Genomic DNA, 57,120 nt, shown 5'->3' with positions numbered 1-57,120 from the left:
TCGAGCTCTGCGGGCGCGAGCCCTCGTATCGAGTGCTTGGCAAGTGGGCTTTGACGGCGGCGGGCATCGTATCCCGGCAGGTCCGTGAGCTCCGGGAGCTGCTGCCGCGCTATGAGCGCGACAACCTGTTCGACTCGACGAAATTCAAGCAGCGTTTCCCGGAGTTCGAAGTGACCACCTATCGCCAGGGGCTCAGGCACATGCTTGCCGAACCCCGCCGCGAAGCCATTTGAAAGGTAGGCCGTCATGCCCCGTCGCATTCTCCATGTCGTGTCCAACGTGGGTCACTTCGATAACCCCGATGAGCCAACCGGCTTGTGGCTGTCGGAGCTGGCCCATGCCTACGATCTGTTCGCGGCCCAAGGCTACGAGCAGCGGCTGGTGAGCCCCAAGGGGGGAGTAACACCGCTTGAGCCACGCTCACTCAAATGGCCGAACGCCGACGCCTCCGCCAAGCACTGGTTGGCTGACCCCGCCAGCATGGCGTTGCTCTCGAACACCGTCTCGCCGGGGGAGCTAAACGGCAAGGATTTCGATGCGATCTACTTCACGGGCGGTCATGCCGTGATGTACGACTTTCCGGATGATGAGGGACTGCAGCGACTCACCCGCGAGGTCTATGAGAGCGGGGGAATAGTTGCCTCTGTGTGCCATGGCTACTGCGGCCTTTTGAACACTCGGCTCTCTGACGGCTCGTTGCTCGTTGCAGGTCGGCGCGTGACCGGCTTTACCTGGATGGAAGAGATCCTGGCGGGAGTTGCCAAGCAGGTGCCTTACGACGCCGAGGAAGAGATGAGGCGACGTGGCGCCCGGTTCGAAAAATCGCTGGTTCCCTTTACTCCCAAGGCTGTGGTGGATGGCCGCCTGGTGACTGGGCAGAACCCTCAGTCAGCCAAGGTGACTGCCAAACGGGTCATTTCAGTGCTGAGCGCCTGAACGCAGCCAACGTGCTGGCCCGGGAAACATGGAGGAGGTGCAGCTTGGCTTGAGTCCCGGAGTAACCGAACAGCGATGCGTGGTGATTGAACGGGCAATTCGGAGGTCACATTGCCGCTGTGATTGACGCGAAGGAGGCTCCAGCGGATGGCGGTCGTTCATACATCGGACAGCACGCTGTGGAGCAGCCCGTACAGGGGCGTAGTGGTCTCGCTGCAGAGTCAGTCTGGGGCGATTTTCGCTTCTCGTTCCGGCCGACGGATGAAACAGCACGCCCGGCAACTGCACGTATGCAGGCGCCGGCATCGATCAACACATAATCCGGAGAGACGAGCATGGGATACGTCTCGACCAAAGACGGTGTCGAGATCTTTTATAAGGATTGGGGCCCGCGGAGCGCCCCGGTCATCCACTTCCATCACGGCTGGCCGCTCAGTGCCGACGACTGGGACGCCCAGATGCTGTTCTTCGTCGCGAATGGCTTCCGAGTCGTTGCTCACGATCGTCGCGGACATGGGCGATCGAGCCAGGTGTGGGACGGGCATGACATGGACCACTACGCTGACGACGTGGCCGCGGTAGTCAATCATCCGGGTACCCAGGGGGCGGTGCATGTGGGCCACTCCACCGGTGGCGGAGAGGTCATCCACTACATTGCCCGCCACGACGAGGACCGCGTATCCAAGGCCGCGATCATCAGCGCGGTTCCTCCCCTGATGGTCAAGACCCAGAGCAATCCTGGCGGTCTGCCCAAGGAGGTGTTTGACGACCTTCAGGCCCAGCTCAAGGCCAATCGCGCTCAGTTCTATCATGACGTGCCGGCCGGGCCGTTCTACGGCTTTAACCGTCCGGGAGCGAAATCCTCCGAAGGCATCATCTGGAACTGGTGGCGCCAGGGCATGATGGGGTGCGCCCAGGCTCACTACGATGGCATCGTTGCGTTCTCCCCAGACGGACTTCACCGAGGACCTCAAGAGCATCACGATTCCCGTACTGGTGATGCATGGGGATGACGACCAGATCGTGCCCTACGAGGACTCCGGGCCGCTGTCGGCAAAGCTGCTCAAGAACGGGGTTCTCCGAACCTACCCTGGTTTCCCCCATGGAATGCCGACCACCGAAGCCGAGACGATCAACACAGATCGCGGCTAACCTCCCAGGGAGCCAGGTCTTCCTGGCTCCCTTCAGTTGCGCTTTTCCGCCGGCAACTACCGACCCGGATGCTGGCGCTGCGTGGTCCAGGTCTTGCTCCGCCGTGCTGCGCGCTGGCGCCATCTGTAGGACTGGCGAGGCCAGTTGAACTGGATACTGAAGCGTATCGATCCTGATGTTGACGTGCCGTTTCACCGGCTCAGGTATTGCAAACAGATTTTTTACATCTGTTGTTATAACGTTACCGGCCTCCCTCGCAGCAGTCCCTCCCTGCGTCGGCCGATACCGGGTGACGGTTGTACTTCCTGGAGTTTTCATGAAAGTCGATCTAGACGACGAGGCCACCGACCTCGATGGATTGCCACGTTTCCAGCGCGCAAGGATTAATACGCGCAGGCTGGTGCTGATCAGCTACCTGGCGCTGGCCATAGTGATCCTGTTTGCGGTGCTCCAGGGACTGGTCGGCGTGTTCAGCCCCGACTCCCATTGGCTCGTCCTGCTTTCCGTCAATGCCGCCGCGCTGCTCCTGCTGGCCGCGACGGCGCAGTCTGCCTGGCAGGTGGCGAGCTGGCGCGCCCTTGCGGCGGGCCAGGAGCCTTCGTCACTGTTCTTCTGGCGCAGTGCCCCCAGCAATCCCCCCGAGGCGCTAAGTCTTGTCGAGCGCTGGTTCGCGCAGTTCGGCGGCGCCTTCGGGCGGCAACTGCGGCGTCTCGGCGCCGAGACGCCCTGGCTCATCGGTCTGGCAGGGCTCGCGCTGCTGATGGTCAGGAGCTCCTGGCGCCTCGACCTGCCGTTACCACAGGCAGCAGGCCAGGTAACCTGGGTTGCGGTTGGTGTGCTGGCGGTGTTCGCTTTCTGCCTAGTCGTGGTCGAGCGCCACCTGATGGCAGAAAACGCCACGACCTGGCCGGAGGCCGCCGCCATTGCGGCGATGTTGCGATTGGTCATTGCGGTTCAGGTTCTGACCATTGCGTGCCTGGTAAGCGTCGACGGCGAGCGTCTGTGGCCGGCGCGGATGGCGGTATTGATCGGGGTACTGCCCGCTGTTGCCGCGCTGGAGTTGCTGCTGCGCACCGTACTGGCGATGTTCCGTCCCTCGCGCCCGCGGGAAGAGCCCGTGCTGGTTGCACGCAGCCTGGTTGGCGAACTCCTGCAATGGCCACCTCGACCGTTGGCGATGTTGCAGAATGAATTGCATGAGCGCCTGGGCATCGACCTGCGCCAGGTGTGGGCCTTCGCGTTCATGCGCCGGGCGTTTCTCCCGGTGGCGGCGCTGGTGGCACTGGTCGGCTGGCTGCTGACGGGAATCGTTGAGGTGCCAATGAGCAATCGCGGCGTGTACGAGCGTTTCGGCAAACCCGTGGCGGTCTATCAGCCGGGATTGCACATTGGCCTGCCCTGGCCATTGGGCAAGGTGTTGAGCGTGGACAACAGTATCATCCACGAGCTGGCGACCTCGGGCGAGGAGGGCGCAGTGGAGCCGCTGGCCGCGGCCGAAGGGGCGGCGCCGCTGACGGCCAATCGCCTGTGGGACGCCACCCACCTGAGCGAGAATTCCCAGGTTATCGCTGGCACCGAAGGCGGCCGCCAGGGCTTCCAGATCGTCAACATGGACGTGCGCTTCCTCTACCGTATCGGCCTGAGCGACGCGGCGGCGCTAGCGGCGACCTACCATAGCGCCGACGTCCCTCAGCTGCTGCGCAGCGTGGCCAATCGTGTGCTGGTCCACGACTTCGCCGGTCGTTCGCTGGATGGTTTGCTGGGCGCCGAGCGTGAAGCACTCGGCCGCGACATCGGCCGAGCGGTGCAGGAAGACCTGGACCGAATGGACAGTGGCGTGGAACTGCTGGCGACCTCGGTGGAGGCGATCCACCCGCCAGCAGGCGCTGCTAACGCCTACCATGCCGTGCAGGCCGCGCAGATCACGGCTCAGGCGCTGATCGCCCGCGATCGCGGACAGGCCGCGCAGCAGCTCAACCAGGCCCGCCTGAACGCCACCTCGCTGACCGACAAGGCGACTGCTGCTGCCCATGAAACCTCGACCACGGCCAGCACCGCCGCGCTGCGCTTCGACGCCGAGCGAACGGCCTGGCAGCGCGCCGGCCAGGCCTTCATCCTCGAACAGTACCTGTCTCGCCTGTCCCAGGGGCTCGCAGGCGCGAGCAGCCTGATCATCGACCACCGCTTGACGGCGCGCCAGGCGCCGACTCTGGACCTGCGCAGCTATATCGTGCCTTTCGACCCTACGCCGCCCAATCCCGCCGCGGCTCGCCCGCAGGAGCGCAACAATTGAGTTCCCCTAGCTCACACGGCCATGACCACTACCACGATCATCACCACCATGATCACGATCATCACCACGACTACGACCATGACCACGGTGGCCCCAAGGTCCGCGCCCGCCCGGCTGGGCTGCGCATTGGTGTGGCGCTGCTGCTGGTTCTGGTGATGGCGGCGACGGCATGCTTCGTCCAGGTTCGCGTTGGCGAGGCGACGGTGATCACGCGCTTCGGCAATCCTTCGCGCGTGCTGATCGAACCAGGCCTGGCTTGGCGCTGGCCGGTGCCGTTCGAGACCGCGGTGCCGGTCGACCTGCGCCTGCGCACGACTTCCAGCGGGCTGCAGGATGTGGGCACGCGGGACGGCCTGCGTATCATCGTCCAGGCCTATATCGCCTGGCAGGTGGCGCCGGACCCGCAGAGCATCCAGCTGTTCATGCGGGCAGTGCAGAACCAGCCCGACGAGGCCGCCCGGCAGATTCGCACCCTGGTGGGCTCGGCGCTGGAAACCACCGCCAGCGGATTCGAACTGGCTGACCTGGTCAACGTCGATGCCAGCCGCGTGCGCATCGATGCGTTCGAACAGCGCCTGCTGGAGCAGATCGAGCACCAACTGATCAACACCTACGGGGTACGTGTGGTGCAGGTGGGAATCGAGCGCCTGACCCTGCCCAAGGTCACCCTCGACGCCACCGTCGACCGCATGCGCGCCGAGCGCGAGACCATTGCCACCGAGCGCACGGCCGAAGGCAAGCGCAAGGCTGCCGAAATCCAGTCGGCTGCCGAGCGCGATGCGAGGATTCTGCAGGCCGACGCGAACGTCAAGGCGGCGCAGATTCAGGCCCAGTCGCAGGTCGAAGCGGCGCAGGTCTATGGCAAGGCCTATTCCGGCGCCCCCGAGCTCTACACCCTGTTGCGTTCGCTCGACACCCTGAGCTCGGTGATCAACCCCGGTACGCGCCTGGTATTGCGCACGGATGCAGCGCCGTTCCGCGCACTCGTCGATGGGCCTGCGCTGCCCGCTGGAGCGGCCCGTGAGCAGCAGTGATGAGTTGTCCAGCCGGCAGCCCGCAAGCCCTTGGCTGCAGTCCGGTCGTATCGGCTTCCTCGCGCTTTACGGGGTGACGCTGCTGGCGGCGATGGGCTGGCTGTTCGGCAACGTGCGCCAGGTGGGCCCTGAAAGCCGCGCCGTCGTGCTGCGACTGGGGGCGGAGCAGCGCATCCAGAATGCCGGCTTGCTACTGGCCTGGCCGCGACCGTTCGAGCAGGTGGTCATGCTGCCCTCGGCGGGACGGGTCACCGAGCGCCGGGTCGAATTGCTGCTGCGCTCGGAACTCGCGCAAAAGTCCGATCGTGACGGCTCGCTGGCCAGCGATGCCACGGCCGGCTCCGGCTATCTGCTGACCGGCGATTCTGGGGCTGTGCAGCTGGACGTGCGGGTGTTCTACACGGTGAACGATCCTTATGCCTTCGCGCGCCAGGGGGCGCACGTGGAACCCGCCCTGGACCGCCTGGTGGAGCGCAGCGCGGTGCAGATCTGCGCTTCGCGCGACATGGATGCCATCCTGGTCGCACGTCCCGAGCTGGTTGGCGGGGACGCCCAGTTGGCCGCGCGTCGCGAGCAGCTGCGCGGCGACCTGCAGCATGGCATCAATCGCAGCCTGGCCCGCCTGAGCTCGGCCGGCGTCAGCCTGGGCATCGAGGTAATGCGGGTCGATGTGCAGTCTTCCTTGCCCTTGTCCGCTGTCAGCGCCTTCAACGCCGTGCTCACGGCCAGCCAGCAGGCCGAGCAGGCCGTGGCGAAAGCTCGCAACGATGCCGCACGCCAATTGCAGCAAGCCACCCAGGCGGCTGATCGTACGGTGCAGGTGGCGCAGGCGCAGGCAAGCGAACGGCTGTCCCGCGCCCAGTCCGAGACCGCCACGATCGTCGGTCTGACGCAGCAGCAAGGTCCGCAGCTGTTGTTGCGCCTTTACCGGGAGCGCGTACCGGCGATCCTTGCCCGCGCGGGCTCGGTCACCACGGTCGACAAGGACGACGCCGGGCGGATGATCCTGCCGGGGCCCAAACCATGAGCATTCCCATGCGCCGACCTGTTTCGCCCCACATTCATTCTCGGAGCTGCTCGCGATGAGTACTCATCACAGCCATTGCGATCACCACCACGCACATTCGCACCTCACTTCCGGCTTGCTGTCGCAGGCCGAGCGCCGCACCGCCGCACGCCAGCTGAGCCTGGCCATGCTGGCGCTGGGGCTGCTGGCGCTGGGCCTCGTCTGGCGCTGGCTGGTGCCGGCCCAGGAGGGCGTGAGCCAGCTGCTGCTGGGGATTGCCTCGCTGCTGGTAGCCATCCCAGTCTTGCGCTCGGCGTGGTACAGCCTGCTCAGGCCCAGCCTGCACGGCATCACCGACCAGCTCATCGGCCTGGCCATGCTCGGCGCCTGGGCGACCGGTGACCTGGCCACCGCAGCGCTGCTGCCGATCATCATGATCTTCGGCCACATCCTCGAGGAGCGCAGCGTGCTGGGCTCGCAGGAAGCAATCGCGGCGCTTGGGCAACTGACCCGCAGCCAGGCGCGCCTGATCGATGCAGCTGGCCAGGTGCGCGAGGTCGATAACGCCAGCCTCAAGCCGGGGGATCAGGTCGAGGTCCGCGCCGGTGACCGCGTGCCGGCCGACGGCCGCGTGCTCGAAGGTCAGGCTAGCCTCGACACTGCTCCCATCACTGGGGAGGCGGTGCCGCTGGAGGTTTCCCCCGGCATGGATATCCATGGCGGCTCGATCAACCTGGATGGCCTGTTGCGGGTAGAGATCACCCGTGTCGGCGATGATTCCACCCTGGGCAAGGTCATCGCGCTGATGCAGCGGGCCGAGCAAGCCAAGCCGCCGATCACTCGGCTGCTCGAACGACATGCCGGGCGTTACCTGATTCTGGTGCTGCTGATAGCCGCCGTGACCTGGTTCATTACCAGCGACGCCCAGGCCATGCTGGCTGTGCTGGTGGCTGCCTGCCCGTGTGCCCTGGTGCTGTCGGCACCGGCGACGGCGGTGGCGGGCATCGCCGTGGCGGCCCGGCACGGCATTCTTATCCGCGGCTCCGCCTTCCTCGAGGAGCTGGCCGACCTGTCGTCACTGGTGATCGACAAGACCGGCACGCTGACCTACGGCGACCTGCGCCTGCACAGCGTGATCGACACTGCGCAGGAGACGCCTCGCACAGAGATTCTGAAGCTTGCCGCCAGCCTGGGCGCTGCCAGCAGCCACCCGGTCAGCCGGGCGCTAGCCGCGCTGGTAGCGCACGAACAGCATCTGGCGCTGGTGGATATTCACGAGCGCCAGGGTTTCGGTGTCGTGGCGCACACGGCTGCGGGAGAGGCGGCGCTGGGGCGCCCGGAGCTGTTCCGCCAACTGGGCCTGGAGGTTCCGGCAGTCCCCGAACACGATGGCCCCATTGCCGGTCTGGCCTTGAACGGGCAATTCCTCGCCTGGCTGCTGCTGGCCGACAACGTGCGCGCGGAGTCCGCCGAGGCCATGCAGCAATTGCGTGAGCTTGGCCTGCGGCGTCAGTTGCTGCTGACCGGCGATCGCAGCCGCGTGGCCGAGGCCATTGCCGCGCAGGTCGGCATTACTCGCGTGGTGGCCGAGGCGCTGCCCGAGGACAAGATGCGCCAGGTTAATCAGGAACTTCAGGCGGGTTTTCGTCCGCTGGTGGTGGGCGATGGCATCAACGATTCGCTGGCGCTCAAGGCCGGAGTCGTGGGAGTCGCGATGGGCGCAGGCGGTGCCGATATCGCTCTGGCAGCGGCGGATATCGTGCTGATCAACGGCGATCTGCGACGCCTGGGTACCTGTGTCCGCCTCAGTCGCCAGTGTCGCCGTACGCTGCAGGTCAACGTGCTGATCGGCTTGGGCTGGACCCTGGCTATCGTCGTCGCGGCGGCTTTTGGCCTGCTGGGTGCGGCGGGGGCGATGATCGCAGCCCTCCTGCACAACCTCAGCACCTTGCTGGTACTGACCAACGCCGGGCACCTGTTGCGCTATGACGAGAGGCTCGTGGAAAACCGCGCTACGCTGGCGGTGCAACCAGCGTAGCGCCTTGTCGCTTCGGCGGGGGCGACCGTCCCGCCGGACGAAGGCTCTTGTTTGTGTATCGCCCCAATCGGGAGGCAGCTGGTCGAGTCTCTCTGTACGATCGCTACTCTGTATAGTTGTATGATGCAACCATTTGGGGAGCGCTGCCGATGCCGATTGATCCGTCAATAGTGGAGCAGATCCGTTGCGCATCGCGCACGATGGTTCGCGAGCTGGGGTTCATGCGCACGACTCTGGCAGGCACCGACTACTCGCCTTCCGCTGTGCACGCCCTGCTGGAACTGGGTTCGCGCGGTGCGCTCACGGCAGCTCAGCTTGTCCAGATTCTCGGGCTGGAAAAGTCCAGCGTCAGCCGCATGGTGGCGAAACTCATACAGGCCGGCGAGGTGGCGGAGAGTGCAGGCGATGACGACGCGCGGACCAAACAGCTCAGCCTGACAGAGCAGGGCACGCGCTCGGTCGAAGCAATCCATGCCTATGGCCAGATGCAGGTGACAACAGCGCTGACCCCCTTGAATACTCAGCAGCAGCTGACCATCGCGCAGGGGTTGGACGCCTACGCAAAAGCCCTTACTGCTTACCGTTCTGGCGCGCAAGAGCAGGTAGGTTCTGTCATCCATGTCCGTTCGGGATACCGTCCCGGGTTGATTGGGCGCGTGGTGGAAATGCACGCAAGCTTTTACGCGCGGCACTCCGGTTTCGGACAATTCTTTGAAAGCCAGGTGGCAACCGGCATCGCAGAATTCGCCGGGCGATTGGGCAATCCGCGTAATGAGGTGTGGGTGGCAGAGCATGGCCATCGAATTGTCGGGTCAGTCGTCATTGACGGTGAAGACTTGGGCAGTAACGAGGCGCACCTTCGCTGGTTCATCCTGGATGAGCAGTGCCGGGGTAATGGCGTGGGGCGCCGCCTGCTCGATGAGGCAATGGCCTTCTGCAATGAGCAAGGCTTCTCCGCCGTTCAGCTCTGGACTTTCAAGGGACTCGATGCCGCGCGTCGGCTCTATGAATCGTTTGGCTTTGAGCTGACCCATGAAGAACCTGGAAACCAATGGGGCGCCGCTGTCCTGGAGCAGCAGTTCACGCTCAAGCTCTGAGCGGTGGGACGGTTCGCACCGGGCCGATTGCAACCCCATGAAAAGGCGGCAACCGGCCAGGTGCAACGAGCCCCCGGATCAGTCCTGGAAAACAGGAGCACCCAGGGTAAAGCCTGCTCCCTCGATGTGATGAACCTGCGGCTCTTCCGCGAAGTATTCCTGCAGGCCTTCCATGAACTGTCGATGGTCGTCACTCGCTTCGAAGCCGGGCGTGTGGTCCTCGAGTGATTGCCAACGCACGATCAAGGTGAAGTGCATCGGCGTTTCAATCCCCTGCGCGAGCAGGTGCCCGCCATAGCCCTTTGCGCGGCAGAGCAGGGGAGCGACCTCGGCAAAGGCCTGCCGGAAGCGTTCGATGTGTTCCTGGTGGACGGGCAGTAGAGCGATTTCGTAAATCATGGGAACCCTCTGAAGTCAGTTCAATGAGGTGGACTAAGGTGCGACTGCAATCGCGATCTTTCCCCTGAGGCCGTTGTTAGGACTTTCCAGCAGGGCATGCGCCTGCGCGATATCGGCCAGCGAATAGACGGCGCCCACGTGCGGTCGCAGTTGCCCACGTGCTACCAGCGCGCTTAATTCATCGAGCTTGCCGCGATTCTGCCGGGTGAAGACGAAGTGGTAACTGGCGTTCTTGCCCCATGCCTGGATGAGGTTCTGCGGCTGAGCAATGTCAACGATGGTGACGACCCGGCCGAGTTGGGCGAGGGCGTCGGGACTGCGGGACAACGTGTTCCCGCCGATGGTGTCGAACACCACATCGACGCCGTGCCCCTGGGTTTCTTGCTGGATGACTTCGACGTAGTCTTGCTTCTCGTAGTCGATGATTACGTCGGCGCCCATGCTGCGCGCAAACTCGACGTTATCCTCGCGCACGGTGGTGAAGACCCTGGCGCCAATGGCTTCCGCCAGTTGAATGGCCACATGTCCTACGCCTCCCGCTCCGCCGTGAATCAGAATGCTTTCGCCGACTTTGAGCGCCGCTCTGACGGTCAATGCTTCCCACGCCGTTCCGCCCACAAGACTCAGACTTGCCGCCTCTAGATGGCTCAGGGAGGCGGGTTTCCTGCCGACGATGCTCTGATCAGCAACGTGGTATTCGGCATAGCTTCCCGGACCGTCGAATATCTGTGGGGTGTACCAGACCTCGTCGCCGGGAGTGAAGGCCGTCACTCCCGGCCCGACCTCCGCGACAACACCGGACACGTCGTGTCCGGTAATCGCCGGAAGGGGCACAAGGTCGGCATAGTCACCGCGTCGGACCTGATAATCCAAGGGGTTGATGCAGGTGGCATGTACCCGGACCAGGACCTGTCCCGCGCCCGGCACGGGCTTGGGGGCGTCGCAAAGCTCGAACGAGTTCGGGCCACCGAAGGACTTGAGCATCATCGCTTTCATTGCAGAGCCTCTATTCTCAGAAAAATGAATATCGCGAATTACCGATATAGTGAGGGGATTTTTACCCCGTATCCCAGGTCATCACGGATCTCCTGTTCGACTAAAAGGGATATCGCGAATTAGCGATGTAATGATGTGAAAGCAGGCGGAAAATGGGTGGAAAAATTACAGGTCCGTACCGATGGCTTCGGCAAGAGCCCTGATGGCTGCTTCGTTGCGCTTGTAATAGGTCCACTGGCCGATGCGCGTGACGTCGACCAGCCCGGCGCGCTGAAGGGTGGCGAGATAATCGGACACCGTTGACTGCGACAGGCCGACGCCTTCCTGAATGCTGCTCACGCAGACGCCCACGGTGAGTACGTCACCCTCATCCTGCGGAGGGAAACTGTTCGCAGGATCCTTCAGACCCTTGAGGATCTGAAGACGGGTGCGGTTGGAGAGTGCCTTGAAGACGTCGAGTAATTCCATGGGGCGATGATATCGGTATTTATCGATATGTCAATGCGCGCGACAGGCAGCGTTCGTGGAGGAAGCTTCATCGTTGGGGGAGGGCAGTAGCAGGAAAGAGTGGCGACTCGCAGCTCAGCCCGAACGGCGCTTGCTGCGTTTGACCATCCCGAGGACGGCCTGCCGGAGCTCTTCCTTGGCATGCTCCTCCGTGATGTCTCCCCGCACGGCAGCATCCGACAGGGCGTCGGCGGCGCCAAGCATCGCCCAGAGGCTGGCGCTCGATACACCTGGAGCGTCGGTAAATGGCGCAAATACCTCAGCGCACTTTTCGATGAACGCCTTTTGGTATTCGCGCTTGACCGCCGCCAGCTCCGGCGAGCCGCTCAGTGCGGCCAGGACGCCCTGGATCTCACGGCCCTGAGTCAGCACGCAGTCGACATACGCTGCGGCGAAGGTACGCGCCTTGTCGGCCAGGGTCGGCCTGGCGCCTTCGATGGCTGCATCGAAAAGGACGGTTTGTCGGACGTCATAGTCTTCGTACAAGGCAGCGAGCAAGCCATTGCGCGTTCCGAAATGATCGTAGACCACGGGCTTGGTGACGCCGGCGACATCGGCCAGGCGACCCAGCGTGAGGGCGTCCGTACCCTCGTCGCTGATCAGTGCCCAGGACGCTTCCAGCAATTGGCGTGTACGGGCCTCTCGGGTCAGACGGCGGCGCGAAGGCTCAGGAGTTGATGAGGTCATGCACTAGATTGTCCCACTCTGCCTCAGCACTGGGAAGCGACACCTTGGCTCCTATCCCGAACGCCGTCTCCAGGTGAGCGGCCGGATAGCCTTCATCCGAGGCCAGGAGAAACGTGGAGCTGTGCACGCGGGCCCCGCAGTAATCGAAAATGCCGTGGTCGATCTGGATCTTCATGGCAGGCGCGTAGCCGTGGCGAGTGAAGGTGCCTGCATCTGCTCCACCCACAGCCACCAGATGGACATTCAGACGCTGCAGCTTCTTCACGACCTTGCCGTTGCCGTTGTCCTCGTAGGCCCAGCCTATCGAAAACACACGATCGATCCAGCCTTTGAGCAAGGCAGGGAATGACCACCAGTAGATCGGGTAGACGATCACCAGGGCATCGGCGCGATCCAGGCGTTGCTGCTCGACAGCTACATCGGCAGGCACTGCTCCCTGCCCGGTGAACAGCGCCTGATCCTCCTGGTTGAAGCGCGGATCGAAACCTTCGGCAACCAGGTCAGCAATTTCAGTGGTGTGCTGCGAGTTGGACGCGCTTATGCCCAGAGCGACCTGTTGGGCGATGGCGTGAGTCAGGGAATGTGGATTGGGATGGGTGACGACAATCAGGCTGTGCATGGTGGAGGCTCCGGTTACTTGGCGAACGGCCCGCAAGGCCGCAGGTTAGAAGTAATTGCTACCTACTAAAAGTAACCTACCATTGGTAACTTGTCGAGTTGCACGTGGCAGCGTACAGCGACCGCATCTTCCTTGAATCGTACCCACGCCTGAGAGGAAACTGCCTCGGTCGTTGGCTATTCGCCCCAGCAGCGAGAGCGGGCAGGGTCAAAGTTGCCCTTGCTGATGGCGCGCCGAGGCGGCACTGCTGAGGCTCGAGGGCGTGCTCGACAGCCATGTGGGCTACGCTGTTGAAACTAGCGCGGAAGCGCCTCTGATCGAGGTGTGGCCGGGCGATCCGCCCACCCGGCGCTGATCGTGCCGGGTGGTGCGGCTCGCCGCTATGCCTTGGACGGCCGTGCAGCGGGACGGCGTAGTCCGAGGTGCTCGCGCAGGGTTTTGCCGCGGTACTCGCGACGAAACAGCCCGCGTTTCTGCAACTCCGGCACTACCAGTTCGACGAAGCTGTCCAGGCCACTGGGCAGGAGTGGCGGCATGATGTTGAAGCCATCGGCGGCGCCGGCGCTGAACCAGGCCTCCAGGTGGTCAGCGACTTGCTTGGGGCTGCCGACTACGGTGCAGTGTCCGCGTGCGCCGGCGACGCGCAGATATAGCTGACGCAACGTCAGGTTCTCGCGCCTCGCCAGTTCGATGAACAGTGCCTGGCGGCTTTTCATTGCATTGCTCGGCGGAAGCTCCGGTAGGGGGCCGTCCAGGGGGAAACGGGAAAGGTCGATCCCGCCGGCCATCCCCGAAAGCAGGGCGAGGCCGAGTTGCGGCTCGATCAGGTCCTGTAGCTCGGTATAGAGGTCTTCCGCCTCGCTCTGGGTGCGCCCAAGCACCGGGGATATCCCCGGCATGATCTTCAGGTCACCAGGCTCCCGGCCCTGCGCGCCGAGGCGATCTTTAAGATCGACATAGAATTCCCGTGCACCTTCCAGCGTCTGTTGCGCGGTGAATACGACCTCCGCGGTACGCGCCGCCAGCGTCTTGCCTGGCTCGGAGGAGCCAGCCTGCACCAGCACCGGATGGCCCTGCGGTGATCGCGGCTGGTTCAGTGGACCGCGCACTCGGAAGTGCTCTCCGCGATGCTCGAGGGTGCGCAGTTTGTCGGGGTCGAAGTAGCGTCCGCTGGCCTTGTCACGCACGAAGGCGTCATCCGCAAAGCTGTCCCACAGGCCCCGCGCGACATCGATGAATTCCTCGGCGCGTGCATAACGGTCGGCATGCTCGAGGTGCTGCTCGAGACCGAAGTTCTGCGCTTCCTGATCGGTGGCGGAGGTCACCAGGTTCCAGCCCGCGCGACCGTCGGAAAGGTGGTCGAGAGAGGCGAAGCGCCGCGCCAGGAGATAGGGATCGTTATAGCTGGTGGACACAGTGGAGATCAGGCCGATGCGCTCGGTGGACGCGGCCAGGGTGGCCAGCAGCATCAGCGGGTCGAGGACTTCGCCGTGGGTGGTGTGGGCCGCCAGCTGGTTGCTGCCCAGCAGGGCGAGGTTGTCAGCGAAGAATATGGCGTCGAACAGACCGCGTTCGGCGGTCTGCGCCAGGCGCCGGAAGTGGGCGAGGTCGAGAGCGCTGGCGGGCGCTTGCGGATGACGCCAGGCGGCCAGGTGATGGCCGCTGCCCATGAGAAATGCGCCGAGGCTGATCTGTGCTTGGCTCATGTACACCTCAGAAGTCGTAGCGCAAGGTCACGCCAGTGACCCGCGGTTGGCCGGGATAGCTCACGTAGAGGCCGTTGGAGGAGGCGATGACCGCCTGGTAATACTCCTTGTCGAAGGCGTTCTTCACCCACAACGAGGCGTCCAGCAGCCCGTCGCCGACCTCGCGGCGCAGACCCACCGAGAAGTTGGCCAGGCCATAGCCGGGAATCTTCGACAGGTTGGAGTTGTCCAGCGTGCCCTCGGCTTCGGAGCGGTAGGCATAGCTGGCGGTGACGTAGGGCTCGAAGCGGTTTTCCAGCTGCCACTTGTATTCGCCGTTCAGGTTGGCGATCCAGCGCGAGGCGCCCATTACTCGCTCGCCGGAGAGGTCGCAGGTAGTCGGCGCGTTAGGTTGGCTGCTGACTTCGGCCGGGCAGGGGGCATCCTTGAACGACAGGTAGGTGACGTCGTTGAACGAGCCGTTGAAGTTCAGGGTGAGGCCGCGCAGCGGCAAGGCGGTGGCCTCGAACTCCACGCCGCGCGAGCGCAGGTCGCCGGCGTTGGCCAGCACTTGATAGCCGGTGACCGACCCCGCCGGTTGGTAGTAGGTAGTCGCCTGGTAACCGGTGATGCCGGTCCAGAACAGGTTGGCATTGAGTTGCAGGCGGCGGTCGAGGAGGGTGCTCTTGAAGCCCAGTTCGGCGTCGTTGGCACGCTCCGGCCCGACCAGCAAGGAGTCGGCACCTGCGCTGGGGGCGCTGCCGACGCTGAGGTTGACCCCGCCGGACTTCTCACCGTGGGACAGCGAGGCGTAGCCGAGCAGGTTGTCGTCGAATTTGTAGCTGAGGCTGAGTAACGCCGAGGGCGCGGCGTTGTGCAGGCTGAGATCGCCGGAGTCATAGGCGCCGGCCTGGCTGGCGCGCACGGCCGCCGGCAGGCCGGCGACCGGTGCTCCGCCTTGCGGTGCGTAGCGCTCGACCTGCGCTTGTTTCTCCTCGTAGGTGCCACGCAGCCCGACGGTGAAGTCGAGCTTGTCGGTCAGGTGCCAGGTGCCCTGGGAGAACAGGGCGAAGCTGTCGGTGTCGATCCAGCCCTTGCTGGTACTGCTCACGTTGTTCAGCGCGTTGAGGTTGGCGCCGATCAGGTTCAGGTCGGCGAGCGGGCCGAGGTCGACGAAGTAGCGATTGTTCAGGCTCTGGCGGAATGCATAGGCGCCGACCACGTAGTCGAAGGCGCCGCCGGTGGGTGAGGCCAGGCGGATCTCCTGGGAGAACTGTCGGTCGTGGATCTCATAGCCGAGGTCGCGGATCACCGGAACGTCCAGTTCGTCCGAATCGTTGGCCGGGTTGAAGTGCCAGTAGCGGTAGGCGCTGATGGACGTGAGGGTGAAGCCGCCGCCCAGCTGCCAGTTGGCTTCAAGAGAACTGGCGTTCTGATGGACGCTGACGTTCTGCCGGCCATCGATGTTGGATTTGCCCTCGACCGGGTTTGCCCCGACCAGCGCGGCGCGGCGCCAGAACTGGCTGGAAGCGCCGTAGATGACGCCGCTGCCCTGGCTGGAATTCTCGCTGTTGTACTCGTTGATCCAGCGCAGGCTGAAGTCTTCACTGGGTTGGAACAGCAGTTGGCCGCGCACGCCTTCGCGCTCGCCGCCCAGCAAGGTACGGCCGTCAGCCAGGTTATTCAGGTAGCCATCGTCGCGGGTCCGGTAGAGCGACAGGCGCCCGGCAAGCGTCTCGGTCAGTGGCCCCGAAAAACTGCCCTTGCCCTGAAAGTATCCGTTTTCGCCGCCGGAGGTTTCGATGCTGCTTTCAGGGGTGAAGGTCGGTTTGCGCGTCGTGATGTTCAGCACCCCCGCGGTGGTGTTCTTGCCGAACAGGGTGCCTTGGGGGCCGCGCAGCAGGTCGAGTTGTTCTATGTCCATCAGGTCGAACACCGCCATGCCTGGGCGGCCCAGGTAAACGTTGTCCAGGTAGATCCCGGCGGAGCCCTCCAGGCCATCGCTGGCCGGGTTGTTGCCGATGCCGCGCACGGCGATGCTCGACTGGCGGGCGTGGATGTAGGCGACGTTGACGCTGGGCAGGGCCTGCTGCAGGTCCTGGATTTTGTAGATGCGCTGTTTTTCGAGAGTGTCGCCACCCAGGGTGGTAATCGGCGTCGGAACGTCCTGGGCGTTTTCCTCGCGGCGCCGCGCAGTCACGGTGACTGTCTGCAGGGCGTCGGCGACGGGCTGCCCGTCGACCGAGGCGCTGGCCTGTTCTTCGGCGAGCGCGCCGCCGCTGGCGAGCAGCAGCGCCAGGGTCAGCGGATGCAACGCCGGGCCGGTACGGCGGGCGCGCAGGGGGAATCTTTGCATGGCTTGTCCTTGCAGCAGGGCCGTGGCACGCACGGCTATCAGTCGGCGAAGTGGGGGTTGGCCACCCCTCTGGACGCCGATGCTAGGCAAGCGCCATGGAAGGCGATGGGCTTTGGCGGACAATCCATGGTCCGTTGCGGACAGGGCCGAGCTAGAGCGCCAGGGCAAACCCTTTACCAGCCTGGGTAGCTGGCGGCTGTTCGAGAATACCCAGCTCGCCCTGGCGCCATTGGCCCGGGCTCTGTCCGGTCCAGCGGCGGAAGGCTCGATTGAAGCTGCTGGGTTCGTTGAAACCCAGGCGGTAGCACACCTCGTTGACCGAACACTGCGCCTGGCGCAGATAGTCGAAGGCGAGCTCCCGGCGAATGTCTTCCAGCAGCTCGCTGAAACTGGTGGCATGGCGCAGCAGGTGACGATGCAGATTGCGCGCGCTCATGCCCAGCTCTTCGGCAACCAACGCTTGCTGTACTTCGCCGCTGGGCAGTTGACGGATGATCGACTGGCGCACCTGTTCGGGCAGGTCATGCCCGGAGAGGCGCTTGAGGTAGTTGTTGAGACTGCCGTCCAGGGTTTGCGCCAGTTCGCGGTTGCCGCTGCGCAGGGGGACATCTAGCAGCGCCGGGTCGTAATCCACGGCATTGTTCGGCGCATCGAACGTTAGGCGTTGGCCGAATCGCCGCTCCCAGGTGGCGCTGTCTGCCGGCCGCGGGCGGTCGAGATGGACGCAACGCACCACGCCCAGGCCCCAGATCGATGTGGCATGGCGCAGGCCGGAAGCGAGCAGCGCCTCGGTGGCCATCTGCTCGACCTGGGCGCGGGCGATGCGTCGGTAAACCAGGCGGCAGAAGCCGGGCCCGCGCTCCAGGCTGACCTGCCCCGAAGTGCTGACTACCGGGGAAAACCGCACCACGCGCTCCAGCGCTTCTCCCACGGTCGCGCTGCTCTGCAAAGCGAACAACAGACCGTGGAAGTCCGTCGGCAGGCTGTGCTCCGCCACCTCCAGGCCGAAGCCCGGATCACCGGTGGTACGCTCCACCGCCCGCCAGAGAGCGCTCATGCGGTCCAGCGGAATGCGCAGGTTGGCGTCATGCAGCCGCGTCGCATCGATGCCGGCGGTACGCAGCAATGGCAGCGGGTCGTATCCATGTGCTCGCAGAGCACGGGCGATGACCTGCGCCCAGGTGGCAATGGTGTCGGCTTGCATTGGCCTACTCGGTTGGCGTGCGACCCGCGCGTGAGCCGGCGCCGGTCTTCAGGACGTTGTGCTGGCCATGATGGGTACTTTTATATAGTTCCTGAAGTAATTATTTTTATTATTGAAATAACTGAAACAGCTAAAAAGTAGCGATCACCTCATCCGGGTTAGCGCTGATTTAAACGTCAACCTTGCAGAGGCTCACAGTGTCCTCGGCTGTCGAGTGAAGAAACGCAACAGGCCACGCGCCAGTTCGCGACTGAGCCGGCCAGCGAAACTGAAATCGCGCACACCGGTTTCATCGACGTAGTTCTGCCAGTGCTTCTTCAGGGTTTGCAGCCGCTCCGGTTCTGCCTCCGCCAGATCGTGGATTTCACCGGGGTCGCGCGCCAGATCGTAGAGCTGCCAGCGGCCGGGGCCATCAGGCTTGGGGATATACAGTGCTTTCCAGTTGCACTGGCGAATGGCGCGGGCGCGGAACAGTTCCCAGCCGGTGGTTTCGTCGGCTGCGTGCGGTGCCTGTGTCTCGCGCTGGAGATAGCCGAGCAGTGAGCGACCACGGATCGGCAGTATTTCGCGACCCTTGTAATGGCTGCCCGGGTGGGAGGTTTCGGCCAGCTCCAGCAGCGTCGGTACGATGTCCATCACGGTGGCGAAATCGTGGCTGACCTCGCCTTGTCGGCGCAGGCCCGGCCAGGTGATGAACGCGGGAACGCGAATTCCTCCCTGGCTGGTGAACAGCTTGTACTGGCGCGACGGAGCGGTGGCCGCCTGCGCCCAACGCGGCCCGTACCAGACATAGGAGTTGGCGCGGCCGATGTTCTCGACACGGTTGTCGTAGTGCTTGCCAATGAAGCGCTGGGCAAGTTTGCCGACGATGGGCAGCGCTTCGAGCGCGGCTCCCTCGGCGCCGTTGTCCGAGAGGAAGATCACCAGGGTGTTGTCCAGCTCACCTGTGGCGCGCAGATGGCTGACGACGCGACCGACGTTCCAGTCCAGCCGCTCTACCATCGCCGCGTAGACCTCCATGGCTTTTGCGGACTGCCGCCGGCCGTCCTCGTCCAGCTCCTGCCAGCTCGGGGTGTCGGCGATGACAGGATGGGCCTCGACATTCTCGCCGATCAGGCCCAGTTCCTTGAGTCGTGCCAGGCGTTGTTCGCGCAGTGCATCCGGGCCGCTGTCATACCGTCCCTGGTACTTTCCGATCAGCTCATCCGGTGCTTGTAACGGAAAATGCGGAGCCGAGAAGGGCAGGTAGGCGAAGAATGGGCGGTTCTCGTCCGGCCGACGTTCACTCAAATAGTCGAGCAGGCGATCGGCGAAGGCATCGGAAGAGTAGAAGTCTTCGGGCAACTCGGTCAGCGGTTCGAGTCCTTCGCGGTAGGTGCCTTCTACGGCATGCAGCAGGCGCGGCATCTTGTGCGCGGGTACCTGCGGCGACCAGCCATAGTGGTTGTGCGCAGCGCCTTCGAGGATGAAGGACTGCTCGAAGCCGCGTGCCGCCGCTGAGGTTTCCGCGGTGCGCCCCAGGTGCCACTTGCCGGAGATTAGTGTGCGGTAGCCGGCATCGCGCAGCAGTTCGGCTAGGGTGACCACCTGTTGGTTCAGGTGACCTTCGTAGCCTGGGTGTTGGCGAATGGTCTCATCGCTGAACTCCGCCATCGCCCCGATGCCGGCCAGGTGGTGATCGGTGCCCGTGAGCAACATCGCGCGGGTGGGCGAGCAGGCGGATGCGGCATGGAAATCGGTCAGGCGCAGGCCGGCGAAAGCCAGCTCGTCCAGGTGAGGCGTATGGATTTCGCCGCCGAAAGCGCCGAGGTCGGAAAACCCCAGGTCATCGGCAACGATCAGGAGAAAGTTCGGGCGTTTGCTCATGGCGGCTCGCGAAGGAAGGGGGCTGGGGCAGCGCCCATTAAGACCATTGCCGTAGCGGCACGCCATTACCTTCGGAGAATACTTTTCATGCCTTTGCGGCATGGCTCAAAGGGGCAGACGCGGACGCCCGCCGAATCATTTTTCAGCTGCACGACGCGCAACCGCAGGCGTGGCGATGGCCTGTGGAATGCCTGCTTGCCGAAGGCCGACAAGCAGGCCGAGCGGTCAGAGGGTGACGAACAACGCGGAAGTCCACACGCGCGATTGATCGCGTTGGCGGGCGCTGATGAACAGCGGGTGTTCGCGGCCTTCCTCCAGGCCCAGCGAGTGCAGATCGATGCGGCCTGACACGTCGCGGGGCAGGGCGGTTTCGCTGACCTGCTCCAGCGCTACCTGCAACTCCGCTCCCGGCAGAGGCTTGACGATGGCGCCAGCGGCAAGCAATTCCTCACCCGAGAGTTCCAGCACCACCGTGGGAGCGTGAGGATGCGGATGAGGCTCCAGCGGATCGCCGACCTTCACGTAGCCATCGATCCGGCAATGCACGCGGATGGTCGCGCCCTTCAGCTGGGAGATGTCGATCTCCAGGCTGTCGGTGTCGCCGTTGGTGTCGGTTCTGAGTGCCAGGGTGGTGGCGTCCTTGCGCCATGCCACCTGTTCGGGATGGTCGGCGCCAAGGAAGCGGAAAGCAGTGAGGGTCGCGCCGGTGATGCTGATCTCGGCGTTCCAGTAGGCGCCACGGTAGCGATCCTTGATTCGGGCGCCGCCCAGGCGCAGGCGGATGCGGCGCGGCGACAGGCCGGCCTCGGCATGCAGGTTGCGCGACCACAGGCTGTGCTCGCCGCGGAACAGCTCGACGTGTTCCCAGCCCGCATCCCCCAGCAGACGATAATCCAGCGCGCTCTCGCCGCTGGCCGTCACCACATCGCCCATCAGGTGCTGGCCCAGGCGCAGCAACGCGACGCTGCGCTCGCCGGTGGTGGCGAAGGTGTGCCGGGCGCGCAGTGCGCGGCCTACGCCGGCGCGGTCGAAGCTGTCGGCGATCACCCCGGTGAGCCCGCCGCGCGAGCCGAACACGGCGGTCGCCGGTACGCCGCCGCCACAGCGGCCCTGGTGCTCGTCGCTATTGGCGGCGGCGCCGACACGGTAGCCGCGCTGCAGCGCCTCGGCGTAGACCCAGTGGAATTGCCCCCACGCCGAACCGACCTCTACCAGCCGTTCCAGTTGCGGATGGTGCCAGTCGAGGTTGCAGCGACGGCCGCCGACGTGGGGCATCATCAGGTGACCTTCGGGATCATGGGCGTAGGCGGCGTAGAGTTCGTCCACGGGCCACGCGCCGGGCTTGATGGTGCCGGCGGTGAACTCGTTCCACTCGAAGGAGCGCACCAGGCGGCCCCGGGCGTCGAAGGGAAACTCCGGCTTGCGGTCGTGCAGGAATACGACGTTGCGGTCGCCACCTGCGCAGGAGTTGCCGCACCACTCGGTACCCGGATAGCAGACGAAGCGACCCGGCTCATTGAGCTGGTGAATCAGGGCGACTGCAGCATCCCAGCGCTGTTCGGTGATGTTGAAGTCATTGGCGGTGTAACCGAGCACGTCGAGGCCGGCGACGTCGCGGCCGTAGCTCAGGTTGTACAGCGTGTCGTTGGTGCCCACGGTGTCATCGGAGTGCACGTGCAGGTCGGCATACAGCGGGCGCAAGGCAGAAGTCGCCGCGTCGACATTGACGAACGCCGTGGCCGGCAGCACCTCCGGTTGCGTGGTGGTGGCGCTAATCGACCATTCGCCCTGGGCCGGAAGCTCGACTGCCGGTACGCGCAGAATGGCCCAGCCTTCGCTGGCGAGGGTGAACGGCAGGCTGCGGACGTGCCCGCCCGGACCGGCCAGGGTGATTTCCCCGCTCATCGGCGTGAAGCGGCAGGTGTTGCCCCAGGCATCGTCGGCCCGCACCAGCAGGTCGAACGGCTGGCCTTCGCCCACCAGGCGCGGCGCGATGATCTGCAACCTTTCAGCGGCGCCGGGCACGATGTCCAGCAGCAGGTCTCCGGGCACCTCGGCGAACTTCGAACTGCCGAGTGGGTCGATGAACAGGCGCAGACGGAAGTCCTTCTCGACGAAGCTCTGTACCCGCGTGCCGGCGCCGCCCTGGCGTCGATCGCCGAGGCGGATGACGATGCGGTCGCCGGGGTTCAGGTAGCCGTCCACGATGTCGATCAGGATAGCCTTCTGGAAGGGGCGCTCGTGACCCTTCTGGTCGAACCGCACCTTCAGGTGTTGCACCGTCGCCGGGCTCTGGCCTGGCACGAGATCGCCGGCCTGGTATTCGGCACTGACATAGTTGGCGGCGCGCGGGTCAGAGGTCTGGAACAGTGCCCAATCCGAATAGAACTTGAACGCCAGCTTGAGCCAGGCGCCATCGGCCAGGCCGCTGGCCCCCACCTCGTAGACGAAGGTGATCTCGTCCCACTGGCCGGCCACCAGCGTCTGCCGATCGCAACGGATGCTGCCCAGGAAAGGTCGCGCCTTGTTGCGCTCGTAGAGTCCGCTCGGGGCGATGTACTCGCCGGCGTCACGGGGATCGAAAGTCTGGCTCACGCGGATACCTCGTTGCGAAGGATGTTCAGGAGTGCGGGCGCCTCAGGCGGCCCGCCAGGATTGGTAGTGGCGCTCCAGGCGACGGAACACCAGGCTCTCCATCAGCCAGGCGAGCAGGCCGATGACGGCGATGCCCAGCAGCACCTGGCTGCTGTTGCCGATCTGCCCGCCCATGGAAACCATCCAGCCGATGCCCTGCGAGGCGCCGATCATTTCGGCGGCCACCAGGGCTCGCCAGCCCTGGCTGAAACCGATGCGCAGGGCTGCAGTGAGGAAGGGCAGGGAGGCCGGCAGGTAGATGTGCAGGAGCAGCTGCGCACGCGTGGCGCCCAGCGTCCTGGCCGCGCGGACTTCGCCGTCGCGGATGCCGAGCACGCCTTCCTGCAGGGTGACGATCATCGGGAACACCGCCGCGATGAAGATCACCAGCATGATCGAGAAGAACCCGAGGCCGAAGATGATCAGAATCAGCGGCGCCCAGGCGATCGGCGGGATCGCCATGAACAGGCTGTTGAGCGGCGCGACGAACTCGCGGAAGCGCCGCGACAGGCCGGCGGCAGTGCCGACGATGACTGCGGCTATGACCGCGCTGCTGAAGCCGGCCAACTCCTCCAGGACGCTGGCACGGAACTGCTTCCACAGTGAGCCGTCCGCAATCCAGCGCAGCGCTTCGGCGCCGACCACCCAGGGTTGCGGCAGCACGTAGCTGGGGAAGCGGCTGGCCAGGGCGATCCAGACCAACAGCAGAAAGGGCAGTGAGGCCCAGCCCCAATTGGGTGTTGGCAATCTCATGGACAACTCAGTGGGAGGCTTTCTGCAGGAAGGAGGTGTCCACCAGGTCCTTGAGCGGCACGGTGGTGGTCATGAATTTCAGCGCGTTGGAATAGCCCATCAGGCGCTCGATGAACGCCAGGTCGGCGGCGTTCAGGTCGGCCGACCAGCCCAGGCGCTTGCGCGCTTCGGCGACGATGGCGCGGCCATCGGCCTGGCTGCCGTCGGGGCGCTGCACCGACTCCAGGCGGAATGCGTCGGCGATGATTGCGTCGGACTCCTGCGGATGCTCGTTCAGGTAGGTAATGGCGCGGCGGTGGGCGCGGAGCAGTTTCACCACATCGTCAGGGCGTTCGCGCAGGGTTTCCGGCAGGCCGATGACGACATACCAGGGGTACTGCGGCAGGGCCTGGTTGACGTCGAGCAGCAACCGCGCCGAGCCGCGCAGTAGCGCCTGGCTGACGAAGGGCTCCCAGGAAAACGCCGCATCGACAATGCCGCGATCCAGCGCCGCGTTCATGTTGCCCGGTGGCATGTCGACGATATCCAGATCGGTCTCCGGATTCAGGCCGGCGCGCTCGCCCAGCACATAGCCGCGCAGCAGAACATCCATGCCGCTGCCTTTCTTCACTCCGGCCAGCTTGTGTCCCTTAAGCCCGGCCAGGTCCTGAATCGGGCTGTGGATACCCGCCAGCACGGCGGCCTGGCCGTAGTTCACCTTGGCCAGGATCACGCTCTTGAGCCCGCGTGCATACCACTGGTAAACCGGCGGCGCACCGACGTAGGCGACATCCAGTTCATGGGCCGCCAGGGCCTGCTGGATCACCGGACCGTCGCCCAGTGCCTTGATGTCGACATCGAGTCCTTCGTCGCGGTAGTAGCCGAGCTTGTCGGCGATCAGCACCGGCGCGTTGGCCATGGCGAAGACGTAGCCGATTCGCAGCGGTTCGGCGGCATGGACACAGGCGATCCAGGAGGTCGCTGCCAGGGCGATGGGCAGAAGCAGTTTCTTGATCATGCGGGACTCGTTGTCAGTGGGGGGTGTCGATGCTTAGCGGAGAGGCGGCCATGACCTCGCCAATGCGGGCCATCAGCTCATTGCGGTTATCGAGGAAGGCCGGCAGGCGCCGGGTTTCCAGATTGCTGCGGGGACGCGGCAGGTCGATGGCCAGCTCGCTGTGGATGCCCCCCGGCGCGATGTTCATCACCACCACGCGGTCGGCCAGGAACACGGCCTCGTCGATGTCGTGGGTGATGAACAGAACCGTCTGCCCCAGGGTTGCCCAGAGCCGCAGGGTCTCTTCGTTCATCGCGGCGCGGCTGATCGCATCGAGGGCGGCGAACGGCTCGTCCATCAGCAGCACCTCGGGTTCCAGCACCAGAGCGCGGGCGAGGGAAATCCGCTGCTGCATGCCGCCGGACAGCTGGCGCGGAAGCTGGTGCGCGGCATGCTCCAGGCCCACCAGGCGCAGGTAACGGAGCGCGCGCAGGCGCTGCTGCGCGGCATCGCCCTGGCCGGCGAGCCTGAGGCCGAAGCGCACGTTCTCCAGCGCGCTCAACCAGGGGAAGAGCTGCGGGCTCTGGAACACGTAGCCCAGGCGCGGCAGTTCCGGGCGGGTTGCCTCGCCGTGCACCAGCACCTGGCCGGCACCGGGTTTCTGGAAGCCGGAGAGCAGGTTGAGCAGGGTGGTCTTGCCGCATCCCGAAGGACCGAGGATGGCAACGAACTCGCCAGGCCGCGCGCGCAGGTTCAACCCACTGAAAACGGTGTGTCCGTTCGGGTAGGCGAATTCGACGTCCTGCACGCTGAGCGCATCGGGCGGCAGGTAAAGTTCGGCGTGGGACATGGCAAGCGGCATCGAGTCATCTAGAATGGAGGATGCCTGGCATAATACGTATTAATACAAGTTATCCCAAGACTGAATGGTCATAACCTTAGAAGCGAAGCGCCAGCACTCGGCTTCATTCCAGCGGATCGGTAACTACGTGACTCTCCAGCGAGCAAGTACCACGTCTCTCTACGAACAGATCGTCCAGCAGCTGCTGCAGGAAATTCAGCGGGGCGACTACGGCGCCGACGGCAAGCTGCCCTCCGAGGCGGAGCTGATGGCGCGCTTCGACGTCAGCCGCGTCACCATCCGACTGGCGCTCGGCAAGCTGGAGGAGGAGGGCATCGTCGAGCGCAAGCAGGGCAAGGGCACCTTCGTGGCGGCGCAGCAGGTGAGGCATAACCTGGATGCCTTGCGCAGCTTCCACGAATCGCTGCTGCTTCAGGGACTGCACCCCACGATGCGCATGCTGGGGCATGCGCGCTGCGCGGTGCCCGAGGATGTCGCCGGCCTGTTTGACGGGCACTGCGTGAAGGTCGAGCGCCTGCACCTGGTCGACCAGGAGCCCATCGCCTACGCCTGCAGCTATTTGACTGATGAGCTGCGCGCAGTGGACTGGGAGGAGATGGCGGAGGTGCCGCTGTACTCGGTGCTCGAGCGCGTGACCGGGCGCGCGGTGATGCGTGCGGACATGGCCATCCGGGCGCGGGAAGCGGACATAACGCTGGCTGGCCATCTTGGCGTGAAGCGGGGGACGGCGCTGCTGGTGATGGAGCGGACGTCCTGGTTCGACGACGACAGCTGCTGCGACCGCTCGACCTTTTTCATTCGCCCCGAACGCTATGCCTTTGTGCTGAGCGGCGTGTTCAAGACACGGTGACGGAGAGCAACATGCCCCTTCGGCCCGAGGCGGATAGAGCGACAGGTTGATGCACGCTGCGCGGACTTGCTTGTCATGAGCTGAGAGGCATCACCAGAGAAGCAGGGGGCGTGTTGTCGGTTCGGGCCTATGGCAGGAAAAGCTAGAGGCAGTTACCGACCCAGGCTGTGTGAAAACGTCGTCCTCGCCTAGAGTTGCTGGAGCAACGTCAGCGGGGGCGGCGTATGAAGCGATTCATCGAAGAGGTGAGCCGAGCACACGTCAGCTTGCTTCCCTAATGCCTGGATGACTTCGTCGCCGAAGACAACCCGATCCGCGTGGTCGAAGCGTTCGTCGAGCAACTCGATTTGGTGGCCCTGGAGTGCAATGGGGCCACGCCTGCCGTAACTGGGCGACCGTCCTATCGCCCTGCCGTGATGTTGAAGGTCTACATCTACGGCTACCTCAACCGCATTCAGTCCAGCCGTCGCCTGGAGCGCGAATGCCAGCGCAACCTCGAGCTGATGTGGCTGACTGGGCGACTGGCTCCAGACTTCAAAACCATTGCCGACTTCCGGCGCGACAACGGCAAAGCCATTCGCAATGTCTGCCGGCAGATCGTCGTGCTGTGCCGCCAACTCGATTTGTTCTCCCAGTCGCTGGTGGCCATCGACGGCAGCAAGTTCAAAGCGGTCAACAACCGTGATCGCAACTTCCCCCATGGCAAGCTGCGCGCCCGGATGGAGCAGATTGAAAAGAGCATCGACCGTTATCTGGCAGCGATGGACACCGCCGACCGAACTCAATCCGATGTCGCCGAAGCCAAGGCCAGCCGCCTCCAGGACAAAATCGAGAAACTCCGCCAGCAGATGCAGGCGCTCAAGGAGATGGAGCAACAATTACGCGAAGCACCGGATGGACAAGTCTCGCTCACCGATCCGGATGCACGCTCCATGGCTACCAGCGGAAAAGGCACTGGCGTAGTCGGCTACAACGTGCAGACTGCGGTCGATACCCAGCACCACCTGATTGTTGCGCACGAAGTCACCAACGTCGGCCATGACCGTGCAGCGCTTGCCACGATGGCCGAGCAGGCTCGCGAAGCCACCGGGTCTGAACGCCTTAGCGTCGTTGCCGACCGAGGCTACTTCAGCGGGGTGGAAATCCTGGCGTGCGAGCAGGTGGGCATTACTCCCTTCGTGCCCAAGCCGATGACCTCCAGCAGCAAGGCTGAAGGGCGTTTTGGTAAACAGGACTTCGTCTACATAGCCGCTGATGATGAGTACCAATGTCCTGCTGGGCAGCGTGCAATCAAGCGCTTCTCGACGGTAGAAGATGGCCTCGAGCTGGATGCTTACTGGAGTTCTGCCTGTCCGAGCTGCTCAATACGAGGCCGTTGCACTACCAGCAGTTTCCGCCGACTCAAGCGTTGGCGGCACGAAGCGGTACTGGAGGCCATGCAGCAGCGGCCGGATCGTCAGCCGGAAATGATGAGCGTGCGCCGCCAGACCGTGGAGCATCCATTTGGCGCGCTCAAACATTGGATGGGCGCGACGCACTTTCTGACCAGAGCGCTGCCCCAGGTAAGCACGGAAATGAGCTTGCATGTGCTGGCCTACAACCTCAAACGGCTGATGAGCATCTTCGGCGTCACCGGTGCGATGGCGGCACTGCGGGCCTGAGGTCGGTCATTTTCCTGCGGCTCCTCACCTCAAACAGCCATCTACCGCTTCAGGAGACTCAGTCATTGGATAACGGCCGGTAATCGCTTTAGGCGCGCGCACTTTCGAGGGCCAATCCCAAATTCGGTTCTGGTGTAAGCACTTCGACGTTTTCACACAGCCTAGGTCGGTAGCTGACGCTCAGCCGGCTATCTCCGGATAGCGACGAGGGGCTGCAGGCGAGCTAACCGGCGCACCTAGCTCCAAGCGCCAGTAACCCACGTCGTGCCACTGGCCCAGCTTGAAACCGACCTGAGGGAAAGTGCCGATGTGCCGGAAGCCCAGCCGCTCATGCAAGCCGACGCTTCCAGCGTTGGGCAGCGCGATGCCGGCATAGGCTGCGTTGAACCCCTGCCTGGCGAGTATGGGGAGCAACTCGGCATAAAGGCTGCGGCCAACCCCGGAGCGACGTTCGCCGTCCGCTATGTAGACGGTGACATCCACCGCCCAGCGGTACGCAGCACGCGCCCGGTGCTGACTGGCGTAGGCGTAGCCAACCAGGCGGCCATCGCGTTCCGCGACCAGGTAGGGGTAGGCCTGCAGCGTCGTGACGATGCGCTCGCGCATCTCCTCTACGGTCGGCGGTACTTCCTCGAATGAGATCGCCGTGCCAGCCACTATGGGGGCGTAGATGAGCTGGATTGCCGGCGCATCTTCAGGGCGTGCTTGTCTGATTTCGATGGGCATGGCGGCCTCAGATCAAGCGCTGATTCACGCGGGCGGAAAGCTGCTCGGCGCTTTCCTTGCGCTCGGAATAACGATCCACCAGGAACTCCTGGCGGTCGCGCAGCAGCAGGGTGAACTTCACCAGTTCCTCCATGACGTCCACCACGCGATCGTAGTAGGCCGACGGCTTCATCCGGCCGGCGTCGTCGAACTCCAGGTAGGCCTTGGGTATCGAAGACTGGTTGGGGATGGTGAACATGCGCATCCAGCGGCCGAGCACGCGCAACTGGTTGACCACGTTGAACGACTGCGAGCCGCCGCAGACCTGCATCACCGCCAGCGTCTTGCCCTGGGTGGGGCGCACGGCGCCGAGCGCCAGGGGAATCCAGTCGATCTGCGCCTTGAACACGGCCGATAGCGCTCCGTGTCGCTCCGGCGAGCACCACACCTGGCCTTCCGACCAAAACACCAGATCGCGTAGCTCCTGCACCTTGTGATGCTCCACCGGCACATCGTCAGGTAGCGGCAGGCCGGAGGGATTGAAAATGCGCGTCTCGGCGCCGAAGTGCTGCAGCAGGCGCGCGGCTTCCTCCACCAGCAGGCGGCTGAAGGAGCGTTCGCGGGTCGATCCGTACAGCAGCAAAATGCGTGGCTTGTGCTCACTGGTGCGGACTGTCGCTGGCGGCAGGTCGAATAGAGAAGGGTCGAGATTGGGCAGTTGCTCGGACATGTTTCCTCCTGCTCAGAGAGCGCCGATGCGATCCAGCTTACGCTTGAGTTCGTCGCGACCGAGGGTGGCGAAAGGAAGGGCGAAGAAGGCACGGCAGCGCAGCTCGATGCGGGCCAGCGTGGCACGGAAGGCAGCGTCGATGGCGGGTTCATCACCCACTACATCGGACGGGTCTTCCAGCCCCCAGTGGGACTTCAACGCCGGGCCGAAGTACACCGGGCAGGCGTCGCCGGCGGCCTTGTCGCAGACAGTGATGACGATGTCCGGCGGATTGCCTTCGAAGGCATCGTTACCCTTGCTGCTCAGGCCCTCGATGGAGATACCGGCCTGCTGCAGGGTGGTGAGGCTGCGCGGCAGCACCTGGCCCTTGGGGAAACTGCCAGAGCTGACCGCCTCGAAGCCTTCCGGCGCCAGGTGGTTGAATAGCGCTTCAGAGAGGATGCTGCGGCAGCTGTTGGCCGTGCACATGAACAGGACTCGCATGGAGGTCTCCTCCGCTCAACGCGGAAATCAGAGGCTCAGGCGCAGCGCCAGGGCCGAAAGGGTGATCAGCAGGACGGGCAGGGTCAGCAGGATGCCGACCTTGAAGTAGTAGCCCCAGGTGATGCGCATGCCTTTGCGCTCCAGCACATGCAGCCAGAGCAGCGTGGCGAGGCTGCCGATGGGGGTGATCTTCGGGCCGAGGTCGCAGCCGATCACGTTGGCGTAGATCATCGCTTCGCGCACCAGGCCTTCCGCGCTGCTGCCCTGGATCGACAGGGCGCCGACCAGCACGCTGGGCATGTTGTTCATCACCGACGAAAGCAGCGCCGAGAGCAGGCCGGTGCCGATGGCGGCGCTCCACAACCCCTGTCCGGCGAGACGGTCGAGCAGTTGGGTGAGAAAGTCCGTGAGGCCGGCGTTCTTCAAGCCGTACACCACCAGGTACATGCCGAGGGAGAAGATCACCACCTGCCAGGGCGCATCGCGCAGTACGCGACGGGTAGAGATGCGGTGCCCGCGAGCGGCGACGGCAAACAGGATGGCCGCGCAGACGGCGGCCACGGCACTGACCGGGATGCCCAGCGGCTCCAGGGCGAACAGGCCGACCAGCAGCACCAGCAACATCCACCAGCCGACGATGAAGGTAGCGCGATCGTGGATCGCCGCCTTTGGCTCCTTCAGCGCATCGAGCGCGTACTGCCTCGGGATGTCGCGACGGTAGAACAGGAACAGCACCAGCAGGGTGGCGGCGACACTCGCAAGGTTCACCGGCACCATCACCGAGGCGTACTCGGCGAAGCCCAGGCCGAAGTAGTCAGCCGAGACGATGTTCACCAGGTTGGAGACCACCAGCGGCAGGCTGGCGGTATCGGCGATGAAGCCGGCAGCCATGACGAAGGCCAGGGTCGTGGCGGGAGAGAAGCGCAGCGCGAGCAGCATCGACATGACGATGGGGGTGAGAATCAGCGCCGCGCCATCGTTGGCGAACAGCGCCGAGACAGCAGCGCCGAGCAGTATGCAGAAGGCAAACAGTCGGTTGCCGCTGCCATTCGCCCAACGCGCCACGTGCAACGCGGCCCACTCGAAGAACCCGGCCTCATCCAGCAACAGGCTGATGATGATGACGGCGATGAAAGTGGCGGTGGCGTTCCAGACGATGGCCCACACGGTCGGGATGTCGTGCAGTGAAACCGCGCCGGCGGCCAGGGCGATGATCGCTCCCAACGCGGCGCTCCAACCAACGCCAAGGCCCTTGGGTTGCCAGATGACCAGAACGAGGGTGAAGACGAAGACAGCAACGGCGACCAGCATGGAGGACTCGCTCGAAGGGATCAGCAGCAGGCGGAATCACGGACGGGGCGGCCGTCCATGTTCTGCAGGCGGAGGGTGTTGTCGGCCAACCATTGCGCGTTGGCCAGCAGGGTGACCTGCAGCATCTCGTGCACCCAGCCAGGCAGCTCGGGGTTGAGGCGGTAATACACCCACTGGCCCTGGCGGCGATCCAGCAGCAGGCCGCTGCTGCGCAACTGCGCCAGGTGGCGGCTGATCTTCGGCTGGCTGTCGTCCAGCGCGCACATCAGCTCGCAGACGCAGAGCTCGCCCAGACTGGCGATGAGCAGGGTGGCGCGAGCGCGGGTCTCGTCGGCCAGGCTCTTGAAGACTTCGGGTGGAGTGATCATGGCGTCACCTTACATATGGAAAAGCGAATATACGAATTTCCATATGTAAGACGCAAGCCCAGTTGAACTTGAGCGGCCGCCTCTGACCCAGAGCTCGCGGAGCTTGGCAAACAAAGGTGCATCGCTCGACGCTTCTTTGGCCTATCTAGAGAGTGTATTCGCTGCGAACGATGGCAGCTGTACTGCGCGCCATTCCTTGGGGCTACAACCATAAAAGTCGCGGAAAACCCGACTGAAATGTGACATGTCATTGAAGCCCCACCGAAAGGCGACTTCAGAGATGCGCAGTGTTGAGCAGAGCGGACTCCGCAGCTCGGCTCCGCAGCGTTCCAGGCGACGACGCAGGACGTATCGCATCAGGGAGCTTCCCTCGCGTTCGAACAACTTGCCGATATAACGAGCGGAGAGGCCGGTCGCACAGGCGATCTGCTGCGCGCTCAGTGCGGGGTCCCGGAGGTTGTCGTTGATGAAGATCTTCACTCGCGTGAGCGTCAGCATCTGTGAGCGAGAGTGATCGGGGGCGAGGTTCTGCAGGTTGCCCAGTGTCAGGGCGATGAGGTGGGTGGCCGACTCCGACAGTCTGGCCATCTCCTGCGGTGTGAACTCTCCAATCTGCGTGCTCAGCGTTTCGAGGAAGGAGCGAAGCACTCGCCCCGTCGGGTTGTCGAGCGAGACGCGTGTAGCCGTCCGGCTCTCCATGTCCACCACCAGTTGATTGAGGCTGGCCCGCGGGACGCTGACGATGATCTGCCGCCAGTCACTGTCGAAACTGAGGTGGTGGGGGCGGGTGGCGTCGTAGATCGAAAGCTCGCCGGGCCCGATCTTCGCCCGGCTGTCGCCTTGCTCAAGGCACTCGCTGCCTTCGAGCATCAACACGGCGAAGTACTTGTCTTCCTCGCGACAGCGGGGGTGCAGGTGTCGGCGGTTGACGGCCTGTGCCGAAGCGCCGACGTCGCTGACGCGCAGCAGCTCGCACTTCTGTGAGCGCACGCGGCCGAAGAACGCCGGATTGGGAAGGGCGCCGATTTCGACATCGGCGAACAGCCGCAGGATCATTTCCCGCCAGTAGTCGACCCGATCCTGGAATGAGTTGCTGAGCGTTGCCAGTTCGATGCGGTCACTGGACCAGAGCTCAGGCGATGGCGCCGGCTCAGCCCCTTGATTGTTGTCCATCGTCGATGCACCCCTGTTGTTCATTACTTTTCAGGATGAATCCGTCGTTGCCTTCGCTCGCAAAGGCCGACTCGAAGGTTTCGTCTATCGGGCTGTCGCGCCCTTGATTCCTTCATACAACAGCAATCGGCTGCCCGCCAGCAAACCGGACGCAAGGGCCGTTCGAACAAAGTTGTTGTTCCGCTTCAGCCAAGAAGGGCGTCGCTTTGAGTTTCATGCTTGAGCCGTGACAAGGAAGACCTGGCAGACAGGCCAGAGCGTCGGACCGCCATCCTCGAACAGGGGCGGGTAATCAGGACGGTCATGCATTTCAATGCCCTTCGGGGCTCCGGCTCAAGGCAAAACCATGAAAACAACAAGATCCCTGTTTTGCGAACTGAAACGCTCCGCTCTCGCGGGGTTGATCCTGATCGGCGTGTCGTTCTCCTCCCTGGCGGTGGAGGTGGCGCCGGGTGACTACGAGCAGTACCCAGCGGGTGCAACCATCGGTCTGGTCTATTACCAACACGCGACGACCAATGCGTTACGTAGCGACGGCCATTCCGTCAGCTCGGATTTCAACATCACCTCCGACGTCGGCATCCTGCGTCTGCTGCACGTCTACCAGCTCAGCGACAAGGTCACCATCGATCCGCAGGTGCTGTTGCCGTTCGGCCATCTGTCGGGCAACGGCGACGCATCGCCGCTGGGGGATACCAGCGGCACGGGCGATCTCATCCTTACCGCACCGATCAAGGTGCTGCTCAACGATGCTCGCGATGTCTTCAGCGTCAACGCCTATCTCTTCGCGCCCACGGGCAGCTATGACAAGAACGATGCGCTGAATCTGGGGGAGAACCGCTGGAAGGTCGATTTCCAGAGTGCCTACATCAAGCACTTCAGTGACAAGTGGGCCGTCGACCTGATCGGCGATGTCATCTGGTACGCCAACAACGACGACTATGGCCCGGCCTCGCTCAAACTGGAGCAGAAGACCTCCTACAGCGCCCAACTCATGGGCCGCTACATGCCGGACCAGGCAACCAGCCTCGGTCTTGGAATCGGCCAGCTGTGGGGCGGGGAGACCCGCGTGGACGGTGTGGATCGGGATGACCGCCAGCGCACGACCAACTTCCGCGTGACCGCCAGCCATTTCGTCACCCCCAAGGACCAGCTGCAGCTGCAGCTGGGGCGCGACCTCGCGGTGGAGAACGGGCCGCGCGAAGACTTCCGCCTGAACCTGCGCTACGCGCACATCTTCTGACGCCGTGTCTTCTGGCACTCCGTCTTCAGACACAGCATCGACCCACTCGCACCACCGCCGGCTTGCCGGCGACCTACAACAAAAAACTGTGAGGCTTCCATGGAATCAGCAATCGACAAGCATCTGCTTTGCCCCCGTTCGCGCGCGCGCCGCGTCGACGACGACTACACCCCTCCGTTCCCGGCCTGGGTCGGCCGCGCCGATGCCGCGATCACCCGTTATGTCATGGCGTACATCGGCGTGCAGAGCAAGGGCGAAAGCCAGCTCGGTGCGGCCTGCTCCGCGCTGCGCATGATCGTGGAGAGCCTGAAGCAGGTTGACGGTCCGCGCTATCACGATCTCGCCCATTACCGGGATACGGATGGCTACGATAACCTGATCGCCATCGCCTACTGGGATGATCCTGCGGCCTTCGAGCGCTGGAAAGCGGACGAGCGCAATGGAGCGGCGTGGCCTTCGCACCTCGATGCAAGCAGCGGTCTGGGGTTCTTCCGCGAAGTCATCACGCCCGGCGTCGAGCGCTTCGAGACCTTGTACGCCATGCCCGAGGGCATGGAAGGCGTGGGGCTGGCGATGGGCTCGCGCAGCAATGAGATCCAGGAGCATGGCTACTGGGGATCGATGCGCGACCGCATCCCTATTTCGCAAACGGACGCCATGACGCCGTCGGGCGAGCTCGCCTTCAGCCATGCATCGGACATGGTCAGCGTCAGCGGTCATGAAAACCTGGTGGTGATCCGCTCCGGGCAGGACTGGAGCGAGACCCAAGGTCGCGAGCGCGAGCTGTATCTGGGCGAGATGGAACCGGTCCTGCGCGCCGGCATGGACTTCCTGCGCGATCAGGGACAGCCGGTGGGCTGCTACAGCAACCGCTACCTGCGGCACATCGATGCCAACGGGCAGCCCCAGGAAAAGAGCTTCTCCGTCAGCCACTGGCGCTCCATGTCCCATCTGGAACGCTGGTCCGAGTCCCATCCCACGCACATCGAGATCTTCGGTACCTTCCTGCGGATGGTCCAGTCGCTGCAGGGTGAACTCAAGTGGAAGGGCTACCACGAAGTCAGCGTGCTGCGGGCTCAGGACCAGCGCTACGAATACCTCAACTGCCATCCCGGAACCGGGTTGATGCGTGGCATCTGAGCGGCCAGTCACGAGGAGACAGACATGAATCAAAAAGCAAACATCTCTGCAGGCACCGCTGCCGACCGCGCGTTCGCCCTCAAGCACGCCCTGGAAGAAAAAGGCGTGGTGCCTGAAGGCTATGTTGAAAACTTCACGCAGGTCATGGAGAACGACTTCGATCCCGCCAACGGCGCGCGGGTGGTGGCCCGTGCCTGGGTTGACCCGGATTATCGCGACCTGCTTCTGCGCGACGGCACCGCAGCCTGCGACCAGTTCGGCTACACCGGGGTGCAGGGCGAGTACATCGTCGCCCTGGAAAATACGCCGACCCTGCAGAACGTCATCGTCTGCACGCTCTGCTCCTGTACCGCCTGGCCCGTCCTGGGGCTGCCGCCGGACTGGTACAAGAGCTTCGAATACCGCGCGCGGGTCGTGCGCGAATCCCGCAGCGTACTGCGCGAGATGGGGCTGGACCTGCCCGAGTCAGTCGCTATCCGGGTCTGGGACACCACAGCCGAGACTCGCTACATGGTGCTGCCGGTGCGCCCGGAAGGCACCGAAGGCTGGAGCGAGGAAGAACTCGCTGCTCTGGTGACCAAGGATGTGCTGATCGGCATTGCTCGCCCGGAAGTGCCCGCCGCCAGCGATTCGACGAAGGAGGTGAGCTGAACATGGACGGCATTCATGATCTTGGCGGCTTGCAAGGTTTCGGGCCGGTCGCCCACGTGGCCAATTCGCTGAGCTACAAACCCGTCTTCCACGAGGACTGGGAACACCTGGGTTACAGCCTGCTGTTCCTGGGCGCAGCTGAGCTCGGGCTGTTCAACGTCGATGAGCTGCGGCACGCCATCGAGCGGATGGAGCCACGGCATTACCTGTCCTCCAGCTACTACGATCGCATCGTCATCGGTGTCGCCTCGCTGTTCGTCGAGAAGGGCCTGCTGAGCCAGGAGCGCCTGGCGCAGCTGGCCGGCGGGAGCTATCCGCTGGCGTTGCCGATGGGCCCCGGGCGCGAGGCAAACCCGCCGCGCCGGCCGTTCCAGGTTGGCGACGAGGTGGTGGTCCGCGACGAGCGCGTCTCCGGACATATCCGCATGCCCGGTTATGTGCGCGGCAAGCGTGGCGTGGTGCTGCACCGCACCCGCCATTCGTGGCCATTCCCTGACGCCGTCGGCCACGGGCGGGACAGCCCGCTGGAGCCGACCTACCACGTCCAATTCACCACCCAGGAACTGTGGGGCGATGCGGCGGACGCAGGCACGGTGGTGGTCGACCTGTTCGGCGGCTACCTGCTCCTGGCCTGACGAACAGCTTTTGGGGGCGGCGAGGTCTTCCCGGAATATCAGCCCCTCGTCGCCCCCGTTTTCTTCTCTGCAGAGTGAGACATCAACATGGCCATACGCAGACCGGATTCCGCTGAGCTTGGCGAGATCGCCAAGAGCCTCGGCATGACATTCAGTCCATCGCAACTCAACGAATATCAGGATTTGCTTCAGGCAAACTTCGACGCATATGACCTGCTCGATAGTCTCCCTGACTATCTGCCGCCCGTGCGCTATCCCCGCAAGGACCTGCGCGTGCCCTCGGCGGATGAAAACCGACTGGGCGCCTGGCAATGCAAGGCGCTCATTCCAGGGAACGCGGAAGGGCCTCTGCTGGGCAAGCGCGTCGTGATCAAGGACAACGTCGCTGTGGCCGGCCTGCCCATGCTCAACGGCACCTTCACGCTCGATGGCTACGTCCCGGAGATCGATGCCACCGTGGTCAGCCGGCTCCTGGATGCCGGGGCGACCATCACCGGCAAGGCTGTCTGTGAAGCGCTGTGCTTCTCCGGTGGGTCGCACACGGCGGCCAGCGGCCCGGTACATAATCCGCGGCGCCAGGGCTATTCGGCGGGCGGTTCGTCCTCGGGCTCCGCAGCGCTGGTCGCCGCGGGTGAGGTCGACATGGCCATCGGCAGCGATCAGGGTGGGTCCGTGCGCATCCCGGCGGCCTACTGCGGCGTGTACGGCATGAAGCCCACGCATGGGCTGGTGCCTTATACCGGCGCGATGCCTATCGAATCGACACTGGACCACCTGGGGCCGATTACGGCCAGCGTGCGCGACAATGCCCTTATGCTGGAAGTGCTGGCTGGTCCGGATGGCCTGGACCCCAGGCAGAATGCGCTGGCCCCCGCTGGCGGCTATCTGGATGCGCTGGGTCGCGGTGTTGTCGGCATGCGCATCGGCGTCCTGCGCGAAGGCTTTGCCCACGCCAACTCCGAGCCCTTCGTAGATGAGGCCGTACGCCAGGCGGCGGATGTGTTCCGCGCTTTGGGTGCCACGGTCGAGGACGTTTCATTGCCTGCTCACAGCCAGGGGCCGGCGATCTGGCTGGCGATAGCGGCCGAAGGAGCCTCCGAGCAGATGATGAAAGGCAACAGCCACGGCTTCAATTGGCGCGGCCTTTACCTGACCGGAATGATGGAACACCACGCTCGCTGGCGTGATCGCGCCGATGACCTTCCGGACACTGTGAAGATGACCTTCATCCTGGGGGAGTACGCCAATCGAAACTATCGAGGCCGCTTTTACGCAAAGGCGCAAAATCTCGCTCGCCGCCTGCGCGCTGACTATGACGGCCTGTTGAGCAGCTACGATCTGCTGTTGATGCCGACCCTGCCAGTTCGCGCCACACCGTTGCCGGCCCCGGACGCACCGCTGGCTGAAGTGTTGGCCCGCGCGTTCGAGATGCTGGGAAATACCTGTGGCTTCGACGCTACCGGTCATCCTGCCATGTCGATTCCCTGCGCCAGTCATGATGGTCTCCCGATAGGTCTTCAACTGGTCGGTCGACATTTCGCCGAGGCGGATATCTACCGTACGGCCCATGCGTTCGAGCAGACTACTGACTGGCGGACTCGCCAGTAACCCGGAAGAAATCTGACGCTCCGTGTCACCGCGCCGACCTCGGGTCGGCGCTCGCCTCCGGCAATTGCTGACCCGAAGCGGTCCCCCGAATACTGTCATCGCCTCTCACAGATGCCATTCCAGGTTCAGGAACGGCGTATTGGCCTCGGTGCCGGGCGTGTTGGCGGAGTTGTTGCCGAACTTGTTCTTCCAGTATTCGTAACCCACCCCGGCGAAGAGCGTGTTCTTCCTGCCGAACGTCAGCTCGCCCACGTCTACCAGCACAGCCGCGTGTACCAGCGTCTCGCTCACGGTGTCGTTGCCAAAGCTGTCCTTGCCCTTGGGCGGGACGAAGTTGGCGAAACCCCTGAATTTGAGTGATACCGAGCCGAGCTGGAACGGGGTGTCCCAGGCGGTTTCCACATAGTACGTATCGTCGAAGCGGATATCGTGCTCGCGGGCGAAGGGCAGGCCATTGTGGTTCTTCTCGGTGCGGTACATCAGGCTCAGGTCCCAGAAGCCCGGCACGTCGAAGTTGAGGGTCGGGCCGACGACGAACATGCGTTTTTCCGGCGCGAAAGCGGTGTTCTTGGTGTTCCAGTCGAGCCCGGCCGACAGCGACCAGTCGCGCACGGGGCCCCACTTGAAGTCCCGGTCGGAAATCTTGTTGAGTGACAGCTGATGGCGGTATACCACGTAGAATTCTGTGGCGCCGTCGTCGCTGCCTTCAGCCGGGTCCTTGCTATCGGAAAACAGCGCCTGTACGTCGAGGAAGTTGCCGCCGTACTGATATCCATCGACATAGGTGAATTCGACGATGTTCTTGGTGATCGAATCATCGATGCCCGGCTCGGCAAAGCGGGTGCCGTACAGGTAGCTGAAAGAGCTGTCGCTCCACTCGGCTGCCTGGGCAGCAACGACCGCGGTCAAGGACAGTACGCCGACGGCAAGGGCGTGGCAGGCGGGCAAGGTAGGTTTCTGCATCTTCTGTATCCCGTGAGTCATCCGCCGTTGACACGGGGGATTCCTGGTTCTTTTCCCGGTGGGGCTTTTGCGCAGGGCGCGCGTCTCCCGGCACGGCGCGGCTGGCCGCGCCTGTCGAGTTGTCCAGTGGGGAAGTGAGGGCCGGTCTGAAGGCAGCCGGTGGATCAGTCGTCGACCTGTATCAGCTGCCGTACGCCGTCCCAGGCTTCGGCGCGCATGCGTTCCAGGTCCAGCCCTGGAATCACGCCGTCGTCGACCACCATCCGGCCGCCGACCATGCTGTAGCGCACGCTGATCGGCTCGCCGGCGGCCACCGGCGCCAGCGCGGTGTCGTGGAAGCCGAAGAAGCGCGGATGATCCAGGCTGTAGATGACCAGGTCAGCTGCCTGTCCTATTTGCAGTGTGCCGACCGAGTCCAGCCCCAGCACCCTGGCCCCGCCGGCCGTTCCCCAATGGATCACGTCTTCGACCGTGGTGGCTGCCGCGCCTTGCTCCGCGCGATGGATCAGCCAGGCGGCATGCGCTTCAGCGACCATGCTGCCGGACTCGTTCGAGGCCACGCCGTCGACCCCGAGGGAGATTGGCACCCCGGCCTCGTACATCTGCGGCACCGGTGCGATACCGCTGCCCAACCGTGCGTTGCTCACCGGGCAGTGCGAGACGCCGGTGCCCGTTTGCGCGAGCATGCGGATTTCCCCCGGCTGCATATGGACCGCATGGGCGAACCATACGTCAGGGCCGAGCCATTCGTGTTCGGCGACGAATTCCACCGGCAGGCAGTTGTATTTCTCGCGGCAGAAGTTGACGTAGTTCTGCGTCTCCGAAAGGTGCGTGTGCAGTCGCAGGCCGAGGCCGCGTGCAGAGTGGGCCAGCTCGCGCAACAGGGTTGGCGGCAGCGAGAAGGTCGGCGTGGTCGGCGCTACCACCACCCGGCGCATCGCATCCGGGGTGTCCTGGTGGTACATCGATTTGAGTCGCTCGATGTCGCCGACCATCTGTTCCAGTGACTCCGGTTGCAGTGCTGTTTTCGAGAAGCCCGGATGCGCGCTGGCCGACTCCAGCGCCCCGCCCCGGCACAGGACGAAGCGCATGCCGAATGCTTCGGCCATGTCGAACAGCAGGTCGCCGGTCTCGGTGGTGCCGTTGGCATGGTAGAGGTAATGGTGATCGGCGCACGTCGTCACCCCGGACAAAAGCAGCTCGGCCATGCCCAGGCGCGCGGCGATCCGCGCCAGCTTCGGGGTGAAGAGGTTGAGGCGGGGATAGGGCACGCTGGCCAGCCAGCCTTGAAGGTCCTGGTTCATGCCCGCCGGCACCGCCTTGAGCAGGTTCTGGAACAGGTGATGGTGCGTGTTGATCCAGCCCGGGTACACCACTGAGCCACGTGCGTCGATGACGCGTTCACCGGGGTGAGCCGTCAGGCCCTCCGCCATTTCGGCGATGCGGCCGTCGACGATGCGGATGTCGACGTGGCCGGCCCGGGCGAGTGGCCCGTGCAGGCCGGTCATCACCGCCTGCGGGTTCTTGATCAGGGTGTTCTGAAGTCGAGTCATGGGCTTCTCCAGTCAGAGGGTGTGGGAGGCGGATTTGCTGGCCGTACTGTCGGGAGCGCTGACGCCGTTGAGCGCCGCGTTGAGCAGCACCGACACCAGGCAGGCGATCACCACGCTGCTGTGCAGGAAAGGCTGCGACCACTCGGGCAACTGCTTGAACAGGGCCGGCGCCATCACCGGCACCAGGGCGGCGACGATGGTGAAGCCGACGATCAGGATGTTGTAGCGATTACGCTCGTAATCGACCTTGGCCAGGGTCTGAATGCCGGCCGCAGCGACCACGCCGAACATGGCGATCCCGGCGCCGCCGAGGGCGGCGGTGGGCATCGACGCGATGATCGCTCCGGCCTTGGGCACCAGCGCCACAGAGCACATCATCAGCCCGCTGATTGCCACTACCCAGCGACTGCGCACACCGGTGAGAATCACCAGTCCGACGTTCTCCATGAAGGCAATGAACGGGAACGCTGCGAACATTCCGGCAATGGTGCTTGCCAGGCCGTTGGCTCGCAGCCCGCTGATCACCTGTTTCTCGGCCACCGGTTTTTCGGTGATGTCGCCGATGGCTACGAACAGCCCCATGGACTCGACCATCTGCACGATCATCACCACCACCATGGTCGCAATCGGAATCAGGCTGAAGGTAGGCAGGCCGAAGTGGAAGGGGTAGGGCAGGGTGAGCCAGGGCGCTTCCTGTACGCTGTGGAAGCTACCCATGCCCAGGCTGTACGCCAGCCCCGCGCCTACCAGCATGCCGAGCAGCACCGCCATGTTGCGCAGCATTGGCGTGCCGTAGCGGTTGACCAGCAGGATGGTCGCCAGTACCACCACGGAGACGGCAAGATAGGCCGGTGCGCCGAAATCACTGGCGTGGCGGCCACCGCCGATCCACTCGTAGGCGATCGGGAACAGTTGCAGGCCGATCACCGTGACGATGCAACCGGTGACCACCGGTGGAAAGTACCGGCGCAATCGGCCCACGAGTGGTGCGGCGAGCAGGGTGAAGATTCCCGCGCCGATCACGGCTCCACACACACCGGTAAACCCAACCAGCGGGTCGCTGCCGATGGCGATGACCGGGCCGACGCTGCTGAACGCCACGCCCTGGAGGATCGGCAGGCGCACCCCGAACTTCCAGAAGCCGACGGTCTGCAGCAGGGTGGCGATGCCGGAGCAGAATAGCGTGGTGCTGATCAGCACCACGGTATCGGCTTCGGACATCTTCAAGGCGCTGGCTACGATCAGCGGCACTGCGATGGCGCCGATGTACGAGACGGCCATGTGCTGCAGGCCGAGGGTGAGCATTTGCCGGACCGGTAATACCTGGTCGACGGGGTGGACGGTGGAGACGGTACTGGCTGACGACATGGGGAATCACCTCTTGCTGTTTTTATTGGGTTGAGAGGGGTATTCGTTCTGCGTGCCCGGAGCCGCCATCCACCGGCGCCGATGCTTTTTCTCAGCCGGCCAGACAGGCCGCAAATCCCTGGTTCAGCGCCGCGCGGTCCAGGTCGCGGCCGATGAACACGATCTTGCTGGAGCGTGGTTCCGTGCCCCATGAGGTGGAGGCGCGGAACTCGACGAGGCTGTGCACGCCCTGCAGCACATAGCGCTGATCCTGGTCCTTGACCGCCAGCACGCCTTTCATGCGGTAGAGGTTGTCAGCCTGCTGGACGCGCAGTTCGCTGATCCAGCGGTGGAAGGCGCCCAGGTTTACCGCGCCATCCACGGCGATGCCGACGGAGGACACACTGGGATCGTGGTCATGCTCCAGATCTTCGTGGTCGTGATGATGTTCTTCGGCGTGGTGATCGTGGTCCGCGCCGATCTCCATCAGTTTCTGGGTTGACTCGAACGCACCGACGCCGAGGATCTTCGTCAGGTCGATCGCCGCATAGCTGGAGGTCACCAGGTCCGCCGTGGCATTCAGGCCGCGAATCTTTTCGCTCAGGCTCTCCACCTCGACAGCGCTGACCAGATCGATCTTGTTGATGACGATCCGGTCGGCACAGACGATCTGGTCCACGGCCTGATTGTCCGCGCCGTCGAGCTGCAGGTCCTCCAGGTGCTGGGTGATGTGCTTGGCGTCGACCATGGCCACGATGGCGTCCAGTTCCACTTCCTCGGAAATCGGGTCGTTGATGAAGAAGCTCTGTGCCACCGGGTACGGGTCGGCCAGGCCGCTGGTTTCGATGAGGATGTGATCGAGCCGCACGGGGCGCGCCACCAGCTCGCGGACGATACGCACCAGGTCCTCGCGAACCTCCGCGGTGCAGCACACGCAGCCGTTGACCATCTCGTAGATTTCTTCGGTCTCGGAGCTGAGCACCAGGTCGCCGTCGATGCCGACTTCGCCGAACTCGTTTTCGATCACGGCAATCCTGCGACCATGGTTTTCCTTGAGGATGTAGTTGAGTAGCGTGGTTTTGCCGGCGCCGAGGAAGCCGGTGAGGATGGTCACCGGAATCTTGCGGTTCGGAGTCGGTTGCTGGAGTGGGCTGTTCATGCGGGCTCCTTCGATTGCGAAAAATGGCCGGTGGACGCCGGGCCGGGTTCGCCCCAGCGCAGCGCGGTTCCGGCGTCGAGGCCGAACAGGTCGAGGACACGGCCGAGGCTGTGATCGACCATTTGCGAAAGGGAGTGCGGGCGGGCATAGAAGGCCGGTACCGGCGGGGCGATGATGCCGCCCATCTCTGTGACGGCAGTCATGTTGCGCAGGTGGGCCAGGGTCAGCGGTGTTTCCCGGGCCATCAGCACCAGCGTCCGGCGCTCCTTGAGGGTGACGTCGGCGGCACGGCCGATCAGGCCGGTGGAGGTACCGGTCGCGATTTCCGCCAGGGTACGCATGGAGCACGGTGCGACTACCATACCCAGGCAGCGGAACGAGCCGCTGGCGATGCCGGCGGCCACGTCGTCGGCGCGGTGGTAGTGGCTGGCCAGCGCAGTGACGTCCGCCAGTTTGTAGTCGGTTTCGTGGGCCATGGTCAGCAGCGCGGCACGGCTGATCACCAGGTGGCTTTCGATGTCCAGCTCGGCGAGCAATTCCAGCAGCCGCACGCCGTAGATAAAGCCCGACGCGCCGCTGATGCCGACCACCATCCGCTGGCGATTCATGACTGAAGGCTCTTGAGAAGATCACGGGCACGCTCGACGACGTCCTGGTCCAGTTGCGCCCTGATGCCGTCGAATCCCGAACCCCGGGTGGCATCCAGGCCCATCCGCGACGTGGTGCCGTTGACCGAGGAGGAGGGGTCCAGTGGGCTGCCGGGCAGGCCGTCGACGACGAAGATGTCCTGGTGGGGCTGGAAGTGCGTGGCCAGCGCCCAGAGCACCTGGCTGTCGTCGGTGATATCGATGTCGCCGTCCACCGCGATCACGGTTTTCAGGTACGGGTCCCAGCCCAGCAGTGCGAGCATGATCTGCCGCGCTTCACCATCGCGGCTCTGATCCAGTGCCACGTAGCAGTGGAAGTGAGTGCCGGAGTTGGGGTAGTGCACGGCGGTGACGGAGGGGAAGCGCGCCTTGAGCTTCTCGCTCATCTCCGCTTCCCGCGGCAGCCGCGCCAGGGTCAGGTGCTCGGAATAGCGTCCGCCAACCACGTCCACCAGCCAGGCGTCCTTGCGCCGCATCAGGGTATCGACCCGCAGGACGTTGTTGGTCGAGCGGTCCGAGGAGTAGCCGCTGAACTCGCCGAACGGGCCTTCCTCGGCATACCCGGCAGGGTCTATCGCTCCTTCCAGCACGAACTCGGCATAGGCCGGCACGCCGATGCCATAGCGCGGGGTCCTGACCAGTTCCAGCGGTGCGCCGAACAGTCCGCCGGCCACGGCGCGTTCGTCGCTGCCAAACGGCAGCCTGGCGGCGGCGGCCAACATGAACAGCGGATGTGCGCCGACCACCATGGCCACGTGCAGTTCTTCGCCGCGCTCGCGGGCGCCTTGCAGCATGCGCCACAGGTGGCCACGGGAATGCAGACTGGTGGCGAGGGTCTGCCGGGCATGGCGCATCGAGCGGTGGTAGCTCATGTTGGCGATGCCGGTGACCGGGTCCTCGGCGATGATGATCGCGTTGGTGATGTACGGCCCGCGGTCGCTGTCGAAATGCTTGAGCATCGGCAGCAGCGCCAGGTCCAGCGCTTCGCCCTCGAATATCTCGTCGAGCACCGGGCCGGTTTCCACATGGCGCGGCGGGATCGGCTGGTTGGCGCGGCTCTGGAAGGTTTCGTGGAGCTGCGCCGGAGTAACGCCGAAGATCCGCGCGATGCGGGTCCGGGAGGCGAACAGGTTGGTGATCACCGGCACGCCGAGCGTGCCGACGTTCTTGCAGATCAACAGCGGGTCGCGGCCCTGAGCGGCCAGGGCATCGACCAGGGCAGTGACGTCCTGGTCGGCGGAAAGGGGCGACTCGATGCTGAGCACATCGTCCGGATACTGCCGGCGATAGCTGTCGATGAAATCGTGGAAATCCTGGGTATCGCCGAGCGTGGAGAGGGACATGCTTTCACCTCCTGAAAAAAACAGGCGCGCAGGGCCGAGGGCGACGTTCGATCGAAAGGCCAGTGGCCTGCCCGATCGAACACCGGTTCATCTGTGCGCCTGGAAGTCCCGCTGTGTTACAGGTAGGTCTTGCTCAGACGGGCGTCTGCCTCGACCAGGTTCCTGGGTGGCGGTGTCGGCTCGATGCCGCACAGCCGGGCGATGTTGTTGCCCAGGTAGTCCTCGAGGTGGTCCTCGTCGATGCCCAGGCCCTGGGGTGCCGGTGAGCACAGCACTTCCAGTTCCCGCAGCCACATGCCCGGCTCGTTCGGCGGCGAGTCGGTGCCGAACACGATCTTGTGGCGTGGCAGGTCTTTGGCGAACTCGACGATCCGTGACTGGAAGCACCAGCCGGACTCGCAGTACACGTTCGGCGTGTCCATGGCCATCCAGAACGCCTCGAACGAGTAGTTGCCGCCGGTCTGAATGCCGAAGTGGCCGATGATGAAATTGACCATCGGGAACTCGCGGATGATCGGGTAGAACATCGTCGGGATGGTGTAGGGCCCGTCGCCGGTGTGGATCAGCACCACGATGTTGTACTTGGCGCAGACCTTCATGGCCGGACGTAGCCAGTCGAGTGCGCGGTCCGGGCGATAACCGTGCATGTTGGCGTGCAGCTTGAGCATCTTGAAGCCGTATTCCTTGACGTGGAATTCCAGCTCCGCCGCACCGTTTTCCGGGCCCCAGCGCGGGTTGAAAGTGAAGTTGCCGATGAAGCGGTCCGGGTACTTCACGCAGAGTTCGGCGACATAGGACATGTAGTCGCGCACGCCCTCGCGGCCCCGGCGGTTGCCGTCGCGGTAGCCGGTGTTGCCCGGCGGCGGCTGGATGAAGCCCATGTCGATGCGGCGCGGTTTGCCGTTGATCATGTACGGGCCGTCCATCAGCTTGAGCATGCGCTCGCCAGTGAAGGGTTCGCCGGTGTGGCGCCAGGCCTCATCGACCAGATTGGTGGGGTGCAGATGGGTATCGATGATCATGGGTTCAGCTCCTGGCCAGTTGAGTCGTGACAGGGCGCTTGAGTTGCGCCTCGGCTTCGGAAACGGAACGCGGCGGCGGAGTCGGCTCAAGCCCGATCATTCGCGCGGTGTTGTTGCCCAGGTATTCCTCGAGGGTGTCCTCGTCGAGGTTCAGGCCCTGGGGCGGCTCATGGCAGAGCACTTCCAGCAGGCGTAGCCACATGCCCGGCTCGTTCGGCGGAGTGTCGGTGCCGAAGAGGATCTTGTGCGTCGGCAGGACCTTGGCGAATTCGACGATCCGCGATTGCAGGCACCAGCCCGACTCGCAGTAGACGTTGGGCAGTTCCATCGCCCATTGCATCGGCTCGAACACATAGACCCCGCCGGTCTGCACGCCGAAGTGGGCCATGATGAAGTTGACGTTGGGGAATTCCTTGATCATCGGAACCCATTCCGATGGGATGCTGTAGGGCCCGTCGCCGGTGTGCAGCTTGACCGGGATGCCCAACTCGGCGCACTTCTCGAAGGCCGGGCGCACCCAGTCCAGTGCGCGGTCGGGGCGATAGGCGTGCATGTTGGCCTGCATCTGGACCATCTTGAAACCATGCTCCCTGACATAGCGCTCGATCGCTTCGACGCCGTTCTCCACGCCGCAGCGCGGGTTGTAGACGAAGCAGCCGATGAAGCGGTCCGGGTAGGTCTGGACCATCTTCAGGGTGTAGGCCATGTAGGCGTCGATGGATTCGCGACCGCTGAGTTCGCCGTCGGTCCAGGTGTAGATGGTGTTGCCTTGCGGCGGCTGGATGAAGGCTTTGTCGATGCGGCGAGGTTTGCCGTTGACCACGTACGGGCCATCCATCATCTCCAGCAGACGCTCGCCGGTGAACGGGTCGCCGTCATGCCTCCAGGCCAGGTCAACCTGGTCAGTTGGATAGCAGCTGATATCGATGATCATTGAAGTCGATCTCCTGATAGCGGGGAAGGGAACCTTGCGGTTCGCAGCAACCACGTCCCGGATAATCGGCCGTTTCTATGCGCGACAGGCTCGCGCATTCCCTCGCCCGGTCGCATCCGCTCTGGGACGCTGGCTGCTTGGTGGGCAGTATTGGAAGGGGGCGGAAGGTTCGTACAATATTAATTGGGCGAGGAGTTGATACGTGCTCGATATGGCCGTTCGCCGGTGTGGCGTTGCGCCTGCCACCGGCCTGTGCGCGGCGGGTTCAGCCCTGCGTTCGGGCAGCCATCCGCTTGATCAATTCCACCACCGGCGCTACCCGTTCCGCCTGTCCTGGCGGCCATACCGCGTACAGGTTGTAATGTGCTGGAATCTCCGCCTCGTTCAGTTCCACCAGACGCCCTGCGCGTAAGGCGTCCGCCGCGAGCAGGCCGCGCACCAACCCTGCGCCAACCCCGGCTTCGGCCGCTGCGATGAGGTTCGCTGCATTGTCGAAGACCATCCGTGCGCCCGGCTCGATCGGCGCCATCCCGACCGAATCCAGCCATGGAATCCACGAGCGGCGCGTGTACCCCAGCAGCGGCAGTTCCAGTACCTGCTCCGGGGTGAGCGGGACCTGCAAACCATGGCGCTCCAGCAACGCCGGAGAGGCCACTGCCACCACCCGGTCACCGCAGATCTGCGTCATCTCGCAGTCCTCCCAGTCGCCGTAGCCGTAGCGCAATGCCAGGTCCACCCGCTCGAAGGAAACGCGCTCGGTGCGTGGCATCGACAGCAGCGCCACCTCATGCTCGGGCAGCGCATCGAGCAATTCGGGGAGCCGTGGATTGAGCCAGCTCTGGGCCAGTTCGCTGTCCACATCCAGCGTCAGTCGTTGCGCCACCCGGCGGTTCTTGACCGATGACAGCGCCCGGTCGATCTGCGCCAGGCCGTCGCTCAGGACGCTGGCGAACAACTGGCCGGCGTCGGTCAACTTGCTGCCGCCTCCTTCGCGCACGAACAGCGCCTGCCCGACGAAGTCTTCGAGGCTGCGGATCTGCTGGCTGATCGCGCTGTGGGTGAGGTCGAGCTTGCGCGCAGCGCTGGAGAAGCTGCCGCTGCGGGCGGCCTGGATGAAAGCACTCATGGACTGCACCGACGGGTATCGCTTGTACATGCTGTTAGTCCTGCTTACACACGATGGCAGAAATCGTTGCTGGCCCGAATTTTCCCGGGTTACCACTATTCGGTCACCAGGCCCGCGCAAAGACGGGCCGCTCTCCTGGAGCCTGACAATGATCGAGTTAACGGTAAACGGCGAACGACACGAGCTGGCAGAGGCGTCACCGTCCATGCCGCTGTTGTGGGTGTTACGAGACCACCTGAAACTGACCGGCACCAAGTTCGGTTGCGGCATGGGCCTGTGCGGCGCCTGTACCGTGCACCTGGATGGCGTCGCGGTGCGTTCGTGCCAGCTGCCGGTCGCCGCCGTCGCGGGGCACCGCATCACCACCATCGAAGGCTTGTCGCCCAATGGGCAGCATCCGCTGCAGTTGGCCTGGGTTGCCGAAGATGTTCCGCAATGCGGTTACTGTCAATCCGGCCAGATCATGTCCGCCGCCGCGCTGCTCAGCACCGGGGCGGTGGTGACCGATGACTCGATCCGCAACGCCATGTCCGGCAACCTGTGCCGCTGCGGCACCTACGGGCGGATCAACAAGGCCATCAAGCGTGCGGCGTCCGCGCCGAAGGAGGCGTGATGAGACTTGTCGATGACGGGACTGTCGAGCCGTCGCGCCGGCGTTTTCTCAAGCAGGCGGCCACTGCCGCTTCCGGCCTGGCGATTGCGTTCTATCTTCCCTCTGACGCGGCAGCGACGCAGGCCAACGGCCCGGCTCCAGGCGGTGATTTCGAGCCCAATGCCTGGGTGCGGGTACTGCCCGACGGCACGGTGAAACTGGTGGTGCACAAGCACGATTCCGGCACCGGCACCCAGACCGCGCTGGCTGCATGCGTGGCGGAAGAGCTGGACGTCAACCCGATGACGGTGCAGGTGATCACGCCGGAAAATCCATTCTTCGAGGCCTACATTCACCCGATCTGGAAGGTCTATTCCACGGGCGGCAGCACCAGCGTTTCGCTGGAGTACGAGCGCTTGCGCACGGCAGGCGCGACAGCCCGCGCGCTGTTGATCGCGGCGGCTGCCAAGCGGTGGAAGGTCACTCCCGAGAGCTGCACCACCGAAGATGGTCGGGTGCTGCACGCCTCCAGTCAGCGCAGCTGTGGTTACGGTGAGGTAGCGGGGCTCGCCGCGCAACTGCCGGCGCCGGCCAAGGTCACGCTGACGGATCCGCGGCAGTTCAAGTACATCGGCAAGTTGCGCCACAAGCGGGATGCGGCGGCCAAGGTCTGCGGGCGCTTCACCTACAGCATCGACGTGACGCTGCCGCAGATGCTGGTGGCGGTGGTCCAGCGCGCGCCGGTGATCGGCGCCAGGGTACTGAAGCTCGACTCCAGCGCGACGCTGCAGGTGCCGGGCGTGCGCAAGGTCATCGCGATTCCAGGCCGGCCCGATGTGCTGGGGGGCAACCAGGAGGGCGTCGCTGTCCTTGCCGACAACTATTGGGCTGCCCATCAGGGGCGCGAGTTGTTGCAGGTGCAATGGAGCGATTCGCCCCTGGGCGCTTTCGACAGCGATCAGCTGGCGGCCGCGCAGGCAGCGGCCGTTGGCGACAAGGCCGCACAACGGGTTACCGCACTGGCGGCGGGGGATGTCACGGCGCAATGGCCGAAAGCCGCGAAGTTGCTCGAGGTTGACTATCGCATGCCTTACAAGGTGCAGAACCCGCTGGAGCCGGTGTGCATCACCGCGCAGGTATCGGACAACGCCATCAGCTACTGGGGCGGGGTACAGGTGCCGTCGTCGGCGCTGGAGGCCGCGGAAAAAGTGTGCGGGATCGGCAAGGACAAGGTCACTATCCACGAGCTGGTGTCCGGCGGCAGTTTCGGCGCGCGTGAGTCCAAGTACTGGCTGTTCGAGGTGGCCTATCTGGCGCAACAGGCCGGGGTGCCGGTCAAGCTGATGAACAGCCGCGAAGACGAAATGCGCGCGCTGTTCATGCACCCGGCCACCTTGCACCGCGCCAAGGGCTCTCTGGACGCCAAGGGGCAACTGACCGCCTTGCAGCTCAATGCGGTATCGCCGGCCTCGCCGGAGCAGTGGGAGCCTGGCTATTTCGAGCGCCCTGACCACATGGACTACAGCACCACCGAAGCCATTACCGCGTGGGATTTCGCCTATCGCCCGGCGAATCTGGACCTGGCGTGGGTCCGGCATGAAAGCGGGGTGCCCAGCGGCTGGTATCGCTCGGTGAGCTTCATCCCCAATGTGTTCGCCGTGGAAAGCTTCATGGACGAACTGGCCCATGAGGCGGGGCTGGACCCGCTGGCGTTTCGCCTGGCCAACATGCACGAACGGCCCCGTCACGTCGCAGTGCTCAAACAGGCCGCTGAGCGCGCCGGCTGGGGCCAGCCTTTGCCAGAAGGAACGGCATTGGGCGTCGCCACCAACCAGGGTTACACCAGCTTCATTGCGGTGATCGCCAGGCTTTCCCGAAAGGACAGTGCCATCAGCGTCGACAAGCTCACCTGCGTGGTCGATTGCGGTCTGGCGGTGTCGCCAGGAGGCGTCGAGGAACAGATCTATGGTGGCCTGATGTGGGGCCTCGGCCACGCGCTGTTCGACCGCATGGACATCAAGCAGGGGCGGGTGGTGCAGAGCAACTTCCACGACTACCGGGTGACCCGCATGTCGGACATGCCGGCCGTGGACATCCTGGTGCTGGACGGCGAGCCGGGCAAGCCCGGCGGCGTTGGTGAGCTGGGCAGCCCGTCGGTGGCTCCGGCCATCGCCAATGCCCTGTTCAGCCTGACCGGCGTGCGCCAGCGCTCGACGCCACTGACCCTGGGGTAGCCGCCATGGACCTGCGCCTGCTGCGGTACTTCATGGCCCTGGCTGATGAGTTGCACTTCGGCCGGGCTGCCGAGCGGCTGCACATCTGCCAGCCGCCGCTGAGCCAGCAGATCCGACTGCTGGAAGAGGAGCTGGGAACACCGCTGTTCGAACGCAGCCACCATCGGGTCGAACTGACGGCGGCCGGACAGATGCTCAAGGAGCAGGTGCCACTGGTGTTCGAACAGCTGGAGCGCGCGCTGGCCCTGACTCGCCAGACCGGTCGGGGGCAGGTTGGCGAGCTGGAAATCGGCATGATCAGTTCGGTGATGATCGGTGTGCTGCCACGGGCCCTGCACCTCTTCCGCGAGCGCTACCCTCAGGTGACCTGGCGCCTGCATGAAATGACCCCCGCGGCACAGGTCAAGGCGTTGAAGGAAAAGCGCATTGATGCCTGCGTGTTCCGGGTCGGTTACGACGATCCACAGTTGCGTAATGAACTGCTGCTCTACGAACCGATCCGCGTGGTCATGCCGGCCGACCATCCGTTAGCCGGGAGCGACAGCGTGGCGCCGGCGGATCTGGCGCAGGAGCCTTTCGTGGCGCTGGAGCTCAAGCAATCGCGCTTTGCCGACTTCCTCTTTCAGTGCTGCATCAAGGCCGGGTTCACCCCCCAGATCCGCCAGCAGGTCATCGAGGTGCAAACCTTGCTGAGCCTGGTGCGGGCTGGTTTCGGTGTGGCACTGCTGCCGGCGTCCATCGAGCCGATGGCGCCGGCGGGGCTGGTATTTCGACGCCTGGTACCCGCTCTGCCGGAAGTGCCTCTGTATGCCACTTATCGTGCGGATGACGACTCGCCGGTGATCAAGCTGTTTCTCGATACATTGCGGGAGCTGGTCAGCGAGGATGAACGCAAACCCGAAGGATCGTACCCGTAGGAGTTACCGCCCAGTGCGACTGGCTGATCTTGCTCGTGACCTTCTTTAACCGTTGCAGGTTCGTTGCCACACGGTTCAGCGCCTTGTTCTTTGGTCGCTACCGAACCGGAGCGGACATTCCCCGAGCCCCTACATGCCGTTGTGGAAGTCGCTGTGCTCCAGCTCGATGCGCTCGCGCAGGCCTTTCATGCTGTGGCCATATTCGCCCAGCACCCGCAGCGCCCAGTCGGCCCGGCGGCGGATGCGCAGGTCGTCTTCACCGGTGGGGTCGGAGGCGTTCAGGACCTGGTCGACCTGGCGGATGACCAGTTGCTCGGGCAGGTAGCAGATGCGCGAGTTCTTGTAGCTGGAGGCGCGCAACTCGGAGAGCGGGTAGGAACCGCCCAGGCCCGCCGATACGCCCACCAGTAGCGCCGGCTTGTGCGCCAGTTCGGCGTAGCCGGCGTAGAGGAACAGGTTCTTCAGCGCCGGGCAGGCCATGCCGTGCCATTCGGGGGATATCACCACCAGAGCATCGGCGCGCTGCAGTTGCCCGGTCTGCTCCACCCAGGCCTGGTCTTCGATCGATGCCGGCCACAGCGGCAGCGGAGTTCGGCCGAGGTCGACGATGTTGGCAGTGCTGCAGATTTCCAGCGCCTGCAGGCGCGCAGCCAGGTAGCGGGCCACCTTGGAGGATTGGCTGGATGCCTGGCTGGAGCCGGCGATCAGGGTGACGTTCAGGTTCATCGGGCGATCTCCGGTACTTCTTTTGTTTGCGACTGTGGCTGGGCATTACGCACCAGCGGCCAGAACACTTCCTGTTGCCAGCTCACCGGATGCATGTCCTCGATGCCATAGGCCGGGGGACGGCGGCGGGTGATCTTCGCGGTGCCGAACAGCACGTCCCAGAAGAACAGCAGGTTGCCGAAGTTGCCCTTGTAGTTCGTCACGCCGTCCTCTGCGTTCAGGCCGTGGTGCGCCGAATGGGTGGAGGGCGTGGAGATGGTCCGCTCCAGCAGCCACATCAGCGGGCGCAGTGCGCGGATGCGATAGAGCTTGTCGTCCCAGGCGACGCTGCTGTGCGCGCCGAAGATCACCAGCATCTTCACGATCAGGTAGCCGTAATAGAAGTTGGCCAGCCCGAGGTAGACCAGCGCGCTGGTCAGCCAGATGCCGGGCATCAGCAGGTAGTAGAAGCTGTTGTTGCGATAGACGATGCGGATGCTCATGTACGGCGCCGAATGGTGCGCGCGGTGCAGGGCGTAGAGGAAGGGGACGCGGTGGGTCAGGCGGTGCCACCAGTACTGGGTCATGTCGTCGAGCACCAGGAACAGTCCGAGGGCGGCGTACCACGGCAGGTCCGCCAGTTGGCCCTGCCATTGCGGGGCGAAGTGGCCCAGCAGGTGATTGGTGGTGAACAGGATCAGCGGGAAGGTGATCAGCAGCAGGATGCCCGAGCCGAAGATTTCCACCATGGCATCGCGGCGCCGGGAGGCGGGCTGACGGAAGCGGGCGCAGGCCATTTCCAGCAGGATGAAGGCAACGAAAATGGCGACCACCACGGGGGTTGGATTATTGGCGAGCAGTTCAGAGTTCATGGCACTCTCTTCTTGTTAGCTTCTTGGTTGCCCCTCGGGGCGCAGCAAGCACAATAAGAAAACAAGGGCTCGGCCCGCGTCAGGCGTGAAATGGACAGAAATCCCCGAGAAGTGGCCAATCCTCAGCGTTACCATCGCGGCTCGCTGGGGCAGGTACTGGAGCGTTACCTGCTGGGCATGCGCCGGCATCGCGAGGGCGACTACAGCATGGTTGCCCTGGAAGAGCTGCTGGCCGAGGCGCAGCAGCATGACCCCGCCATCGGATTGCACCTGTTCGGGCAGTTCACGGCGCAGGACCGCCACATCCTGGCGATCTCCGCCGGCTACTGCGCCACTGTTGGCGAGGCCCTGCAGCTCTGGGCGCGATACGGGCGGCTGGCGTCGGACATGGACACGCTCGATTACGTCGAGGACGACCAGGGTGCCGGGGTGGAGGTGATGATCGATGCCCCGGTGGATCTCGCCCGTTTCACCGTCGAGCACTATTTCGTCATGAGCCTCACCGTGATGCGCGAGGCTACCGGCTGCGTGATCAAACCGTCGCGCGTGGAGTTCAGCCATCCGCGCCCTGCCTATCACGCACAGTATGCCGAGGCATTCGGCGTACCGGTGGAATTTGCCAGTCGCGGCAATCGCCTGTACTACGCGAAAGAGGATCTCGCCAGGCCGCTGGTGGGTCGTCACGCCGGTATGCTCGAGATCATCTGCCAGGAGCTGGATCGTCGTCTGGGGCGCCAGCGGCAACTCAGTGGCTGGGCGGGGAAGCTGGCGCGGAACATGCGCCGGGCCCTCGCCGAGGGGCGGGTGCCGGGCCTGGAGGAGCAAGCCGCGGCCTTGCACCAGAGCGCTCGGACCTTGCGCCGGCGGCTGGAAGAGCAGGGGCTGAGCTTCCGCCAGTTGCTGGATCTGGTTCGTGGCGAGCTGGAGCAGCACTTCGAGTTGCAGGGGCTGACTGCCGGCGAAATCGCTACACGCCTGGGCTACGGCGACCAGGACGCCTACCAGCACGCCCGCCGTCGTTGGCGCGAGGCCGGTTGACCTGCTCCGGGTGAACTAAGCCGGTCCGGATTCAGCCCTCGGTTGGGTAGGCCTCCGTTACGCGCGCCTGCTCATTTCACGACAGGTGCCACCATGGCGCGGCGTTTCACAGTTGCTACAGTTACTCCGCAAGCGCTGGCACGGCAGTGTGTCGGGAGAGCAGCTCTGGCACGCCATCGGCAAGGAATCCGAATCGACGGAACAAGGAACAGACCGTGTCCACGCGTGAGCAGATTGCAAGTCTGGAAGCCGCCGTATCGGCGCAGGTACTGGGTCAGGAAGAAACCGTCCGGCATATCCTGCTGGGGCTCCTGGCCAATGGTCATGTGCTTCTGGAAAGTCTCCCCGGCCTGGCCAAGACCCGCACCGTCAAGGCGCTGTCCAGACATCTCGATGCGCGGATGAGCCGCGTGCAGTTCACTCCCGACCTGTTGCCCTCGGACATCACCGGGGCGGAAATCCTCCAGCAGACGGAGCAGGGCAACCAGCTGAAATTCCAGCCGGGGCCGCTGTTCGGCAACGTCATCCTCGCCGACGAGATCAACCGCGCGCCGGCCAAGGTCCAGGCGGCGTTGCTCGAAGCCATGGAGGAGCGCCAGATCACCGTGGCCGGGCAGACCCACCGCATGCCGGGGCTGTTCATGGTGCTGGCGACGCAGAACCCCATTGAGCAGGAGGGCACCTACCCGCTGCCCGAGGCGCAGATGGACCGCTTCCTGATGAAACTGCTGATCGACTATCCACGGGTCGAGGACGAATCCCGCGTATTGCAGCTGGTGCGCGCCGAGGAGCGCAGCCAGCAGTCCGGCGCGGCGCCCGAGGCCATCACGCCGCTCGCGCAGGAAGCCGTGTTCGCCGCCCGCAAGGAAGTCGGCGACGTGTATGTGTCAGAGGCCATCGACCGCTACCTCATCGACTTGATCAATGCCACGCGGCGTCCCGCCGACTACGACGCCGACCTGGCGCGCTGGCTGAAGGTCGGCGCCAGCCCGCGCGGCGGTATCAGCCTGGACCGAGTGTCGCGCGCCCACGCCTGGATGGCGGGCAACGACTACGTCACTCCCGATGACGTGCGTGCCGTGGTGCACCCGGTGTTGCGCCATCGCCTGCTGCTGTCCTATGACGCCGTTGCCGATGGCGTGGCGGCCGATCAGGTGATCGACCGTCTGCTCGACAAAGTGGCGATCCCGGCCTGAGGAGGGTTTCCATGGCCGAATCGCAGCCGGTTGCCGATGGTTTTGTCTATGCCTCGCTGCCGCAGCTGATGCTGCTGGAGCATCGCGTGCGCGGGCTGAGCTTTCTGTCGCGGCAACCGCTTTCCAGCATCCTTTCTGGCAGCCATGCGGCGCGCCTGCGCGGGCGTGGGCTGAGCTTCGACGAGTTGCGCCAGTACAACCCCGGCGACGACCTGCGCCACCTGGATTGGCGTGCCTCGCTGCGCTACGGCAAGCCCTTCGTGCGCAGCTACACCGAGGAGCGCGACCGGCCGACCCTGCTGCTGGTGGACCAGCGCATGAGCATGTATTTCGGCTCCCGGCGCAGCTTCAAGTCGGTGCTCGCCGCCGAGCTGGCCGCGCTGGGTGGCTGGATGGCGCTGCAGGCCGGCGACCGAGTCGGCGGCCTGGTGTTCGGCGACCGCAACATCGAGTACATCCGCCCCCTGCGCAGCCGGTCGAGGGTGGAGGTGCTGTGCGCGTCCATCGTCCGGCACAATCATGCACTGCATGCCACGCGCAGTGACGAGGACTCACCGGGGCAACTGGACCGCGTACTGCGTCAGTCTCTGGGCGTGGCCGGCCACGACAGCCTGGTGGTGATCATCAGCGACTTCGCCGGTGTCACTGAGCAGACGCTGCAACTGCTGCGGCAATTGAGCGCGCACAACGATGTGCTGGCCCTGCAGGTCTTCGATCCCATCGCCATCAAGCTGCCTGATAAGGGACGGGTGACGGTTACCCAGGGCGAGCTGCAGGTCGAACTGGAGGTGGGCCGGCGCCAGGTGCACCGGCCGCTGGGTGAGTTTCTTTCCGGGCGGCTCAAGGATGTCGCGACGCTGCTGCGCCGCAGCCAGGTGCCGCTGATGATGTTCAGCAGCGGCCGCGACGCCCTGGAGCAGCTGCGCGGCGAACTCGGGCGCCTGGCGCGATGAGCGTTCCCAGCATCGATCAACTCCAGGAGCTGGCGCCGCCGGCTCCGCTGGTCAGCTACTGGCCGCAGACCTGGGCCTGGGTCTGGCTCACCATCGTGCTGCTGCTGATCCTGGCAGCCTGGGGGTTCTCGCGTTACCGGAAATGGCAGCGTGATCGCTACCGGCGCGAGGCGCTGGCCCTGCTCGATGAACTCGGTGCGGCCATCAGAGAGCCGTCCCATCGATTGGCCGCGCTGCGCCAGTTGCCGATTCTGGTCAAGCGTGTCGCGCTGTCGATGCCCGATGGTGCGGCTTCGGCGCCTCTGGGTGGCGTCGACTGGCAGGCCTTTCTGCTGGCACGCAGCCCGACGGCGCTGCCGGCCGATCTGCAGCGGCAACTGACGCTGCTGGCATACGCACCTGACTCCAGGGTTGCGAATATGGACGAGCAGGAGGTGCAATCCCTCCTGTCGACCTGCCGGCAATGGATCGAGGTGCACCATGTGGCAGCTTGACTACCCCTGGTTGCTACTCCTGCTGCTCTTACCCTGGCTCGCCTGGCGCTACCTGCCGGCCTACCGCGAGTCGCGCAGCGCCCTGCGGGTGCCGTTCTTCGCCGCCATGAGCCACGCGGCGGGCCAGGAGCCGAGCCGTGGCGGCGCCGCTGGCGGGCGCTGGCAGTTGCCGCTCAACCTGCTGGTCTGGGCACTGGTGCTGCTCGCCTGTGCGCGCCCGGTGCTGGTGGAGAAGCCCATCCAGCGCGTGCAGCCGATCCGCGACCTGATGCTGGCCATCGACATCTCGCAATCCATGGAAACCAGCGACTACCGAGATGCCACAGGCAATCGCGTGGATCGTCTGAGCATCGTCAAGGGCGTGGTG

General features: G+C 64.3%; 52 protein-coding genes and 1 pseudogene (2 of these 53 cut by a window edge). 23 read left to right on the top strand and 30 right to left on the bottom strand.

Features of this window, described 5'->3' with window-relative positions; genetic code table 11:
• From ACIPK7_RS06760 to ACIPK7_RS06725, 8 genes and pseudogenes are all read left to right on the top strand, one after another.
• Positions 1-233: the 3' portion of an NAD-dependent epimerase/dehydratase family protein gene (locus ACIPK7_RS06760; protein WP_401086703.1), read on the top strand. The gene continues 706 nt to the left of window position 1, outside the view; only the last 233 of its 939 coding nucleotides appear in the window; its start codon lies beyond the left edge, outside the window; the stop codon is at positions 231-233.
• A gap of 13 nt (positions 234-246) precedes the next feature.
• A complete protein-coding gene (locus ACIPK7_RS06755) occupies positions 247-936 on the top strand; it encodes a type 1 glutamine amidotransferase domain-containing protein (RefSeq protein ID WP_401086700.1) in 690 nt (229 codons plus the stop codon).
• A 335-nt stretch (positions 937-1,271) separates the two neighbouring features.
• Positions 1,272-2,088, top strand: a pseudogene (locus ACIPK7_RS06750) (alpha/beta fold hydrolase).
• Positions 2,089-2,404: 316 nt separating this feature from the next.
• On the top strand, positions 2,405-4,381 hold the full coding sequence (hflK, locus tag ACIPK7_RS06745; protein ID WP_401086698.1) for a protease modulator HflK: 1,977 nt from the start codon (positions 2,405-2,407) through the stop codon (positions 4,379-4,381).
• On the top strand, positions 4,378-5,415 hold the full coding sequence (gene hflC / locus ACIPK7_RS06740) for a protease modulator HflC (protein WP_401086695.1): 1,038 nt from the start codon (positions 4,378-4,380) through the stop codon (positions 5,413-5,415). The genes hflK (ACIPK7_RS06745) and hflC overlap by 4 nt, the downstream gene beginning before the upstream one ends.
• Positions 5,402-6,442 (top strand): protease modulator HflK, encoded by a 1,041-nt coding sequence (gene hflK, locus ACIPK7_RS06735; protein ID WP_401086692.1) that lies wholly within the window; start codon positions 5,402-5,404, stop codon positions 6,440-6,442. The genes hflC and hflK (ACIPK7_RS06735) overlap by 14 nt, the downstream gene beginning before the upstream one ends.
• A 55-nt stretch (positions 6,443-6,497) precedes the next feature.
• On the top strand, positions 6,498-8,459 hold the full coding sequence (locus ACIPK7_RS06730; protein WP_401086689.1) for a heavy metal translocating P-type ATPase: 1,962 nt from the start codon (positions 6,498-6,500) through the stop codon (positions 8,457-8,459).
• 149 nt (positions 8,460-8,608) lie between these two features.
• Positions 8,609-9,556, top strand: a complete 948-nt coding sequence (locus ACIPK7_RS06725; RefSeq protein WP_401086686.1) for a GNAT family N-acetyltransferase — start codon at positions 8,609-8,611, stop codon at positions 9,554-9,556.
• Positions 9,557-9,634: 78 nt separating this feature from the next.
• Here the strand turns inward: ACIPK7_RS06725 and ACIPK7_RS06720 are convergent, their stop codons facing one another.
• The 13 genes from ACIPK7_RS06720 to ACIPK7_RS06660 form a co-directional block, all read right to left on the bottom strand.
• The gene (locus tag ACIPK7_RS06720; RefSeq protein WP_401086683.1) at positions 9,635-9,955 is read right to left on the bottom strand and encodes an antibiotic biosynthesis monooxygenase family protein; all 321 of its coding nucleotides are present in this window, start codon (positions 9,953-9,955) and stop codon (positions 9,635-9,637) included.
• Positions 9,956-9,988: 33 nt separating this feature from the next.
• Positions 9,989-10,951: a zinc-dependent alcohol dehydrogenase family protein gene (locus ACIPK7_RS06715; RefSeq protein WP_401086681.1), complete on the bottom strand. Its 963-nt coding sequence runs from the start codon at positions 10,949-10,951 to the stop codon at positions 9,989-9,991.
• A 165-nt stretch (positions 10,952-11,116) separates the two neighbouring features.
• Positions 11,117-11,419, bottom strand: a complete 303-nt coding sequence (locus tag ACIPK7_RS06710) for an ArsR/SmtB family transcription factor (protein WP_401086678.1) — start codon at positions 11,417-11,419, stop codon at positions 11,117-11,119.
• Positions 11,420-11,533: 114 nt separating this feature from the next.
• Positions 11,534-12,145 carry a TetR/AcrR family transcriptional regulator gene (locus ACIPK7_RS06705; RefSeq protein WP_401086675.1) on the bottom strand — a complete coding sequence of 204 codons (612 nt, stop codon included), beginning with the start codon at positions 12,143-12,145 and terminating at the stop codon, positions 11,534-11,536.
• A complete protein-coding gene (locus tag ACIPK7_RS06700; RefSeq protein WP_401086672.1) occupies positions 12,126-12,764 on the bottom strand; it encodes an NAD(P)H-dependent oxidoreductase in 639 nt (212 codons plus the stop codon). The genes ACIPK7_RS06705 and ACIPK7_RS06700 overlap by 20 nt, the downstream gene beginning before the upstream one ends.
• A gap of 380 nt (positions 12,765-13,144) precedes the next feature.
• Positions 13,145-14,470 (bottom strand): LLM class flavin-dependent oxidoreductase, encoded by a 1,326-nt coding sequence (locus ACIPK7_RS06695; protein WP_401086670.1) that lies wholly within the window; start codon positions 14,468-14,470, stop codon positions 13,145-13,147.
• A gap of 7 nt (positions 14,471-14,477) precedes the next feature.
• Entirely contained in the window at positions 14,478-16,805 is a 2,328-nt protein-coding gene (locus tag ACIPK7_RS06690; protein WP_401086667.1) for a TonB-dependent receptor, read from the bottom strand.
• Positions 16,806-16,956: 151 nt separating this feature from the next.
• The gene (locus ACIPK7_RS06685; protein WP_401086664.1) at positions 16,957-18,009 is read right to left on the bottom strand and encodes an AraC family transcriptional regulator; all 1,053 of its coding nucleotides are present in this window, start codon (positions 18,007-18,009) and stop codon (positions 16,957-16,959) included.
• 192 nt (positions 18,010-18,201) lie between these two features.
• On the bottom strand, positions 18,202-19,875 hold the full coding sequence (locus ACIPK7_RS06680; RefSeq protein WP_401086661.1) for an arylsulfatase: 1,674 nt from the start codon (positions 19,873-19,875) through the stop codon (positions 18,202-18,204).
• Between the two features lie 225 nt (positions 19,876-20,100).
• Positions 20,101-22,470 (bottom strand): hypothetical protein, encoded by a 2,370-nt coding sequence (locus ACIPK7_RS06675; protein ID WP_401086658.1) that lies wholly within the window; start codon positions 22,468-22,470, stop codon positions 20,101-20,103.
• Between the two features lie 42 nt (positions 22,471-22,512).
• On the bottom strand, positions 22,513-23,262 hold the full coding sequence (locus ACIPK7_RS06670) for an ABC transporter permease (RefSeq protein WP_401086655.1): 750 nt from the start codon (positions 23,260-23,262) through the stop codon (positions 22,513-22,515).
• A 7-nt stretch (positions 23,263-23,269) separates the two neighbouring features.
• On the bottom strand, positions 23,270-24,259 hold the full coding sequence (locus ACIPK7_RS06665; protein ID WP_401086652.1) for an ABC transporter substrate-binding protein: 990 nt from the start codon (positions 24,257-24,259) through the stop codon (positions 23,270-23,272).
• A 13-nt stretch (positions 24,260-24,272) separates the two neighbouring features.
• Entirely contained in the window at positions 24,273-25,088 is an 816-nt protein-coding gene (locus ACIPK7_RS06660; protein ID WP_401086649.1) for an ABC transporter ATP-binding protein, read from the bottom strand.
• Between the two features lie 139 nt (positions 25,089-25,227).
• Between ACIPK7_RS06660 and ACIPK7_RS06655 the strand changes: the two genes are divergently transcribed.
• Together ACIPK7_RS06655 and ACIPK7_RS06650 are read left to right on the top strand one after the other, a co-directional pair.
• Positions 25,228-25,950 carry a GntR family transcriptional regulator gene (locus ACIPK7_RS06655; RefSeq protein ID WP_401086903.1) on the top strand — a complete coding sequence of 241 codons (723 nt, stop codon included), beginning with the start codon at positions 25,228-25,230 and terminating at the stop codon, positions 25,948-25,950.
• A 281-nt stretch (positions 25,951-26,231) separates the two neighbouring features.
• Positions 26,232-27,611: an IS1182 family transposase gene (locus ACIPK7_RS06650; protein ID WP_401086901.1), complete on the top strand. Its 1,380-nt coding sequence runs from the start codon at positions 26,232-26,234 to the stop codon at positions 27,609-27,611.
• 180 nt (positions 27,612-27,791) lie between these two features.
• Here the strand turns inward: ACIPK7_RS06650 and ACIPK7_RS06645 are convergent, their stop codons facing one another.
• The 6 genes from ACIPK7_RS06645 to ACIPK7_RS06620 form a co-directional block, all read right to left on the bottom strand.
• Positions 27,792-28,337, bottom strand: a complete 546-nt coding sequence (locus ACIPK7_RS06645) for an arsinothricin resistance N-acetyltransferase ArsN1 family B (RefSeq protein WP_401086646.1) — start codon at positions 28,335-28,337, stop codon at positions 27,792-27,794.
• A 7-nt stretch (positions 28,338-28,344) separates the two neighbouring features.
• Positions 28,345-29,046, bottom strand: a complete 702-nt coding sequence (arsH, locus tag ACIPK7_RS06640; RefSeq protein WP_401086643.1) for an arsenical resistance protein ArsH — start codon at positions 29,044-29,046, stop codon at positions 28,345-28,347.
• A gap of 12 nt (positions 29,047-29,058) precedes the next feature.
• Positions 29,059-29,529: an arsenate reductase ArsC gene (locus ACIPK7_RS06635; protein ID WP_192431138.1), complete on the bottom strand. Its 471-nt coding sequence runs from the start codon at positions 29,527-29,529 to the stop codon at positions 29,059-29,061.
• Positions 29,530-29,556: 27 nt separating this feature from the next.
• Positions 29,557-30,840, bottom strand: coding sequence for an arsenic transporter (locus ACIPK7_RS06630; RefSeq protein ID WP_401086640.1), 1,284 nt, complete (start codon positions 30,838-30,840; stop codon positions 29,557-29,559).
• A 20-nt stretch (positions 30,841-30,860) separates the two neighbouring features.
• Positions 30,861-31,208 carry a metalloregulator ArsR/SmtB family transcription factor gene (locus tag ACIPK7_RS06625; protein WP_401086637.1) on the bottom strand — a complete coding sequence of 116 codons (348 nt, stop codon included), beginning with the start codon at positions 31,206-31,208 and terminating at the stop codon, positions 30,861-30,863.
• Positions 31,209-31,349: 141 nt separating this feature from the next.
• Entirely contained in the window at positions 31,350-32,381 is a 1,032-nt protein-coding gene (locus ACIPK7_RS06620; RefSeq protein ID WP_401086634.1) for a helix-turn-helix domain-containing protein, read from the bottom strand.
• A gap of 376 nt (positions 32,382-32,757) precedes the next feature.
• Between ACIPK7_RS06620 and ACIPK7_RS06615 the strand changes: the two genes are divergently transcribed.
• From ACIPK7_RS06615 to ACIPK7_RS06595, 5 genes are all read left to right on the top strand, one after another.
• Complete coding sequence (locus ACIPK7_RS06615; RefSeq protein WP_401086899.1) at positions 32,758-33,624, top strand: transporter; 867 nt, start codon at positions 32,758-32,760, stop codon at positions 33,622-33,624.
• Positions 33,625-33,723: 99 nt separating this feature from the next.
• Positions 33,724-34,764: a phenylacetaldoxime dehydratase family protein gene (locus tag ACIPK7_RS06610; RefSeq protein ID WP_401086631.1), complete on the top strand. Its 1,041-nt coding sequence runs from the start codon at positions 33,724-33,726 to the stop codon at positions 34,762-34,764.
• 24 nt (positions 34,765-34,788) lie between these two features.
• Complete coding sequence (gene nthA / locus ACIPK7_RS06605; protein ID WP_401086628.1) at positions 34,789-35,415, top strand: nitrile hydratase subunit alpha; 627 nt, start codon at positions 34,789-34,791, stop codon at positions 35,413-35,415.
• Between the two features lie 2 nt (positions 35,416-35,417).
• Positions 35,418-36,050, top strand: coding sequence for a nitrile hydratase subunit beta (gene nthB / locus ACIPK7_RS06600; RefSeq protein WP_401086625.1), 633 nt, complete (start codon positions 35,418-35,420; stop codon positions 36,048-36,050).
• 87 nt (positions 36,051-36,137) lie between these two features.
• On the top strand, positions 36,138-37,658 hold the full coding sequence (locus ACIPK7_RS06595) for an amidase (protein ID WP_401086622.1): 1,521 nt from the start codon (positions 36,138-36,140) through the stop codon (positions 37,656-37,658).
• Positions 37,659-37,763: 105 nt separating this feature from the next.
• On the opposite strand, the gene ACIPK7_RS06590 is transcribed toward ACIPK7_RS06595, so the two are convergent.
• From ACIPK7_RS06590 to ACIPK7_RS06550, 9 genes are all read right to left on the bottom strand, one after another.
• The gene (locus ACIPK7_RS06590; RefSeq protein WP_192431146.1) at positions 37,764-38,621 is read right to left on the bottom strand and encodes a hypothetical protein; all 858 of its coding nucleotides are present in this window, start codon (positions 38,619-38,621) and stop codon (positions 37,764-37,766) included.
• A 164-nt stretch (positions 38,622-38,785) separates the two neighbouring features.
• Positions 38,786-40,174 (bottom strand): amidohydrolase family protein, encoded by a 1,389-nt coding sequence (locus ACIPK7_RS06585; RefSeq protein WP_401086619.1) that lies wholly within the window; start codon positions 40,172-40,174, stop codon positions 38,786-38,788.
• A 12-nt stretch (positions 40,175-40,186) separates the two neighbouring features.
• On the bottom strand, positions 40,187-41,542 hold the full coding sequence (locus ACIPK7_RS06580; RefSeq protein WP_401086616.1) for a nucleobase:cation symporter-2 family protein: 1,356 nt from the start codon (positions 41,540-41,542) through the stop codon (positions 40,187-40,189).
• Positions 41,543-41,633: 91 nt separating this feature from the next.
• On the bottom strand, positions 41,634-42,680 hold the full coding sequence (locus tag ACIPK7_RS06575; RefSeq protein ID WP_401086613.1) for a CobW family GTP-binding protein: 1,047 nt from the start codon (positions 42,678-42,680) through the stop codon (positions 41,634-41,636).
• A complete protein-coding gene (locus ACIPK7_RS06570; protein WP_401086610.1) occupies positions 42,677-43,288 on the bottom strand; it encodes a UbiX family flavin prenyltransferase in 612 nt (203 codons plus the stop codon). Before ACIPK7_RS06570 ends, ACIPK7_RS06575 begins: the two co-directional genes overlap by 4 nt.
• Positions 43,285-44,670, bottom strand: coding sequence for a UbiD family decarboxylase (locus tag ACIPK7_RS06565; RefSeq protein ID WP_401086607.1), 1,386 nt, complete (start codon positions 44,668-44,670; stop codon positions 43,285-43,287). Before ACIPK7_RS06565 ends, ACIPK7_RS06570 begins: the two co-directional genes overlap by 4 nt.
• Positions 44,671-44,786: 116 nt before the next feature.
• Entirely contained in the window at positions 44,787-45,692 is a 906-nt protein-coding gene (locus tag ACIPK7_RS06560) for an amidohydrolase family protein (protein WP_401086604.1), read from the bottom strand.
• Between the two features lie 4 nt (positions 45,693-45,696).
• Positions 45,697-46,626, bottom strand: coding sequence for an amidohydrolase family protein (locus ACIPK7_RS06555; RefSeq protein WP_401086601.1), 930 nt, complete (start codon positions 46,624-46,626; stop codon positions 45,697-45,699).
• Positions 46,627-46,891: 265 nt separating this feature from the next.
• Complete coding sequence (locus tag ACIPK7_RS06550; protein WP_401086598.1) at positions 46,892-47,782, bottom strand: LysR substrate-binding domain-containing protein; 891 nt, start codon at positions 47,780-47,782, stop codon at positions 46,892-46,894.
• 118 nt (positions 47,783-47,900) lie between these two features.
• Here ACIPK7_RS06550 and ACIPK7_RS06545 point away from each other — a divergent pair, with 118 nt between their 5' ends.
• Genes ACIPK7_RS06545 through ACIPK7_RS06535 form a run of 3 tightly spaced genes read left to right on the top strand, consistent with a single transcriptional unit; the run spans position 47,901 to position 51,495 of the window.
• Positions 47,901-48,365, top strand: a complete 465-nt coding sequence (locus ACIPK7_RS06545; protein ID WP_401086595.1) for a (2Fe-2S)-binding protein — start codon at positions 47,901-47,903, stop codon at positions 48,363-48,365.
• Complete coding sequence (locus tag ACIPK7_RS06540) at positions 48,365-50,578, top strand: molybdopterin cofactor-binding domain-containing protein (protein ID WP_401086592.1); 2,214 nt, start codon at positions 48,365-48,367, stop codon at positions 50,576-50,578. Before ACIPK7_RS06545 ends, ACIPK7_RS06540 begins: the two co-directional genes overlap by 1 nt.
• A gap of 5 nt (positions 50,579-50,583) precedes the next feature.
• On the top strand, positions 50,584-51,495 hold the full coding sequence (locus ACIPK7_RS06535) for a LysR substrate-binding domain-containing protein (protein ID WP_401086590.1): 912 nt from the start codon (positions 50,584-50,586) through the stop codon (positions 51,493-51,495).
• Positions 51,496-51,624: 129 nt separating this feature from the next.
• Here the strand turns inward: ACIPK7_RS06535 and ACIPK7_RS06530 are convergent, their stop codons facing one another.
• Together ACIPK7_RS06530 and ACIPK7_RS06525 are read right to left on the bottom strand one after the other, a co-directional pair.
• Positions 51,625-52,221 carry an NADPH-dependent FMN reductase gene (locus tag ACIPK7_RS06530; protein ID WP_192431158.1) on the bottom strand — a complete coding sequence of 199 codons (597 nt, stop codon included), beginning with the start codon at positions 52,219-52,221 and terminating at the stop codon, positions 51,625-51,627.
• Positions 52,218-53,072, bottom strand: a complete 855-nt coding sequence (locus ACIPK7_RS06525; RefSeq protein WP_192431159.1) for a sterol desaturase family protein — start codon at positions 53,070-53,072, stop codon at positions 52,218-52,220. The genes ACIPK7_RS06530 and ACIPK7_RS06525 overlap by 4 nt, the downstream gene beginning before the upstream one ends.
• A 90-nt stretch (positions 53,073-53,162) precedes the next feature.
• Between ACIPK7_RS06525 and ACIPK7_RS06520 the strand changes: the two genes are divergently transcribed.
• From ACIPK7_RS06520 to ACIPK7_RS06500, 5 genes are all read left to right on the top strand, one after another.
• A complete protein-coding gene (locus ACIPK7_RS06520; protein WP_192431160.1) occupies positions 53,163-54,110 on the top strand; it encodes an AraC family transcriptional regulator ligand-binding domain-containing protein in 948 nt (315 codons plus the stop codon).
• 215 nt (positions 54,111-54,325) lie between these two features.
• Entirely contained in the window at positions 54,326-55,306 is a 981-nt protein-coding gene (locus ACIPK7_RS06515; RefSeq protein WP_401086585.1) for an AAA family ATPase, read from the top strand.
• Between the two features lie 11 nt (positions 55,307-55,317).
• Positions 55,318-56,259, top strand: a complete 942-nt coding sequence (locus ACIPK7_RS06510) for a DUF58 domain-containing protein (protein WP_401086582.1) — start codon at positions 55,318-55,320, stop codon at positions 56,257-56,259.
• Positions 56,256-56,753, top strand: coding sequence for a DUF4381 domain-containing protein (locus tag ACIPK7_RS06505; protein ID WP_192431163.1), 498 nt, complete (start codon positions 56,256-56,258; stop codon positions 56,751-56,753). Before ACIPK7_RS06510 ends, ACIPK7_RS06505 begins: the two co-directional genes overlap by 4 nt.
• Positions 56,740-57,120, top strand: the start of a protein-coding gene (locus tag ACIPK7_RS06500; RefSeq protein ID WP_401086579.1) for a VWA domain-containing protein. Its footprint extends 627 nt past the window's final position; 381 of the gene's 1,008 nt are visible here — the first part of the coding sequence; the start codon lies at positions 56,740-56,742; the stop codon falls past the right edge of the window. The genes ACIPK7_RS06505 and ACIPK7_RS06500 overlap by 14 nt, the downstream gene beginning before the upstream one ends.

The organism is Pseudomonas sp. NPDC086581 (assembly GCF_044746165.1).
Taxonomy (GTDB): Bacteria; Pseudomonadota; Gammaproteobacteria; order Pseudomonadales; family Pseudomonadaceae; genus Pseudomonas.
The sequence above is the reverse complement of the archived record's forward strand: the minus strand, read 5'-3'. Positions and strand labels throughout refer to the sequence as shown.

Coding starts and splice junctions, on each gene's coding strand:
- ACIPK7_RS06755 (WP_401086700.1), top strand. CDS start 247: ATGCCCCGTCGCATTCTCCATGTCGTGTCCAACGTGGGTCACTTCGAT.
- hflK (WP_401086698.1), top strand. CDS start 2,405: ATGAAAGTCGATCTAGACGACGAGGCCACCGACCTCGATGGATTGCCA.
- ACIPK7_RS06730 (WP_401086689.1), top strand. CDS start 6,498: ATGAGTACTCATCACAGCCATTGCGATCACCACCACGCACATTCGCAC.
- ACIPK7_RS06725 (WP_401086686.1), top strand. CDS start 8,609: ATGCCGATTGATCCGTCAATAGTGGAGCAGATCCGTTGCGCATCGCGC.
- ACIPK7_RS06720 (WP_401086683.1), bottom strand. CDS start 9,955: ATGATTTACGAAATCGCTCTACTGCCCGTCCACCAGGAACACATCGAA.
- ACIPK7_RS06715 (WP_401086681.1), bottom strand. CDS start 10,951: ATGAAAGCGATGATGCTCAAGTCCTTCGGTGGCCCGAACTCGTTCGAG.
- ACIPK7_RS06710 (WP_401086678.1), bottom strand. CDS start 11,419: ATGGAATTACTCGACGTCTTCAAGGCACTCTCCAACCGCACCCGTCTT.
- ACIPK7_RS06705 (WP_401086675.1), bottom strand. CDS start 12,145: ATGACCTCATCAACTCCTGAGCCTTCGCGCCGCCGTCTGACCCGAGAG.
- ACIPK7_RS06700 (WP_401086672.1), bottom strand. CDS start 12,764: ATGCACAGCCTGATTGTCGTCACCCATCCCAATCCACATTCCCTGACT.
- ACIPK7_RS06695 (WP_401086670.1), bottom strand. CDS start 14,470: ATGAGCCAAGCACAGATCAGCCTCGGCGCATTTCTCATGGGCAGCGGC.
- ACIPK7_RS06690 (WP_401086667.1), bottom strand. CDS start 16,805: ATGCAAAGATTCCCCCTGCGCGCCCGCCGTACCGGCCCGGCGTTGCAT.
- ACIPK7_RS06685 (WP_401086664.1), bottom strand. CDS start 18,009: ATGCAAGCCGACACCATTGCCACCTGGGCGCAGGTCATCGCCCGTGCT.
- ACIPK7_RS06680 (WP_401086661.1), bottom strand. CDS start 19,875: ATGAGCAAACGCCCGAACTTTCTCCTGATCGTTGCCGATGACCTGGGG.
- ACIPK7_RS06670 (WP_401086655.1), bottom strand. CDS start 23,262: ATGAGATTGCCAACACCCAATTGGGGCTGGGCCTCACTGCCCTTTCTG.
- ACIPK7_RS06665 (WP_401086652.1), bottom strand. CDS start 24,259: ATGATCAAGAAACTGCTTCTGCCCATCGCCCTGGCAGCGACCTCCTGG.
- ACIPK7_RS06660 (WP_401086649.1), bottom strand. CDS start 25,088: ATGTCCCACGCCGAACTTTACCTGCCGCCCGATGCGCTCAGCGTGCAG.
- ACIPK7_RS06645 (WP_401086646.1), bottom strand. CDS start 28,337: ATGCCCATCGAAATCAGACAAGCACGCCCTGAAGATGCGCCGGCAATC.
- arsH (WP_401086643.1), bottom strand. CDS start 29,046: ATGTCCGAGCAACTGCCCAATCTCGACCCTTCTCTATTCGACCTGCCG.
- ACIPK7_RS06635 (WP_192431138.1), bottom strand. CDS start 29,529: ATGCGAGTCCTGTTCATGTGCACGGCCAACAGCTGCCGCAGCATCCTC.
- ACIPK7_RS06630 (WP_401086640.1), bottom strand. CDS start 30,840: ATGCTGGTCGCCGTTGCTGTCTTCGTCTTCACCCTCGTTCTGGTCATC.
- ACIPK7_RS06625 (WP_401086637.1), bottom strand. CDS start 31,208: ATGATCACTCCACCCGAAGTCTTCAAGAGCCTGGCCGACGAGACCCGC.
- ACIPK7_RS06620 (WP_401086634.1), bottom strand. CDS start 32,381: ATGGACAACAATCAAGGGGCTGAGCCGGCGCCATCGCCTGAGCTCTGG.
- ACIPK7_RS06610 (WP_401086631.1), top strand. CDS start 33,724: ATGGAATCAGCAATCGACAAGCATCTGCTTTGCCCCCGTTCGCGCGCG.
- nthA (WP_401086628.1), top strand. CDS start 34,789: ATGAATCAAAAAGCAAACATCTCTGCAGGCACCGCTGCCGACCGCGCG.
- nthB (WP_401086625.1), top strand. CDS start 35,418: ATGGACGGCATTCATGATCTTGGCGGCTTGCAAGGTTTCGGGCCGGTC.
- ACIPK7_RS06595 (WP_401086622.1), top strand. CDS start 36,138: ATGGCCATACGCAGACCGGATTCCGCTGAGCTTGGCGAGATCGCCAAG.
- ACIPK7_RS06590 (WP_192431146.1), bottom strand. CDS start 38,621: ATGCAGAAACCTACCTTGCCCGCCTGCCACGCCCTTGCCGTCGGCGTA.
- ACIPK7_RS06585 (WP_401086619.1), bottom strand. CDS start 40,174: ATGACTCGACTTCAGAACACCCTGATCAAGAACCCGCAGGCGGTGATG.
- ACIPK7_RS06580 (WP_401086616.1), bottom strand. CDS start 41,542: ATGTCGTCAGCCAGTACCGTCTCCACCGTCCACCCCGTCGACCAGGTA.
- ACIPK7_RS06575 (WP_401086613.1), bottom strand. CDS start 42,680: ATGAACAGCCCACTCCAGCAACCGACTCCGAACCGCAAGATTCCGGTG.
- ACIPK7_RS06570 (WP_401086610.1), bottom strand. CDS start 43,288: ATGAATCGCCAGCGGATGGTGGTCGGCATCAGCGGCGCGTCGGGCTTT.
- ACIPK7_RS06565 (WP_401086607.1), bottom strand. CDS start 44,670: ATGTCCCTCTCCACGCTCGGCGATACCCAGGATTTCCACGATTTCATC.
- ACIPK7_RS06560 (WP_401086604.1), bottom strand. CDS start 45,692: ATGATCATCGATACCCATCTGCACCCCACCAATCTGGTCGATGAGGCC.
- ACIPK7_RS06555 (WP_401086601.1), bottom strand. CDS start 46,626: ATGATCATCGATATCAGCTGCTATCCAACTGACCAGGTTGACCTGGCC.
- ACIPK7_RS06550 (WP_401086598.1), bottom strand. CDS start 47,782: ATGTACAAGCGATACCCGTCGGTGCAGTCCATGAGTGCTTTCATCCAG.
- ACIPK7_RS06545 (WP_401086595.1), top strand. CDS start 47,901: ATGATCGAGTTAACGGTAAACGGCGAACGACACGAGCTGGCAGAGGCG.
- ACIPK7_RS06540 (WP_401086592.1), top strand. CDS start 48,365: ATGAGACTTGTCGATGACGGGACTGTCGAGCCGTCGCGCCGGCGTTTT.
- ACIPK7_RS06535 (WP_401086590.1), top strand. CDS start 50,584: ATGGACCTGCGCCTGCTGCGGTACTTCATGGCCCTGGCTGATGAGTTG.
- ACIPK7_RS06530 (WP_192431158.1), bottom strand. CDS start 52,221: ATGAACCTGAACGTCACCCTGATCGCCGGCTCCAGCCAGGCATCCAGC.
- ACIPK7_RS06525 (WP_192431159.1), bottom strand. CDS start 53,072: ATGAACTCTGAACTGCTCGCCAATAATCCAACCCCCGTGGTGGTCGCC.
- ACIPK7_RS06520 (WP_192431160.1), top strand. CDS start 53,163: ATGGACAGAAATCCCCGAGAAGTGGCCAATCCTCAGCGTTACCATCGC.
- ACIPK7_RS06510 (WP_401086582.1), top strand. CDS start 55,318: ATGGCCGAATCGCAGCCGGTTGCCGATGGTTTTGTCTATGCCTCGCTG.
- ACIPK7_RS06505 (WP_192431163.1), top strand. CDS start 56,256: ATGAGCGTTCCCAGCATCGATCAACTCCAGGAGCTGGCGCCGCCGGCT.